51 protein-coding genes and 2 pseudogenes (1 of these 53 cut by a window edge) are annotated in these 56,431 nt (G+C 70.6%); 9 read left to right on the forward strand and 44 right to left on the reverse strand.

Annotation, left to right across the window (positions count from 1 at the left end; genetic code table 11):
* Positions 1-75: 75 nt before the first annotated feature.
* The gene (locus ACFZB3_RS46760) at positions 76-288 is read right to left on the reverse strand and encodes a hypothetical protein (protein WP_391389369.1); all 213 of its coding nucleotides are present in this window, start codon (positions 286-288) and stop codon (positions 76-78) included.
* A 994-nt stretch (positions 289-1,282) separates the two neighbouring features.
* Here ACFZB3_RS46760 and ACFZB3_RS46765 point away from each other — a divergent pair.
* Positions 1,283-1,849: an NERD domain-containing protein gene (locus ACFZB3_RS46765; protein ID WP_391389496.1), complete on the forward strand. Its 567-nt coding sequence runs from the start codon at positions 1,283-1,285 to the stop codon at positions 1,847-1,849.
* Here ACFZB3_RS46765 and ACFZB3_RS46770 read toward each other — a convergent pair.
* A complete protein-coding gene (locus ACFZB3_RS46770; protein ID WP_391389371.1) occupies positions 1,822-2,511 on the reverse strand; it encodes an ElyC/SanA/YdcF family protein in 690 nt (229 codons plus the stop codon). The genes ACFZB3_RS46765 and ACFZB3_RS46770 overlap by 28 nt on opposite strands.
* Positions 2,508-3,203: pseudogene (locus ACFZB3_RS46775) on the reverse strand (GntR family transcriptional regulator); the annotation flags it as partial. The pseudogene ACFZB3_RS46775 and the gene ACFZB3_RS46770, both read right to left, overlap by 4 nt.
* Positions 3,204-3,253: 50 nt before the next feature.
* Between ACFZB3_RS46775 and ACFZB3_RS46780 the strand changes: the two are divergent.
* Positions 3,254-4,490: pseudogene (locus ACFZB3_RS46780) on the forward strand (tyrosine-type recombinase/integrase).
* A gap of 1,275 nt (positions 4,491-5,765) precedes the next feature.
* On the opposite strand, the gene ACFZB3_RS46785 reads toward ACFZB3_RS46780, so the two are convergent.
* The 7 genes from ACFZB3_RS46785 to rpsB form a co-directional block, all read right to left on the reverse strand.
* Complete coding sequence (locus ACFZB3_RS46785; RefSeq protein WP_391389373.1) at positions 5,766-6,554, reverse strand: VOC family protein; 789 nt, start codon at positions 6,552-6,554, stop codon at positions 5,766-5,768.
* Between the two features lie 37 nt (positions 6,555-6,591).
* The gene (locus ACFZB3_RS46790) at positions 6,592-7,860 is read right to left on the reverse strand and encodes a cytochrome P450 (protein WP_391389375.1); all 1,269 of its coding nucleotides are present in this window, start codon (positions 7,858-7,860) and stop codon (positions 6,592-6,594) included.
* 209 nt (positions 7,861-8,069) lie between these two features.
* On the reverse strand, positions 8,070-9,434 hold the full coding sequence (locus ACFZB3_RS46795) for a phosphatidate cytidylyltransferase (RefSeq protein ID WP_391389377.1): 1,365 nt from the start codon (positions 9,432-9,434) through the stop codon (positions 8,070-8,072).
* Positions 9,434-9,991, reverse strand: coding sequence for a ribosome recycling factor (gene frr, locus ACFZB3_RS46800; protein WP_089098486.1), 558 nt, complete (start codon positions 9,989-9,991; stop codon positions 9,434-9,436). The genes ACFZB3_RS46795 and frr overlap by 1 nt, the downstream gene beginning before the upstream one ends.
* Before the next feature lie 146 nt (positions 9,992-10,137).
* Positions 10,138-10,896 (reverse strand): UMP kinase, encoded by a 759-nt coding sequence (pyrH, locus tag ACFZB3_RS46805; RefSeq protein WP_089098487.1) that lies wholly within the window; start codon positions 10,894-10,896, stop codon positions 10,138-10,140.
* Between the two features lie 208 nt (positions 10,897-11,104).
* Entirely contained in the window at positions 11,105-11,941 is an 837-nt protein-coding gene (gene tsf / locus ACFZB3_RS46810) for a translation elongation factor Ts (RefSeq protein WP_391389379.1), read from the reverse strand.
* 133 nt (positions 11,942-12,074) lie between these two features.
* On the reverse strand, positions 12,075-13,022 hold the full coding sequence (gene rpsB / locus ACFZB3_RS46815; RefSeq protein WP_391389381.1) for a 30S ribosomal protein S2: 948 nt from the start codon (positions 13,020-13,022) through the stop codon (positions 12,075-12,077).
* A 278-nt stretch (positions 13,023-13,300) separates the two neighbouring features.
* Here rpsB and ACFZB3_RS46820 point away from each other — a divergent pair, with 278 nt between their 5' ends.
* The gene (locus ACFZB3_RS46820; RefSeq protein ID WP_391389383.1) at positions 13,301-13,879 is read left to right on the forward strand and encodes a peptidoglycan DD-metalloendopeptidase family protein; all 579 of its coding nucleotides are present in this window, start codon (positions 13,301-13,303) and stop codon (positions 13,877-13,879) included.
* A 219-nt stretch (positions 13,880-14,098) separates the two neighbouring features.
* Here the strand turns inward: ACFZB3_RS46820 and ACFZB3_RS46825 are convergent, their stop codons facing one another.
* The 17 genes from ACFZB3_RS46825 to ACFZB3_RS46905 form a co-directional block, all read right to left on the reverse strand.
* Positions 14,099-14,656 carry a TetR family transcriptional regulator gene (locus ACFZB3_RS46825; RefSeq protein WP_391389498.1) on the reverse strand — a complete coding sequence of 186 codons (558 nt, stop codon included), beginning with the start codon at positions 14,654-14,656 and terminating at the stop codon, positions 14,099-14,101.
* A gap of 150 nt (positions 14,657-14,806) precedes the next feature.
* A complete protein-coding gene (gene whiG, locus ACFZB3_RS46830; protein WP_089098491.1) occupies positions 14,807-15,649 on the reverse strand; it encodes an RNA polymerase sigma factor WhiG in 843 nt (280 codons plus the stop codon).
* A gap of 322 nt (positions 15,650-15,971) precedes the next feature.
* Positions 15,972-17,117, reverse strand: coding sequence for a DNA-processing protein DprA (gene dprA / locus ACFZB3_RS46835; RefSeq protein WP_391389385.1), 1,146 nt, complete (start codon positions 17,115-17,117; stop codon positions 15,972-15,974).
* Positions 17,114-18,724: a YifB family Mg chelatase-like AAA ATPase gene (locus ACFZB3_RS46840; protein ID WP_391389387.1), complete on the reverse strand. Its 1,611-nt coding sequence runs from the start codon at positions 18,722-18,724 to the stop codon at positions 17,114-17,116. The genes dprA and ACFZB3_RS46840 overlap by 4 nt, the downstream gene beginning before the upstream one ends.
* 1 nt (position 18,725) lies before the next feature.
* Positions 18,726-19,202 (reverse strand): YraN family protein, encoded by a 477-nt coding sequence (locus ACFZB3_RS46845; RefSeq protein WP_391389389.1) that lies wholly within the window; start codon positions 19,200-19,202, stop codon positions 18,726-18,728.
* Positions 19,203-19,308: 106 nt separating this feature from the next.
* Positions 19,309-19,617, reverse strand: a complete 309-nt coding sequence (locus tag ACFZB3_RS46850; protein ID WP_008745401.1) for a DUF2469 domain-containing protein — start codon at positions 19,615-19,617, stop codon at positions 19,309-19,311.
* Positions 19,618-19,673: 56 nt separating this feature from the next.
* Positions 19,674-20,189, reverse strand: coding sequence for an NUDIX domain-containing protein (locus ACFZB3_RS46855; protein ID WP_391389391.1), 516 nt, complete (start codon positions 20,187-20,189; stop codon positions 19,674-19,676).
* Positions 20,179-20,964 (reverse strand): signal peptidase I, encoded by a 786-nt coding sequence (gene lepB / locus ACFZB3_RS46860; protein WP_391389393.1) that lies wholly within the window; start codon positions 20,962-20,964, stop codon positions 20,179-20,181. The genes ACFZB3_RS46855 and lepB (ACFZB3_RS46860) overlap by 11 nt, the downstream gene beginning before the upstream one ends.
* A gap of 112 nt (positions 20,965-21,076) precedes the next feature.
* The gene (gene lepB, locus ACFZB3_RS46865) at positions 21,077-22,039 is read right to left on the reverse strand and encodes a signal peptidase I (RefSeq protein WP_391389395.1); all 963 of its coding nucleotides are present in this window, start codon (positions 22,037-22,039) and stop codon (positions 21,077-21,079) included.
* A complete protein-coding gene (gene lepB / locus ACFZB3_RS46870; RefSeq protein ID WP_391389397.1) occupies positions 21,939-23,081 on the reverse strand; it encodes a signal peptidase I in 1,143 nt (380 codons plus the stop codon). Before lepB (ACFZB3_RS46870) ends, lepB (ACFZB3_RS46865) begins: the two co-directional genes overlap by 101 nt.
* Positions 23,074-23,781, reverse strand: coding sequence for a signal peptidase I (gene lepB, locus ACFZB3_RS46875; RefSeq protein ID WP_391389399.1), 708 nt, complete (start codon positions 23,779-23,781; stop codon positions 23,074-23,076). The genes lepB (ACFZB3_RS46870) and lepB (ACFZB3_RS46875) overlap by 8 nt, the downstream gene beginning before the upstream one ends.
* An 83-nt stretch (positions 23,782-23,864) precedes the next feature.
* Positions 23,865-24,215, reverse strand: a complete 351-nt coding sequence (gene rplS / locus ACFZB3_RS46880; RefSeq protein ID WP_360958476.1) for a 50S ribosomal protein L19 — start codon at positions 24,213-24,215, stop codon at positions 23,865-23,867.
* Positions 24,216-24,351: 136 nt separating this feature from the next.
* Positions 24,352-25,185: a tRNA (guanosine(37)-N1)-methyltransferase TrmD gene (gene trmD / locus ACFZB3_RS46885; RefSeq protein WP_391389402.1), complete on the reverse strand. Its 834-nt coding sequence runs from the start codon at positions 25,183-25,185 to the stop codon at positions 24,352-24,354.
* A complete protein-coding gene (rimM, locus tag ACFZB3_RS46890) occupies positions 25,182-25,736 on the reverse strand; it encodes a ribosome maturation factor RimM (protein ID WP_391389404.1) in 555 nt (184 codons plus the stop codon). Before rimM ends, trmD begins: the two co-directional genes overlap by 4 nt.
* A gap of 105 nt (positions 25,737-25,841) precedes the next feature.
* On the reverse strand, positions 25,842-26,081 hold the full coding sequence (locus ACFZB3_RS46895) for an RNA-binding protein (protein ID WP_003973401.1): 240 nt from the start codon (positions 26,079-26,081) through the stop codon (positions 25,842-25,844).
* A 5-nt stretch (positions 26,082-26,086) separates the two neighbouring features.
* Positions 26,087-26,506 carry a 30S ribosomal protein S16 gene (gene rpsP, locus ACFZB3_RS46900; RefSeq protein ID WP_123973851.1) on the reverse strand — a complete coding sequence of 140 codons (420 nt, stop codon included), beginning with the start codon at positions 26,504-26,506 and terminating at the stop codon, positions 26,087-26,089.
* 308 nt (positions 26,507-26,814) lie between these two features.
* The gene (locus tag ACFZB3_RS46905; RefSeq protein ID WP_093498845.1) at positions 26,815-27,411 is read right to left on the reverse strand and encodes a hypothetical protein; all 597 of its coding nucleotides are present in this window, start codon (positions 27,409-27,411) and stop codon (positions 26,815-26,817) included.
* Positions 27,412-27,997: 586 nt separating this feature from the next.
* On the opposite strand from ACFZB3_RS46905, the gene ACFZB3_RS46910 reads away from it, so the two are divergent.
* Positions 27,998-28,858 (forward strand): SAM-dependent methyltransferase, encoded by an 861-nt coding sequence (locus ACFZB3_RS46910; RefSeq protein ID WP_391389406.1) that lies wholly within the window; start codon positions 27,998-28,000, stop codon positions 28,856-28,858.
* A gap of 180 nt (positions 28,859-29,038) precedes the next feature.
* Here the strand turns inward: ACFZB3_RS46910 and ftsH are convergent, their stop codons facing one another.
* From ftsH to ACFZB3_RS46940, 6 genes are all read right to left on the reverse strand, one after another.
* On the reverse strand, positions 29,039-30,982 hold the full coding sequence (gene ftsH / locus ACFZB3_RS46915) for an ATP-dependent zinc metalloprotease FtsH (protein ID WP_391389408.1): 1,944 nt from the start codon (positions 30,980-30,982) through the stop codon (positions 29,039-29,041).
* Positions 30,983-31,031: 49 nt separating this feature from the next.
* Positions 31,032-32,579: a signal recognition particle protein gene (gene ffh, locus ACFZB3_RS46920; protein ID WP_391389410.1), complete on the reverse strand. Its 1,548-nt coding sequence runs from the start codon at positions 32,577-32,579 to the stop codon at positions 31,032-31,034.
* Between the two features lie 93 nt (positions 32,580-32,672).
* Positions 32,673-35,129, reverse strand: coding sequence for a [protein-PII] uridylyltransferase (locus ACFZB3_RS46925; protein WP_391389411.1), 2,457 nt, complete (start codon positions 35,127-35,129; stop codon positions 32,673-32,675).
* A 35-nt stretch (positions 35,130-35,164) separates the two neighbouring features.
* The gene (locus tag ACFZB3_RS46930; RefSeq protein WP_093498850.1) at positions 35,165-35,503 is read right to left on the reverse strand and encodes a P-II family nitrogen regulator; all 339 of its coding nucleotides are present in this window, start codon (positions 35,501-35,503) and stop codon (positions 35,165-35,167) included.
* Positions 35,500-36,840: an ammonium transporter gene (locus ACFZB3_RS46935; RefSeq protein ID WP_391389413.1), complete on the reverse strand. Its 1,341-nt coding sequence runs from the start codon at positions 36,838-36,840 to the stop codon at positions 35,500-35,502. The genes ACFZB3_RS46930 and ACFZB3_RS46935 overlap by 4 nt, the downstream gene beginning before the upstream one ends.
* A 331-nt stretch (positions 36,841-37,171) precedes the next feature.
* Positions 37,172-38,656 (reverse strand): hypothetical protein, encoded by a 1,485-nt coding sequence (locus ACFZB3_RS46940; RefSeq protein WP_391389415.1) that lies wholly within the window; start codon positions 38,654-38,656, stop codon positions 37,172-37,174.
* A gap of 457 nt (positions 38,657-39,113) precedes the next feature.
* On the opposite strand from ACFZB3_RS46940, the gene ACFZB3_RS46945 reads away from it, so the two are divergent.
* Positions 39,114-39,770, forward strand: a complete 657-nt coding sequence (locus tag ACFZB3_RS46945) for a bifunctional DNA primase/polymerase (protein WP_391389418.1) — start codon at positions 39,114-39,116, stop codon at positions 39,768-39,770.
* Between the two features lie 103 nt (positions 39,771-39,873).
* Here the strand turns inward: ACFZB3_RS46945 and ftsY are convergent, their stop codons facing one another.
* Positions 39,874-41,076 (reverse strand): signal recognition particle-docking protein FtsY, encoded by a 1,203-nt coding sequence (gene ftsY, locus ACFZB3_RS46950; RefSeq protein WP_391389420.1) that lies wholly within the window; start codon positions 41,074-41,076, stop codon positions 39,874-39,876.
* Between the two features lie 128 nt (positions 41,077-41,204).
* Between ftsY and ACFZB3_RS46955 the strand changes: the two genes are divergently transcribed.
* Both ACFZB3_RS46955 and ACFZB3_RS46960 read left to right on the forward strand, forming a co-directional pair.
* Positions 41,205-42,677: a cytosine permease gene (locus ACFZB3_RS46955; protein WP_391389422.1), complete on the forward strand. Its 1,473-nt coding sequence runs from the start codon at positions 41,205-41,207 to the stop codon at positions 42,675-42,677.
* 61 nt (positions 42,678-42,738) lie between these two features.
* Entirely contained in the window at positions 42,739-43,710 is a 972-nt protein-coding gene (locus ACFZB3_RS46960; RefSeq protein WP_391389423.1) for an LLM class flavin-dependent oxidoreductase, read from the forward strand.
* Between the two features lie 270 nt (positions 43,711-43,980).
* On the opposite strand, the gene ACFZB3_RS46965 is transcribed toward ACFZB3_RS46960, so the two are convergent.
* From ACFZB3_RS46965 to ACFZB3_RS46980, 4 genes are all read right to left on the reverse strand, one after another.
* Positions 43,981-45,399, reverse strand: coding sequence for a sugar porter family MFS transporter (locus ACFZB3_RS46965; protein WP_391389425.1), 1,419 nt, complete (start codon positions 45,397-45,399; stop codon positions 43,981-43,983).
* A gap of 298 nt (positions 45,400-45,697) precedes the next feature.
* The gene (locus ACFZB3_RS46970; protein WP_391389426.1) at positions 45,698-49,486 is read right to left on the reverse strand and encodes an AAA family ATPase; all 3,789 of its coding nucleotides are present in this window, start codon (positions 49,484-49,486) and stop codon (positions 45,698-45,700) included.
* Between the two features lie 264 nt (positions 49,487-49,750).
* Positions 49,751-49,954 carry a hypothetical protein gene (locus tag ACFZB3_RS46975; RefSeq protein ID WP_361289655.1) on the reverse strand — a complete coding sequence of 68 codons (204 nt, stop codon included), beginning with the start codon at positions 49,952-49,954 and terminating at the stop codon, positions 49,751-49,753.
* A 382-nt stretch (positions 49,955-50,336) separates the two neighbouring features.
* Positions 50,337-50,618, reverse strand: a complete 282-nt coding sequence (locus tag ACFZB3_RS46980; RefSeq protein WP_391389428.1) for an acylphosphatase — start codon at positions 50,616-50,618, stop codon at positions 50,337-50,339.
* A 189-nt stretch (positions 50,619-50,807) separates the two neighbouring features.
* Between ACFZB3_RS46980 and ACFZB3_RS46985 the strand changes: the two genes are divergently transcribed.
* A complete protein-coding gene (locus ACFZB3_RS46985) occupies positions 50,808-51,947 on the forward strand; it encodes a CAP domain-containing protein (protein WP_391389431.1) in 1,140 nt (379 codons plus the stop codon).
* Between the two features lie 70 nt (positions 51,948-52,017).
* The gene (locus ACFZB3_RS46990) at positions 52,018-52,419 is read left to right on the forward strand and encodes a winged helix-turn-helix transcriptional regulator (protein ID WP_391389433.1); all 402 of its coding nucleotides are present in this window, start codon (positions 52,018-52,020) and stop codon (positions 52,417-52,419) included.
* On the opposite strand, the gene mutM is transcribed toward ACFZB3_RS46990, so the two are convergent.
* The 6 genes from mutM to coaD form a co-directional block, all read right to left on the reverse strand.
* On the reverse strand, positions 52,392-53,252 hold the full coding sequence (gene mutM / locus ACFZB3_RS46995; RefSeq protein ID WP_391389435.1) for a bifunctional DNA-formamidopyrimidine glycosylase/DNA-(apurinic or apyrimidinic site) lyase: 861 nt from the start codon (positions 53,250-53,252) through the stop codon (positions 52,392-52,394). The genes ACFZB3_RS46990 and mutM overlap by 28 nt on opposite strands.
* Before the next feature lie 85 nt (positions 53,253-53,337).
* Positions 53,338-54,192, reverse strand: coding sequence for a ribonuclease III (gene rnc / locus ACFZB3_RS47000; protein WP_391389438.1), 855 nt, complete (start codon positions 54,190-54,192; stop codon positions 53,338-53,340).
* A gap of 8 nt (positions 54,193-54,200) precedes the next feature.
* Positions 54,201-54,374, reverse strand: coding sequence for a 50S ribosomal protein L32 (rpmF, locus tag ACFZB3_RS47005; protein WP_003951102.1), 174 nt, complete (start codon positions 54,372-54,374; stop codon positions 54,201-54,203).
* A gap of 2 nt (positions 54,375-54,376) precedes the next feature.
* Positions 54,377-55,027, reverse strand: coding sequence for a YceD family protein (locus ACFZB3_RS47010; protein ID WP_391389440.1), 651 nt, complete (start codon positions 55,025-55,027; stop codon positions 54,377-54,379).
* A gap of 187 nt (positions 55,028-55,214) precedes the next feature.
* Positions 55,215-56,321 carry an ATP synthase F0 subunit B gene (locus tag ACFZB3_RS47015; RefSeq protein ID WP_391389442.1) on the reverse strand — a complete coding sequence of 369 codons (1,107 nt, stop codon included), beginning with the start codon at positions 56,319-56,321 and terminating at the stop codon, positions 55,215-55,217.
* Between the two features lie 57 nt (positions 56,322-56,378).
* On the reverse strand, positions 56,379-56,431 hold the end of the coding sequence (gene coaD / locus ACFZB3_RS47020; protein WP_362583540.1) for a pantetheine-phosphate adenylyltransferase. The gene runs 427 nt beyond the window's last position; the window shows 53 of its 480 coding nt (coding positions 428-480); its start codon lies beyond the right edge, outside the window; its stop codon occupies positions 56,379-56,381.

A 56,431-nucleotide genomic window follows, 5' to 3' on the forward strand; every position in this document is an offset into this window, starting at 1 on the left:
GTCCGACGGATACCCACCCCCAACACTGCTCACCGCGAGCTCAACGAGCGCCTCAGCAACGAGACACGGCAGATCTCAAACACGGTCTGAGGGTTCGAAGACGATCTGTCCGTTGACCACGACGGCAGCGATGTCGATGCCCTCGTCGGTCCCACCGCCGAGAACAGTGCGCTCAATCTGCTCGACATCGTCCCGTACGTAAGGGAAGAGGTAGTTGGCTGCGACGTACAGCTCGAACTGCTTCGACTCGCTCCCCTCGAAGCCAAAGTCTCGTGCGAACTTCGCCACTCGCTTTCCCGTGAGCGTGTGCACTTCATCCCCCTAGCCAGCGCAAGCGCTGATCGTCATCACGGTGTGTTTGCCAGTGAGCGTAGCGTCTGGGTCGCGGACTGATTCACTGCGTTAACCCACCACTCATCCCAGCTCCCATCCCGTCCGCCGTCGCCCCACACAGCGTAGAGCGGGCGTGGTTCAGGGCGTCCAGGTGGAGCGCACTACCGTACGAACGACATGGACGCCCTGGGCCGCGTCTGCTCGGCTCTGCCTAGGGCGGCGGTGGACGGGATGGGAACTCCCCGCGCACGCCACAACGTGCCCGCGCTCGGCAACGGCGCCCCCTCCATCCCGGTGCTGGCCGATCCCCCGCCGAAGGCACAGGCTCTGACCGCGGCCTCGATCGTGCGGTGCTCGCCACCCATAGCCCGACCTCTTCCCATTCGTGGGCGCGCATAGGCGCAGCGCGGGCGGAGCGGGCCGGAGGCAGGAGCGGCGCCCGCAGCGGAGCCGGGAGCGCGCCCGGCGGAGCGGAGCGCAGCCGGCTTGATGAGGCAGAGAAACCTGTAACAGATCGGCTCGACGTGGTCTTGTCGCTCGTTGCCTCCGGCTGATGGCATATGAGTGGGCATGGCACACGTGCTGGGGGAGGCGGCCGATGGACGACCTGACAGTGCATGCATGGAGGCGGCACGGCAAGGATCGGCTGTACGTCAATCTCCCGGACGGGACCGCTGTCGCCTGGGCGGACAGAGCGACAAAGGTCGTGACGATCAAAGTCGAGAAGTACCGGGCCGAAGCGTTAGCCCTGCTGCGACGCAGCCTTGGTAACGACCTCACGGTGAACCCAGGGCCCGCCCGTACCCATGCACCAGCCTCCGAGCCTCCCGCCGCGCAGCCCAGCCCCCCTGAAGCATCTATCCGCCGTACGGCCCGGCCCGCTCCCCTCCCGACCCTCTCCCCCAGCGAGGACCTTGCAAGGAACCGACCCGGCGCGAGCCTGCTGGGCATGTTCGCTGGACGGGGTCCCTCAACTACTCAGCGACTGCGCTCGAAGCTTCTTCGACAGTCCTCGGAATGGGACACCTGGTACGCCGGCCTGGAGGGCGAACGACGAGTAGGGCGTGAGCTGGAACGCCTGTCCTCGTTCGGCTGGCGTGTCCTCCACAGCGTGGAGAAGATCAACGGTGGCGACATCGACCACCTGCTGATCGGACCGGGAGGCGTGTTCGCCATCAACACCAAGACACATAGAGATGCCTCTGTCTGGGTCGGCGACACCATGGCCAAAGTCAACGGCGGCGAGCCGCGCCCCTACTCCGCCGCGAGCAACGCCGAGGCCAGCTACGTACGGGGAGTGCTCGGGCGGTACTGCGACTTCGCCGTTCCAGTCGAACCAGCCCTGGTCTTTGTCGGCGTCGCATCCTTGACTCGTGCTGCTACGCAGTACACCGTACGGATCTACCGCGAGCGCGAAGTGGCATCACTCGGCCCACTCGCCGGCAAGCTCACCGCTGACCAGGTAGAACGCGTCTACACAGTGGCCCGTCACCGCCGCGTCTGGCTCAAATCCTGATTCTGCTCCTGCACATCGCGCAGCAGACGGCTCGTGAACCCTCTTCGGCACAGGCGCTCGTACGCATCGGCCACATCACTCGGAACCTGCTGGCTGATCATGAAGCCCTGTTCCGGGTAGACCAACAGCCGCTGTAGGGCCCCCACAAGCATGTCGATCACCAATCGAGCGTCCCCGATGGAGTCGACGTACTCGTCCAACGTCATCGGGCTGGAAGCGCTGACGATCTCGACTTCAGGCCACAGCTTGCGTGCCGTGGCGTACGCCCGCCTCTCCTCGTAGGGCTTGCTGATCAGGAGGACCGAGGCCACGTCGACGCCGGCGTTCTCAAGCAGTTCGCGAGAGAAGCGGATGTTCTCCCCCGTGTTGCGGGCCCGCGGTTCCACGAGAATGGCCGAGCTGGGAACTCCGCGCTCAAGCGCACGCTCCCGATAGTGAACCGCTTCACCTCGGGGCATGCGCTCCCGCGTCGTGGGGCTGGTGGCACCCGTGAACACGAGCAGCGGGACCATTCCGCGTTCGTACAGGTCGACAGCGATGTCGGCGACTCCGAGGTCGTGACTGCCGAGCCCGATCGCCACCGAGCAGGGTCGGGACACATGTCCCATCTGGTCGTAGTCCCACAGGCGTCGCGTGTCCACCCAATCCTGCGTCGAGATCACTGCTGGCCTTCCTCGTCCATCACTGAATCCGGCACTTTGAAGTCGTATTCCCAGGCGAAGCGCGATGCCGCATGGACACCAATGGCGGACTCAACCACTGTGCCAGAGGCCGTATAGGTCGTTCGGTGCAACTCGACCACAGGTTCCCCTGGCGGCAGCTGTAGAAGAGTCACCTCGTCCGAGCTGGCAGCACGGGCAAAGATTTCCTCCTTCATGTGATCGATCTCGTAACCCGCGTCGTACAGCACCCGAAATCCGCCGCCTCGGCCGGCGAGGCCCGGCGTCGGGTCAACGATGCGCGTGCCCTCGACATGCTCGGGCTGGTAGAAGCTGGTCAGGGTGTGCGCCGGCTGCTCACCCTCCTTGACCAGGCGGGCGCGGGCGTAGACCGGGGCACCCACTGGCAGGTCGTGCGCGGCTGCCACCACGGCCGGCGCTTCAATGAGGCTGACCGTCTGGGTCTGCTCGTTGCGACGGTACGCCCGACCGGAGACCACACGGTCCGCGATGAACGCCGCTTCGTCCCCATCGCGCCACTTCGCCTTGTCGTACCGAGCGATACCCAATCGCTTGAGCGGAACCTGCTGCCGCGCGACGGTGCCATGGCCTCGGGATGAGGTGACCAGCCCCTCTGCCTCCAACGCCTTGTATGCGGCGTGGACGGTCGCCTTGGAGCCCTCGCCGGCTTCGACCCCGACGACATACGGACCTGGGTCGCGTCCCTCATGGAAGGGGCCGCCTGATGGCCGGACACATCCAAGACCGCTGGTACGAGACCGAGCCCGGGCCCAAGGGCAAGCCAGTCAAGGTCAAGACCGAGCGCCACGGCGCAGGCATGCGCTACCGGGCCCGCTACGTCGGCCCCGACGGTACCGAGAAGTCCAAGAGCTTCCCCGACGGCAAGAAGCGCGTTGCGGAGCAGTGGCTCACTGACCGGCGTCAGACATGTCCCGGGGGCTGTACATCGACCCTCGCGCGGCCCGGATCACCTGCAAGGGGTACGCCGAGAAGTGGCTGAAGACGCACCGGATCGACCCGGCGAGTCACGTCGTGGTCGAACAACGGCTGCGTCTGCACGCCTTCCGGCTGATCGGCTCGCGTCCGCTCGACTCGTTCCGTCCGGAGCACATCCGCGGCATGGTGAGCGCCCTGGAGCACGATCCCGCCGTGAGCGGCGGCTGCGCACGGAACATCTACGGCGACGTACGGGCCGTACCCAGCGCCGCCGTTGACGACGGGCTGTTGCCCCGCAACCCGTGCTCGGCGAAGTCCGTCCGTCCGCCGGCCACTGAGCAGCGCCGCGTCGTGCCGTGGCCGCCCGACCAGGTGGTGGCGGTCCGCGCCGGGCTCCCGGAGCGCTACAGGTCGATGGTGGACCTGGGGGCCGGGTGCGGGCTCCGCCAAGGCGAGATCGTTGGACTCGCCGAGGACGCCGTGGATTTCGAGGGTGGCACCGAGCGGGTGGTCCGCCAGGTGAAACTCATCCGCGGCAAAGCCGTGTTCGCTCCGCCGAAGTGCAACAAGGAACGGGACGTGCCGTTGCCCCGTCGGTGGCCGCAGCCCTCCGTGCTCACATGGACGTGCACAAGCCCGCAGAGATCACGTTGCCCTGGCGGAAGCCGGACGGTCCGAAGGTGACGGCTCGGCTCCTGTTCACGAACACCGCGAGCGGGCTGGTGTGGCGCAGCAACTTCCACATCCAGGAGTGGAAGCCCGCGTTGGCGGCGGCCGGCCTCATCCCGGATGCCGGGAAAGACGGCAAGTACGTGTCGGCTCGCGAGCACGGGATGCACGCGCTGAGTCACTTCCACGCCTCGGTACTTCTGGATGCCGGCGAGAGCATCAAGGCCGTGAGTGATTACCTGGGGCACTCCGACCCGGGGCTGACGCTGCGGGTGTACGCGCACCTGATGCCAGCGAGTCAGGAGCGTACGAGGAAGGCTATCGACGGAATTTTCCATAACCCCAGATTCCAATAGTTCTACCTGGGAAGAGAATTAAGTTCGAGACGAGCAGCAGCTATGAAGTTAGCCCGAGCTTGCTTCAAATCCCGGATACACTCTTCATGCCGCGCACTCCCGGTCCTAGGCAAACCTAGATATTGCATGTTCAAGAGATTCACACGGTCAAGCAAAGAAATAATCCCCGACGGCAGTAGGGAGAAGGCCTGATCGACAGCTTCCCCGGCACGCCTGACTTCATCAGGAGCGTCGGGGGAATTTCGATAATCTACTTCGGGATGGTCTCCTACTGCAGCCCCGAGCCGCGCGAGCGACGACATAAGGATTCCGGCCGGCGAGCTTCCCAGTCCGAGCGCTGGACGCGCCTGATCCGACGTAGCCTGACCCACAGTTTGCTCGTCGGCTCTGGCGAGACTGAACCAAGCGCGCACCATATCAGCCTCTACCTGAAAGTCGGATGATATCTCAAAGGTGAGATCGCGCAGCGCCTCCGAGGCGGTAACGACATTCTCCGCGCCTTCCAGAGTGACGACAACATGCGCATTAAGCAAAGCAGCTCTAGCGGAATTCAACTCCGCCTTTTGGGCAGCGAATGACTCGTCAGGGAGGACTGAACTATGCACGCCACCCCTCCGGTCGGGATCGGGCGGCAGAGCTGCACCTGATTGCCCAAACAGCATATCGGCCGCAGCGAGGACACGATGGGAAGAGAGAAGCAGGGTGACATAGGCTTCTCGCTGGTTACCGCGTCGCCAATGGCTATGCGCTGCTGACGTTTCGGCCCGCACGCCGTCGAGGGCAGCGCGATACGTTGCGTCCGCCTGCGCGATCCCTGCTCGTGCCGTCTCCTCCGCCGCACGTAGGGCTCCGTGCATCTGCCATCGCCCCACTACGACCGCTGCCGGGATACCCACGGCAGCGACCACAGCAGCTGAGACCGCCCCTACCCCCTGAAGATCCATCCTTGGATCTTGCCCTACCGCCGGAGGAGCTGCGACGGTCTTCCAGCATCGTGAGCATCACGCAATTGGCGTATGTCGGCGACAGGAGAACACCAGTCTCCCTGACGACGGCCCAGGGACGGCCTGACAGATCGAACAAGACCTGCACACAGGCTAAACGCGCAGGTTGGACGCGTGATAGTGCCTAACACCTGCCAGATCTCCGGGATTAGGCGTGGCCCAACCAGTGTCGCAGATCAACTGAGGTGGCCTGCGACCGAAGGTCCGGCGGGGGTCCAGGGGGGCCGGGGAGCCGGGGGCGCCGGGCGGGGCCGGGTGTCCGAGGGGGGGGTCAGCGCCTGGCCGTCGTGATGATGGCGAAGAGGGCGCCGGCGGGGTCGAGGAACATCGCGAAGCGGCCGATGCCCGGTGCCTCGGTGACCGGGATGAGGACGGTGGCGCCGGCCTCGGTGGCCCTGGCGTACGTGGCGTCGCAGTCGCTCACCTCGAAGTACGGGTGCCATTCCGGGGTCGATCCGGCGTCGAGGTTGGCCTGGGGCAGCTGCATCAGCCCGCCGTGGGCCGCCGCCGCGCCGGCGCCGGCCGGGGTGAGGATCGTGTAGGTCAGCTCCGGGCCCATCGGCACGTCCCGCGTCTGCCAGGAGAAGACCGACGCGTAGAACGCCTTCGCCGCGTTCGCGTCGGTGGTGTACAGCTCCGTCCTGGCCAGGCTGCCGGGGACCGCCACGAGGTCCAGGCCCCGGGTCTCGCCCGGTTGCCAGACCGCGAAGTCCGCGCCGGTGGGGTCGGTGAAGGCGGCCATGCGGCCGGCGGTGAAGACGTCCGCCGGGGCGACCCGGACGCTGCCGCCGGCCTGCTCCACGGCCTTGGCGGTGGCGTCGGCGTCCGGGGTGTGGAAGTACACCGTCCAGGACGGGCTCGCGCCCTCCTCGGTGAGCGGGCCGATCCCGGCGACCGTGCCGCCGTCCTGCGCGAAGAAGCCGTAGCCGCCCGCCTCGGGGCCCGCCGACCGGAACTCCCAGCCGAAGACGGCCGAGTAGAAGGCGGCGCTCGCCGCGGTGTCCGGGGTGCCCAGGTCGAGCCAGTTCGGGGCGCCGGGGACGTAGGTGGTCGTCAGCATGGTGGGGTCCTCCTCGGTCCGCGCCGGCCCTCGCCGGTCACCAGGTCACGGGCAGCGTACGCGGTCCGCGGATCAGGCCCTGGCGCTGGAACCCGACCTCCTCGGGAGGTACGGCCAGCCGGATGCCGGGGAAGCGGGAGACGACCGAGCCGATCATGATCTCGGCCTCCATCCGGGCCATGATCGCGGCCATGCAGTGGTGGGGGCCGTGGCCGAAGGCGATGTGGGGACCGTCGGCGCGGTCGAAGTCCAGGTCGTCGGGGTCGGTGAAGGCGGCGGGGTCGCGGTTGGCGGCGACGTAGGCGTTGTAGACGACGTCACCGGCCCGGATCAGCCGGCCGCCGACCTCGACGTCCTCGACGGCGACCCGCGGGATGCCGACGCCATTGCGGTGCGGGACGTAGCGGAACAGCTCGTCCACCGCCTTGGGGAGCAGCTCCGGCTCGCGGCGCAGCCGGTCCAGGTGCTCGGGGTGGGTGAGCAGCGCGTACATCATCGAGCCGCTGTTGTTGCGGACCGCGTGGCCGCCGCTGACCTGGATGGCGGTGGCCAGGGAGATCGCCTCGTCGTCGGTGATCTCGCCGTCCGCGGCGGCCTGGGCCAGCACCCCGGCGAGGTCCTCGCGGGGCTCCTCGCGGCGGCTCCGCAGCAGCTCGGCGATCCGGGCGCGGGTGGTCCGGGCGGCCTCCCGGGCGCGTTCCTCGGCGTCGGGGCCGGCGGAGAGCAGCGCCTCGCCGGTCGCCGCCCAGCGGTGCCAGTCCTTCTCGTCGACGCCGAGGAAGTCACGGATCACGGCGATCGGGAAAGGGCCGTGCAGATGCTCCATGAGGTCGGCCGGCGGGCCCGCCGCCGCCATCGTGTCGAGGAGTTCACCGGCCCTGCGCTCCGCCATCGGCCGCAGCCGCTGCATGGCCCGCCCGGTGAAGGCACGGGCGACGACCCGGCGCAGCCGGTTGTGCCCGGGCGGGTCGATGTACTGCAGGCCGGCCGTCTGGGAGGCCACGGGTGCCGGGCGCATGCTGGTGATGTCGCGGCCGACGACCAGTTCCCGGGAGAAGCGCGGGTCGGAGGTGACGAAGCGGACGTCCTCGTACCGGGTGACCAGCCAGGCTTCCCCTTCGCCGTACGCGAGTCTGATCCGGGTGACCGGCTCCTCGCGCAGCATCCGGTCCAGGAACGGGTCCGGGTCGAGCGCGGGCAGATCGTCGACGGGCCACCACCGCACCGGCGGAGGAGGCGGCGGAGACGGCGGAGACGGCGGAGGGGTGAGGGACGGGGTGGCGGCCGGGTCCGGGTCGAGGGGCATGGGCACACTCCCTGCGCGTCGGAGGAGACAGCGTCCTCACCGGAAGTCTGCCTCCCGCCGGAACGACCATGCGATTTCTGCTGCGTCATCCGGGGCCGACATGCCGCCGGGCCCCCGCCCTGCGAAGGACGGGGGCCCGGCTACGACAGCTGTACGGCGGCGGCTGCCGACGTCTCCGCAGCCCGGCCGGGGGCCGGGTCCCGGGTGTCTCAGCCGCTGCCGACGAACAGCACCATCAGCAGCCACACCACCGGAGCCGTCGGCAGCAGCGAGTCCAGCCGGTCCATGATGCCGCCGTGGCCCGGCAGGAGGGTGCCCATGTCCTTGATGCCCAGGTCCCGCTTGATCATGGACTCGCCGAGGTCGCCGAGCGTGGCGCTGGCCGCGACCGCGAGGCCCAGCAGCAGGCCCTGCCACCAGGTGCCGTCGTCGATCAGGAACTCCATGCACAGCGCGCCCGCGACCATCGCGAACAGCACCGCGCCGACCAGGCCCTCCCGGGTCTTGCCGGGGCTGATCCGCGGGGCGAGCTTGTGGGTGCCGAAGCGCCAGCCGACCGCGTAGGCGCCGGTGTCGCTGACCACCGTGAGGAGCAGGAAGGTCATGACCCGGAGCGGGCCGTCGTGGGCGGTGAGCATCATCGCGACGAACGTCGCCAGGAACGGGACGTAGAACGCCGCGAAGAGACCTGCCGTGACGTCCTTGAGATAGCCCTCCGGCGGTTCCGTCATCCGCCAGACCAGGACCGCGAGGCCGGTGAGCGCCAGGGCGACCCAGGCGCCCTCGGCCCCGCGCGCGTAACCGGCGACCACCATCGCGGCGCCGCCCAGCGCCAGCGGGACCAGGGGCGCCTTGATGGCCTTGCGCTCCTGGAGCCGGCTGGTCAGCTCCCACAGGCCCACCACGACCGCGACGGCCACGACACCGACGAAGACGGCCTTGACGACGAACAGGGACGCCACGATCACGACGCCCAGTCCGACGCCGACCCCTATGGCCGCACCCAGGTCGCGTCCCGCGCTCTTCTTCTGCGGCGCGGGGGCCGGCTGTGGGGCGTCGGGCATGGGCTCCGGATTCTGCGGCGCCGCCGCATGGGGCAGGGGCTGCGCCGACGGTGTGTCGTTGCGGAACGTCTCGTCTCGGAACGTCTCGTCTCGGAACAAGGGGCCGCCCAGCCGAGCGGCCCCCCTGTCACCGTCCTGGTCCGAGCCGTACGCGGGTACGTCGTCGGGCACGATGGGCATGGGGCGAGTCTGCTGCGCGTTCTGCGCATCGTACGCGGGACCCGCCGGGGCGGCTCCCTGGACATGCCCCTGGTCGTAGCCGTGGGCGCGACCGAGGTCGTACCCCTGACCGGGACCCTGGGCAGGGCCTGCACCCGCGCCGTAGCCCTGACCGTAGCCCTGGCCGTGGCCGGAGCCGTGGGCAGGGCCGGGGCCGTATCCCTGGCCCGGGCCGAGGTCGTACCCCTGGCCGGTGCCCTGATCGGTCGGTTCCCAGTACCCGGCCGGTGGTCCGGCCTGCCCGGGCTGCGGCCCGGCGTGCGGCGGGGCTCCCCAGGATGAGTCGTTCATCAGACTTCGAGAAGCTCCGCTTCCTTGTGCTTGAGGAGCTCGTCCACCTGTGCGACGTACTTCGCGGTGGTGTCGTCGAGCTCCTTCTCGGCGCGGCGGCCCTCGTCCTCGCCGACCTCGCCGTCCTTGATCAGCTTGTCGATGGCGTCCTTGGCCTTGCGGCGCACGGAGCGGATGGAGACCTTGGAGTCCTCCGCCTTGCCCTTGGCGACCTTGATGTAGTCGCGGCGGCGCTCCTCGGTGAGCTCCGGGAACACCACCCGGATGATGTTGCCGTCGTTGCTCGGGTTGACGCCCAGGTCCGAGTCGCGGATGGCCTGCTCGATGTTGCGCAGGGCCGTCTTGTCGAACGGGGTCACGACCGCCATGCGCGGTTCCGGCACGGAGAACGAGGCCAGCTGGTTGATCGGCGTCGGCGCGCCGTAGTAGTCGGCCACGATCTTGTTGAACATCGCCGGGTGCGCACGGCCGGTGCGGATCGCGGCGAAGTCCTCCTTGGCGACCACGACGGCCTTCTCCATCTTCTCCTCGGCTTCGAGGAGGGTCTCTTCGATCACCACTTGCTCCTGCGTGTCTTGAGTAAGGCCCGGCTGCGGTTCCGTTGCGGGGCGGCGGCCGGCTGCGTCGCGTCTTCTTTCCCCGACGGTTCCCGACCGGCAGGACATTGTCCATCCCCCGGTCAGGGTCCGTCAGGCGGTGCCGGTCAGTCCCGGCTGCCCTGGTCACCCACCAGCGTGCCGATCTTCTCACCCTTGACGGCGCGCGCGATATTGCCCTCCGTCACCAGCTCGAACACCAGGATGGGCAGCTTGTTGTCGCGGCAGAGCGTGATCGCGGTGGCGTCGGCGACCTTGAGCTCGCGGGTGATGACCTCGCCGTAGCCGAGGGAGTCGAACTTGACCGCGTCGGGGTTGGTCTTGGGGTCGGAGTCGTAGACCCCGTCCACGCCGTTCTTGCCCATGAGCAGCGCCTCGGCGTCGATCTCCAGGGCGCGCTGGGCGGCGGTGGTGTCGGTGGAGAAGTACGGCATGCCCATACCGGCGCCGAAGATGACCACGCGGCCCTTCTCCAGGTGGCGCACGGCACGCAGCGGGATGTACGGCTCGGCGACCTGTCCCATGGTGATCGCGGTCTGCACCCGGCTGTCGATGCCCTCCTTCTCCAGGAAGTCCTGGAGGGCGAGGCAGTTCATCACGGTGCCGAGCATGCCCATGTAGTCGGAGCGGGCCCGGTCCATGCCGCGCTGCTGGAGTTCGGCGCCGCGGAAGAAGTTGCCGCCGCCGATGACGACGGCGACCTGCGCGCCGTCGCGGACGACGGCCGCGATCTCACGGGCGATCTTGTGCACCACGTCGGGGTCCACGCCCAGGCCGCCGCCACCGGAGAAGGCCTCTCCGGACAGCTTCAGCAGAAACCGGCCGCGTACTTTGCCGTCGTCGCTCTTCTGGGCCTTGGTGGTCATGGAGATCCCGCCTCTTTCACGTGGTGCACATACAAAGAAGGCCATTGCCGATGGGGTCGCTTTTCGCTGCCCATGCGCGGCAATGGCCTCCTCGTCAGATCTGCCGCCGTCCGTCACGCCCCTGGGTGTGGCGGTGTGCGCGGACGACTGCTGTCGACCGACCCTATCGGGATTTCCCCGCGGGTCGCGCGTCGATCGCGGTACGGACTCAGATGCCGACCTTGATGCGCGTGAAGCGCTTCAGGCTGACACCGGCCTCGTCCAGGACCTTCTGGACCGACTTCTTGTTGTCGAGCGCGTACGGCTGGCCGAGCAGCGTGGCGTCCTTGAAGAAGCCGTTGAGGCGACCCTCGACGATCTTGGCGATCGCGGCCTCGGGCTTGCCCTCGGCGCGGGTGGTCTCCTCGGCGATGCGACGCTCCGACTCGACGACGTCGGCCGGCACGTCCTCCTTGGCGAGGTACTTCGGCGCGAAGGCGGCGATGTGCTGGGCGACGCCCCGGGCAACCTCGGCGTTCGGCTTGTCCAGCTCGACGAGGACACCGATCTGCGGCGGCAGGTCGGGCATCGTGCGGTGCATGTAGGCGGTCACGTAGCCGTCGGCGTACTGCGCGAAGCGGTCCAGCACGATCTTCTCGCCGAGGTTGGCGTTGGCCTCGTCGACGTACGCCTGGACGGTCTTGCCGGGCTCGATCTCGGAGGCGAGCAGGGCCTCCAGGTCCGCCGGGGCGGACTTGGCGACGTGCTCGGCGATGGTGTTGGCGACGGCCTGGAACCGGTCGCCCTTGGCGACGAAGTCCGTCTCGCACTTCAGCTCGACGAGAACGCCGGAGGAGTTGTCGTCGGCGATGATCGAGACCACGGCGCCGTTCTCGGCGGAACGGCCCTCGCGCTTGGCGACGCCCTTCTGGCCCTTGATGCGGAGCGCCTCGACAGCCTTGTCGACGTCGCCCTCGGCCTCGTCCAGGGCCTTCTTGCAGTCCATCATGCCGGCGCCGGTGAGCTCACGGAGCTTCTTGACGTCAGCGGCGGTGTAGTTCGCCATGAGTCGTTAAGTCTTTCTCGAAGTCGGGAGATCTGCCCGATCCACGAACCACACGTAGATGTGGAGCGCGAACCTATGGGTGAACGGCGGGGGCGTACGGGATGTCGCCGCCCCCGCCGTCAACGCTGACGGGTCAGGCCTGCTCGGCGTCCGCGGCCGGAGCCTCGGCAGCCGGAGCCTCGACGGCCGGAGCCTCGGCAGCCGGTGCCTCGACAGCGGCCTCGGCGGCGGCCGGAGCCTCGGCCTGCTCGGCGTCGGCGACCTTCTCGGTCTCGGCGGAGGTCTGGACCTCGGCGTCGTCCGCCTTCTTCTCGCCCTCGAGCAGGTCGCGCTCCCACTCGGCGAGCGGCTCGCCGGCGGCCTTCTCGCCCTTGTCGCCGGTGGCGACGCGCGAGCGGCTGATGAGGCCCTCGGCGACGGCGTCGGCGATCACGCGGGTGAGCAGGGTGACGGAGCGGATCGCGTCGTCGTTGCCCGGGATCTTGTAGTCGACCTCGTCGGGGTCGCAGTTGGTGTCGAGGATCGCGACGACCGGGATGTTGAGCTTCCGGGCCTCACCGACCGCGATGTGCTCCTTCTTGGTGTCCACGATCCAGACGGCGCTGGGCACCTTCTGCATCTCGCGGATACCGCCGAGGGTCTTCTCCAGCTTGGCCTTCTCGCGCGAGAGCACGAGAAGCTCCTTCTTGGTCAGACCGGACGCGGCGACGTCCTCGAAGTCGATCTGCTCAAGCTCCTTGAGGCGCTGCAGACGCTTGTAGACGGTCGAGAAGTTGGTGAGCATGCCGCCCAGCCAGCGCTGGTTGACGAAGGGCATGCCGACGCGGGTGGCCTGCTCGGCGATGGCCTCCTGCGCCTGCTTCTTCGTGCCGACGAACATGACCGTGCCGCCGTGGGCGACGGTCTCCTTGACGAACTCGTAGGCGCGGTCGATGTACGACAGCGACTGGAGCAGGTCGATGATGTAGATGCCGTTGCGCTCGGTGAAGATGAAGCGCTTCATCTTCGGGTTCCAGCGACGGGTCTGGTGACCGAAGTGGACGCCGCTCTCCAGCAGCTCCCGCATCGTGACGACGGCCATGGCCATCTCCTTGAATTTCTCGGTTGTGCCGCGGATGCCGGACGGCTCCCGCGCCTGACGCCCGGATGCGCTGTGCCGCGAAGGACCGAGAAGCGCTGACACCTGCTTGTGACGGCCAGGTGTCGGGGCGTGCGAAGTCGACCCGGTGACCCGGATCGCCAAGGGAAGTGTACGGGACCGGGGAGGCGCCGGGTGACGCCACCGTCCACAACTCGGGAGTAATCCACAGGTACCGGCCATGATCGGTCGGGCCGCGGGACGGTTTGACCATGTTGGTCATGCGACGCGCGATGCGATGGATGTGGGCGGCGACGGCGTTGCCGCTGGCCCTGGGAGCGACCGCGGCCCGGGCCTGGGTCGGCACGGACGCCCCGCCGACCCCTGCCGGACCGCCCGTGCCGGCGCTCGCCCGCGCCTGGCCGGTGGGGCTACGGCCACCGGTCCTGCGCGGCTGGGAGCCACCGGCGACGGTGTACGGCGCCGGGCACCGGGGGGTCGATCTGGGCGCGGCCCCCGGCGAGCCGGTACGGGCGGTGGCGGCGGGCCGGGTCTCCTATGCGGGGCGGGTGGCGGGGCGGGGCGTGGTGGCGGTGGCCCTGGCGGGGACGGACCTGCGCACGACCTACGAGCCGGTGACGGCGACGGTGGAGAAGGGGCAGGAGGTGGCGGCGGGGGAGGTGGTGGGCACGGTGGAGCCGGGGGGCGCGCACTGCGGTGCCCGTACGTGTGTGCACTGGGGGCTGCTCAGGGGGGACGGGTATCTGGACCCGTTGCTGCTGTTGCCGCCGTGGTTGTTGAACGCGGGGCCGTCGAGACTGTTGCCGGTGCTGGGGGTTCCGCTGCCGGAGGAGCGGTGAGGGCCGGTCGCGCGACTGCGGGCCGGTGTGGGTTGCTCGCGCAGTTCCTCCCTCAGCCTTGGGCTGGGGGTACCCCCAGCGCCCCTTGCGGGGCTCCTTAGCTGCGGGCAGGCGTGCCGCTGGGGCGGCACGGATGGGCGCTGGGGGTCCCCCCGGCCGAAGGCTGGGGGAGGCACCCGGCCAGCGCCGGTAAGCGTCCCCACCCGGCCCCAGCCCGCGTCAGCCCCGCACACCCCGCAGCGCCATGGCCACCGCCGCGTCCGTGATCACCACCGGATCCTCCGCCGCCCCCAGCTCGATCCGCCGTACCGCGGCGTCCACGACCCCCTGCACCAGCATCGCCGCCAGCCGGGGCTGCCCGTGCCCCAGCTCCCCCAGCGCCGCCACGACCATCGCGACCAGCCCGCCGTGCGCGGCCCGGATCTTCTCCCGTGCCCCCGCATCCAGCTCGCTCGCCGAGATCGCGACCACCGCCCGGTGCCGCCGGTCCCCGACCAGGGCCAACTGCTGCCGCACGTACGCCTCGACCTTGTCCTCGGCGGTGGCCGCCCGCTCCATCGCCACCTCGACCTCCGCCGCCCACACGGGGAAGTCGACCTCGCACAGCTCCTCGACCACGGCGGCCCGGGAACGGAAGTACTCGTAGACGGACGACCGCGCGAGCCCCGTGCGCTCGGCGAGCGCGGGGAACGTCAGCGCATCCGTCCCGCCCTCGGACAGCAGCGACCGCGCCGCGTCCAGCAGGGCGGCTCGCTGCATCGACCGGTGCTCGGCCACGGAGGCCGCTCGAATCCTTGGCACGTCGACCACTTTACGGACGCGCCGGGCCGGACGGGAGGCAGCACGACCGAGATGCAGCACCCCCGGCCGCGGCCGGCGGCCGAAACCCAGCGCCGGAACCCCGCCAGAACCCCGCCGGAACCGTCCTCAACGGCCGAAACTCGCCAGTTTCGCCCGCAGCTGCAGCACCGACTTGGTGTGGATCTGGCTCACCCGGCTCTCGGTGACCCCGAGCACGTTCCCGATCTCGGCGAGTGTGAGCCCCTCGTAGTAGTAGAGGGTCACCACCGTCTTCTCCCGCTCCGGCAGCGTGTTGATCGCCCGCGCCAGGAACCGCCGCAGCTCCCGGTCCTCGGCCACCTCGACGGGGTTGTCCGCCGCGGTGTCCTCCAGCGTGTCCATGACGCTCAGGCCGTCGCCGCCCTCGCCCCCGACGTGCAGCAGCTCCTCCAGCGCCACCACGTTGGCCAGCGACAGCTGGCTGAAGACGGCGTGCAGCTCGTCCACCTCGATGCCCAGCTCGGCGGCCACCTCGCCCTCCGAGGGCGTGCGCCGCAGCCGGGCCTCCAGGGTGGCGTAGGCCCGCTCCACGTTCCGCGCCTTCTGCCGGACCGAGCGCGGGATCCAGTCCAGCGCCCGCAGCTCGTCGATCATCGCGCCCCGGATCCGGGTGATCGCGTACGTCTCGAACTTGATCTCCCGGTCGACGTCGAACTTCTCGATCGCGTCGATGAGCCCGAACACCCCGGAGGAGACGAAGTCGGCCTGCTCCACGTTGGGCGGCAGACCCACGCTCACCCGCCCCGCCACGTACTTGACCAGCGGTGAGTAGTGCAGGATCAGCTGCTCCCGCAGCCGGTCGTCCCCCGTCGCCTTGTACGACCGCCACAGCTCGTCGAGCGTCGAGGGAGCGGGCGGCCGCACGCTGCCACCGTCGCGGGCGGCTGGGGGGATCGCCGCCCGGTCGGACCCGGAGGTGTGCTGGGGCATTCGTCGCCTTGTGCCGTTCTGCCGTGAAGTGCCAGGAAGTGCCGTGTTGTGCCGAGGAGCGGGTGCTCGGGGAGTGAATAGCGATGGTTGGGCGAGGTGTCGGTCTCGTGTCGGTTGGCGCGGTCTGCGTCAGGCCTTTCGTGAGCGTAGCGTGACTGAGGAGTCGCGGTGCGCGAACAGTGCGGCTCCACCCCTGCGCGAACCTCCTGCACGGCGCACTCCACCGCGCTCGTCGCGTCGCTCTGCGTGATCGGACGGAAGCGTCAACTCCGGGAATTCCCAAGGGCGTCGGGGGTTCCCCCGGACGGCCGAACACGCTCGGTCAGCACCGGCTCCGACCGGCCCGGACCGAGATCATCGCCTGGCGTGTCAACTTCCAGCCATCGCCGTGTCGTTCGACGTAACCAAGTGCTCGGAGTTCGTACAGTCTCGCGACCGCCTCGTCCTCGGACGTCTGAGCGCCGCGTGCCACCTCTTCGGGTGAGGCGGGCCGGTTGCCGGGCAGGGCGGCAAGGACCTGCCGGGCGGCGGGTTCCAGCAGGTCACGCGGGAGGACGGGGCCGCGTCTGGCCGGGGCCAGGTCGCCCATGTCCCCCACGAGCTCGACGACCTCCGCGGCGTCGGTGATCAGCACGGCCTCCCCGCGGAGCAGTTCGTGCACCCCGGCCGAGAGGCCGCTGGTGGCCGGTCCGGGCACGCCCATGGTGAACCGGCCGAGCCGCTGCGCGGCCCGGGCGGTGACCAGCGAGCCGCTGCGGTGGGCGGCCTCCACGACGACGGTGCCCCGGGTGAGCGCCGCGATGACCCGGTTGCGGAGCACGAACCGGCTCGGCGTCGGGTGCTCGCCGGGCGGCAACTCCCCCACCACCAGTCCCTGTTCGGCGATCCTGTTGATCAGCTCGGTGTGGCCCCGGGGGTAGGGCCGGTCGACCCCGCAGGCCAGCACGGCGACGGTGGCCCCGCCGGCGCCGAGGGCTCCGCGGTGGGCGGCGCCGTCGACGCCGTAGGCGCCGCCGGACACCACCACCCAGCCGCGCTCGGCGAGTCCCGCGGCGAGGACGGCCGCCATGTGGGCGCCGTACTCCGTGCAGGCCCGGGCCCCGACGAGGGCGACGGCGCGGAGCGCCCACATCCGCAGACTGGGCCGGCCGCGCACCCACAGGCCGAGGGGGCGGGCGTCGCCGAGGTCGTCGAGCTGGCTGGGCCACTCGGTGTCGCCGGGACACACGAACCGGGCGCCCGCCTCCCGTGCGACGGCGAGGTCGGCCCGGGGATCGGCCCGCGCGGCGCGGGCCAGCAGGCCCGCCCATCGCTTGGCGCCGACGCCGGGCAGGGGCTGCCCGCCTTCGCGCAGCCGGCCCGCCACCTCGTGCACGCTCCGTTCCCGCACCCACCGCCCGGCCGCCTCGTCGCCGGGCTCGACGACCCGGGCCAGGAAGACCCGGGCGAGCAGCTCGGTGCCGGTCACGGGGCGACCCCTTCCAGGACGGCGCCGCGCCGGACTCCGGTGCGCAGTTCCAGGGCCAGGTTGACGTCGTTGGCCGACGGCCGGTCCCGGCCCGCCAGGTCGGCGAGGGTCCAGGCGACCCGGAGCACCCGGTCCAGGCCGCGGGCGGTGAGCAGGCCCCGGTCGAGGTCCAGCTCGGCCTTGAGCAGCGCACCCGGCTGGACGTGCCAGCGGGTGCGGAGTTCGTGGCCCGGCACCTCGCTGTTGGTGCGCCAGGGCTGCCCTTCGTAGCGGCGGGCGGCCCGCTCCCGTGCCGTGCGTACCCGGTCGGCCACGGCGGCGGAGGGCTCGGCGCCGGTGTGGAGCCGCAGCAGCTCCTCCCGGGCGACCGGTTCGACGCTCACCCTGAGGTCCACGCGGTCCATCAGGGGGCCGGAGAGCCGGGCCCGGTACCGCTTGATCGAGGAGGGCCGGCACTCGCAGACGTCACCGGGCGTGCCGTGGCGGCCGCAGGGGCAGGGGTTGGCGGCCAGGACCATGAGGAACCTCGCGGGCATCCGCAGTATCCCGGCGGCCCGGGCGATGACGACGTGGCCCGACTCCAGGGGCTGGCGCAGGGCGTCCAGGACGCTGGCGTGGAACTCCGCGGCCTCGTCCAGGAAGAGCACGCCGTGGTGGGCCAGGGAGACCGCTCCGGGGCGCGGCAGGCCGGTTCCGCCGCCGACCAGGGAGGCCATGGTCGCCGAGTGGTGCGGGGCGCAGTAGGGCGGCCGGTCGACCAGGGGGTGGCCCGGCGGCAGCATCCCGGCGACCGAGTGGACGGCGGTGACCTCCAGGGACTCCTGCCGGCCCAGCTCGGGCAGCAGCCCCGGCAGCCGTTCGGCCAGCATGGTCTTGCCGGCGCCGGGCGGGCCCTTGAAGAAGACGTGATGGCGCCCGGCCGCGGCCACCTCCAGGGCGGCCCGGGCCACGTGCTGGCCGGCGACGTCCGCGAGGTCGGGCGCGCGGTCGCCGGTGGCCATGCCGGTGCCGAGCCCCATGCCGGGCAGGGCGAGCCCGGCGAGGTAGGGGTCGGGGCGGATCTCGCCGTGGACGGGCTCCTCGTCGGGCACCGGTTCGTCGGTGAGGACCGCGATCAGCTGGCGCAGGCTGCGGACGCCCAGCACGGACACCCCCGGCACCAGCGAGGCCTCCGGCACCGCGTTCTCCGGCACGACCACCTGTTCGTACCCGGCGTCGGCGGCGGCCAGCACGGCGGGCAGGATGCCCCGGACCGGCCTGACCCGGCCGTCCAGGCCCAGTTCGCCGATCATCACGATCTCGGCGAGCACCCGGGGATCGATCCGCTCGGCCGCCCCGAGCACGGCGGCGGCGACCGCGAGGTCGAAGCCGCTGCCGCTCTTCGGCACGGATGCCGGGCTCAGCCCGACGGTGAGCTTCTTCGAGGGCCAGGCGGCGCCGGAGTTCACCACCGCCGCCCGGACCCGGTCCCGGCTCTCCGTCAGGCTCTTGTCCGGCAGCCCCACCAGGGTGAAGGCCGCCACCCCTGGCTCCAGGTCGGCCTGGACCTCCACCACCACGCCCTCGACGCCCACCAGCGCCACCGAGCAGGTCCGCGCGAACCCCATCTCACGCCACCCCCCGGGCGTGCTCGACCACGGGCGCCCCGCGCTGCGGCAGGAGCACGCCGACCACGTCGATGCGGACGCCGCCCGGCGGTGCCCCTCCGTGTGCGTGGATCCAGTGCTCGGCGAGGCCGCGCAGGCGCTGTGCCTTCTCCGGGGAGACCGCGGCCATGGGGTGCTCGAAGACGCCCGCGCGCCGGGTCTTGACCTCGCAGACGACCAGGACGTCCCCGTCCCGCGCGACGATGTCGATCTCGCCCGTCCTGCCGCAGCGCCAGTTGCGCTCCAGGACGGTCAGACCGGCCTCGGTCAGCCGCCGTGCGGCCAGCGTCTCGCCGTACCTGCCGAGTGCGCTGCGTGCCTGATTCGTACGCGCCTGGTTTGTGCGCGCCTGACTCGTACGCGCTTGATCCGTGCGTGCCTGATTCGTACGTGCTTGATTCGTACGTGCCTGATCCGTGCGTGCCTGATCCGTGTTCATGTCGGCACCACCTCCGGCGCCAACCGTCACGCACTCCCCGCCAAGAAGTTGATCTTGGTGGGTTACTCAGCGGTTGTGGACAACTCCGTCACCCACATGAGTCACCTCAGCCACCCGGAAGCTCCAGGTCGGTCTTGTTCAGTTCCTCGATGTTCACGTCCTTGAACGTGAGGACGCGGACCTGCTTCACGAAACGAGCCGGCCGGTACATGTCCCAGACCCAGGCATCCGCCATGGACACCTCGAAGAACACCTCGCCCTGGACCGAGTGCACCTGCATCTCGTAGTCGTTGGTGAGGTAGAAGCGCCGCTCGGTCTCGATCACATATTTGAACAGACCGACGACATCGCGGTACTCCCGGTAGAGCTTCAGCTCCATCTCGGTCTCGTACTTTTCGAGGTCCTCGGCGCTCATGGCATGTTCCCCTTCAGCCGTGCGATCCCACCATTGTGCGCCAGTCCCGCGCGCCCCTAGACGATTTCCGTGTCAAGGGTGACGGGCCCGGCGGGGGGACCTTCGTCGAGCAGCCTACGGAACAGCTCGGCGAGTCTGGTCGGATACACCGTCTCATGCGACCGGGTCAGTTCCTGGCACGTCCACCAACGTGCTCCGGCCACACTGCGCCGCTCCAGCTCCGTCAGGGCCGTGGCCCCGGTGACCGTCTGCGTGGTACGGGCCAGGTAGTACCACTCGTCCTGGTCCCAGCGGCGGCCTGCGAACGGGAAGGAGCACATCCGCCGCCACAGCACCGGCCCCAGGTCGACGTCCGTGATGCCGGTCTCCTCGGCGAGTTCCCGCAGGGCGGCCTCCTCACGGGTCTCGTCGCCCTCCAGGCCGCCGCCCGGCGTGAACCACCAGTCGTCGGCCGGGTCGCCGGGCTCGTGGCCGTGCAGGAGCAGGATGCGGTCCTCCGGGTCGAGGAGGACCACCCGGGCCACCTTGCGCAGGCCGCCCTCGGACACCTCCTCCAGCGCCTCAGCGGGCACCGGCGGGCTCCGTACGGGCACGGGTGCGGGAGCGGCCCAGCAGGCTCGCGACCGGGCCGTAGGCGCCGCCCGCGAGGACCAGCACGCCACCGGCCACGATCATGAACTCGATGATGCGCACCGGACCCGGCTGGGACAGGGCGCCCAGGGTCTCGAAGCCGGTCGGACGCTTGAGCAGGCCCTTCATCGGCCAGATCACGGAGTCCACCCGGGCGGTGACGGCAGTGCGCGCGACCGTGCCCTGGGCCGCGTCCGTGAGGTGGGCGGTGGAGTCCAGGGAGCCCTGTCGCTCGTCGCCGAGAAGGAAGAGCCGGCCCTTCGGGACGGTGACGGTCGGGAAGCCCTGGAGCTCGGCCGCGCTGCCCGACGGCAGGTACGGCTCGTCGATCTGCTTGCCGTTGACGGTCAGCTTGCCGTCGGTGCAGCAGGCGACGGTGTCACCGCCGACCGCGACCACGCGCTTGACGACGTCCGCGTTGGTGACCCAGCTCTTGTCCTTGAAGACGACGACGTCGCCCCGGCGCACCTCGCTGCCGTCGATGCGCTGGCCGAGGACCCGGTCCCCGGCGTCGATCGTCGGCGTCATCGAGCTGGTGGGCACGGTGTACGGCCGGTAGACCACCGCTCCCCAGCCGAATCCTCCGAGGAACAGCACGATGCCCAGGGCGACGGCGATCCCGGACAACCGCTGTCCGAGCCTGCTGCCAGCCTGTGCCGCACTCGTGCTGGTGGCTCCGCCGCTGTGCGGGGCCGTACGTATCGTGCTGTCGCCCATGAGGCCGCACCCTACCCGGCGGTACCGGGCAGGGGCAGCCCTTCTTCGGCGCCCCTGGTCACAAGCTCCCCAAGGGCTTCACATGGGACGGTCAGCAGCGGCACGGGGGCGGTCAGCGCTTGCCCGCGGCAACCCGCTTGTCGAACTTCCGCTCGATGCGGTCGCCCCGGCGGCGGCGCCACACCGCGACCGGCAGGACGGCGGCGACGGCCACGCCCTGCGGCGCCACCGAGAGGGAGGCCGCGGCGGACGACTTCGTGTTGATGCCGCTCTGGTCGAAGGTGTCCGGGACCGGCAGCGTGCCCCAGCGGTTGATCGGCCAGGCCTTGACGATGGCGCGGCCGACGACGTCCTTCACCGGGACCATGCCGTGGTGCTTGTCGGACTGGTTGTAGCGGGAGTCGCGGGAGTTCTGGCGGTGGTCGCCCATCACCCAGATGTACCCCTTGGGCACGTGCACCGTGAACTGGCCGCCCTGGTCGTCGACGCTGCAGGGGGTGTTGCCCGGGTACACATAAGGCTCGTTCAGCGCATGGCCGTTGACCATGAGCGGGCCGCTGCCCTTGCAGGAGACGGTGTCACCGCCGACGCCGATGACCCGCTTGATCAGGTCCCGCTCCTCGGCGGACGGCATCAGGCCGATCCAGCTGAGGAAGGTCTGGACCGCGTTCGGCTGGGCGGTGGGCTCGCCCGCCAGCCAGTCGTCGGGGTCGTGGAAGACCACGACCTCGCCGCGATCGGGCTTGGAGCCGAACCACGGGGTGAGCTTGTCGACCAGGACGCGGTCACCCTGCTGGAGGGTGTTCTGCATCGAGTCCGACGGGATGGAGAACGCCTGCACCAGGAACGTCTTGATCAGCAGCGCCAGCACCAGGGCGATGACGACCAGGATCGGCAGCTCCTTCCAGAAGGAGCGTGGTTTCTTCGGTGCGGGCGCGGCCGGTTCACCCGGGTCCCCGTCCGCACCCCCGCCGTCACCGCCGGAGTACGGACCGTCCGCCGGGATGCCGTTCCCGCCAGGCCCGGTGCCGTTCCCGGAGGTCGAGGCGCCGTCTGCGGGGGGGACATTCTCCACGGGGCGCCCGCTGTGCTCCTCGCCGTCGTGTCCCGACCGTGCGCCAACCGCCACATCCCCCACGCCAACTCCTTACTCTGTGCCGCCGCCTGCGCCATCCCCGGCGCAGGCCCACCACTCCCATAACGAGCGGGAGTTCCGCAGGGGTCGGGAGTTGGATGTATCCGTTCGGATCGTCGGAGGCAACCCTATGCGACAGCCGGGGAGCCGCGGTCGACCCCGACCCGGAGTCAGAAACGCTTGCGAAGGTTTTAGGTTCGTCGAGCTTGGTCCAGTGGCCGATGGGCCAGCCGATCATCATGGCCCTGCCCACCACCGAGGTCACGGCCACCGTGCCGCCGTAGTCGGTGTCCTGGTGGGCGCGGGAGTCGGCGGAGTTGCCGCGGTGGTCGCCCATCACCCACAGCCGGCCCTTCGGCACGGTGATGTCGAACGGCTGAGCGGAGGGGACGTTCCCGGGATACAGATAGTCACCCTCGGTCAGCGGTACGCCGTTGACGGTCACCCGGCCCTGCGCGTCACAGCACTTGACGTGGTCGCCGCCGACACCGATGACCCGTTTGATGAGGTCCTTCTCGTTGGCGGAGGGCAACAGGCCGATGAAGGTGAGCCCTTCCTTGACCTGCTTGACCCCGACCGGGTCGTTCGCCTTGGTGGTCTGCTCGTCCGCGAGCCAGCCGCCCGGGTCGTGGAAGACGACGACGTCCCCGCGGTGCGGCTGCCACCCGAACCAGGGCGTGAACTTGTCCACCAGGACGCGGTCGCCGATCCGGATCGTCTGCTCCATGGAGCCCGACGGGATCACGAAGGCCTGCACGAGGAACGTCTTCAGCACCAGGGCTATCAGCACGGCCACGCCGACCAGCAGCGGTATCTCCCGCACCGCACCGCGCCGCCGCTTGCGCTTGACCTTGCGCTGCAGCTTGCGCCGCTCCGCGCGGGAACGGCCGCCGGACGAGCCGGAGGTGCGCCGGGCCCCGGTGGGCAGCAGGTTGGCGGCGGCGTCGGCCGGTACGCCGCGCGGTTTGCCCCGGTTACCCATGGGACGCTCCGGGGGCCGGCACGCGCGCGTAGGCGGCGGGACGGGTGAGGCGGGTCCAGTGGGCGTACGGCCAGACGATCCAGTCGGCCCGGCCGATGACCCTGCCGACGGGGATCATGCCGCCGCCGGGTGAGCCGAGGTGGTCGCGGGAGTCGCTGGAGTCGCTGCGGTGGTCGCCGAGAACGAAGAGCGTGCCGTAGGGGACGTCGACGTTGAAGGGCACGGTGGAGGGGGTGTCCCCGGGATAGAGGATCGCGGTCTCGTCGACCGGCCGGCCGTTCACTTCGATCCTCCCCTTCTTGTCGCAGCAGACCACGTGGTCTCCTCCCACCCCGACGACGCGTTTGATGTAGTCGGCGTCCCCGAAGTACGCGGAGCCGTCGAACACCACGACATCTCCCCGGCGCGGCCCGGCACCGAAACGGTACGCCAACTTATTTACGAGAACGCGGTCCCCGATCCTCAATCCCTGTTCCATGGATCCGCTGGGAATCTGGAATGGTTGCGCCACGAAAGTGTTGAGGACGAGCAAAAACGCCAGGCAGGCGAAGAGGGTGAGGGTGATCCAGCCGCCCGGCAGCCAGTCGGTGACCCGCTCGGCGGCCCGCGCCACCAACGCGAAACGCGACCGGTCCTCCGCGGCCTCTGGTTCGGGGCGGGAGGAGCGGTCGCGCTCCGTGTGCTGTGCTTCGGTGTCCATCGGGGCCAGATGCTATCCGGCGTCGATGAGACTCCCTCTTACCGGCTCGTTCGCCTACGGCTTCCGGGTGCCGGTACGCGACGTCAGTTGTCGCGCTTCTCCTTGATCTTCGCGGCCTTGCCGCGCAGCTCGCGCAGGTAGTACAGCTTGGCGCGACGCACGTCACCGCGGGTGACGAGCTCGATCTTCTCGACGATCGGGGTGTGCACCGGGAAGGTGCGCTCGACGCCGACGGAGAAGGAGACCTTGCGGACCGTGAAGGTCTCGCGGACACCGCTGCCCTGGCGGCGGATCACAACGCCCTTGAACTGCTGCACACGGGAGCGGTTGCCCTCGATGACGCGGACGTGGACGTTGACGGTGTCACCCGGGCGGAAGGCCGGGATGTCGCTGCGCAGCGACGCGGAGTCGACGGTGTCGAGCAGGTGAGACATTTCGTCTGCTTTCCTCGCCGATGCCACAGGTCATCAGCGGAAACTAGGTGTTCCATGGGGTCTGCCGTGCGGGTCGGGGCGGGCGTCGTGTCCCCCTGTGGCAGGGGCGCACGCCGGACGGACGCACAACAGCGGCCTATTCTTCCACGCCCTCCGGCCTGCGCCAAAATCGGCCGTGGGGTACGCCTTCCGGGTCCGGCGCCCAGCCCAGGATGGAGAGCATCTCCCGGTCCTTCTTGTCGAAGGCCTTGGGGTCGCAGCGCTCGATCAGGTCGGGCCGGTGGGCGGTGGTCCGCTTCAGGGCCTCGTCGCGGCGCCAGCGGGCGATCTTGCCGTGGTGGCCGCTGAGCAGCACCTCGGGGATGTCCCGGCCGCGCCAGACGGGCGGCTTGGTGTAGACGGGGCCCTCCAGGAGGTTCGCCATGGCGCCGGGCGCGAAGGAGTCGTCGCGGTGCGACTCGGCGTTCCCGAGGACGCCGGGCAGGAGCCGGGCCACGGCCTCCGTGATGACCAGGACGGCCGCCTCGCCGCCGGCGAGGACGTAGTCGCCGATGGATACCTCGTAGACCGGCATCCGGGTGGCGTACTCGTCCATGACCCGCCGGTCGATGCCCTCGTAGCGGGCCGGCGTGAAGATCAGCCAGGGCCGCTCGGAGAGCTCGACGGCGAGTTCCTGGGTGAAGGGGCGGCCGCTCGGGGTGGGCACGATCAGCGCGGGGGCGTGCGAGCCGGTCTCGTAGCCGTCGGCGAGCGCGGAGTCGAGGGCGTCGCCCCAGGGCTCGGTCTTCATGACCATGCCGGGCCCGCCGCCGTACGGCGTGTCGTCGACCGTGTTGTGCCGGTCGTACGTCCACGCGCGCAGGTCGTGGACGTGGACGCCGAGCTGCCCGCGCGCGCGTGCCTTGCCGACCAGCGAGACGTTCAGGGGTTCGAGGTACTCGGGGAAGATCGTGACGACGTCGAGCCTCATGCGTCGTCGTCCCCGGAGTCCCTGGACGAGTCGATCTCCGCGCGGTCGTCGATCAGGCCGGGCGGCGGCGCGATGACGGCCCGCTGCTCCTCCAGGTCGATCTCGGTGACGATCTCCTCGACGAACGGGATCATCACCTCGCTGCCGTCGGGCCGCTCCACGATGAAGAGGTCCTGGGAGGGCAGGTGCGAGATCTCGGTGATCCGGCCGACCTCGGTGCCGTCGACGGTGACCACGTCCAGGTCCATGAGCTGGTGGTCGTAGTACTCGTCCTCGCCCTCGGGCAGCTCCTCCGGGTCGATCTCGGCGATCAGGAGGATGTTGCGCAGGGCTTCGGCACCGGTGCGGTCCTTGACGCCCTCGAAGCGCAGGAGCAGGCGGCCGCTGTGCACGCGGCCGGTCTCGATGGTGAGCGGTCCCGTCGAGGCGGGATCGGTGGCGAGTACGGCGCCGGGCGCGAGCCTGAGCTCCGGCTCGTCGGTACGTACCTCGACGGTGACCTCGCCCTTGATGCCGTGGGCGCGGCCGATCCGTGCGACTACCAGCTGCACTGTGCCTGTTCTCCTGTCATCTCCTGCTCGTACGGCCTCATACGACTACGGGCCGGGGACGGCCGGTAGCGGCCCTCCCCGGCCCGAGCCGGTGCTGCGAAAGCGTCAGCGGACGTGGTCCACGTCGACGAGGTCGACGCGGACTCCGCGACCGCCGATGGCGCCCACGACGGTGCGCAGAGCACGCGCGGTGCGGCCGTTGCGGCCGATCACCTTGCCGAGGTCGTCGGGGTGCACCCGGACCTCCAGCACGCGCCCGCGGCGCAGGTTGCGCGAGGCGACCTGCACATCGTCAGGGTTGTCGACGATGCCCTTCACGAGGTGCTCAAGCGCCTCTTCGAGCATGCTGCTCAGGCCTCGGTCGACTCGGACTCAGCCGCGGCCTCGTCCTTCTTCTCAGCCTTCTTCTTCTGGGTGATCGCCTCACCCTTGCCCTCGTCGTCACCGCCGAGCGCCTCGAACGACGGACGCGTGGCCTTCGGAGCGGCCACGAGCAGCGGCGCCGGGGCGGGCTCGCCCTTGAACTTCTGCCAGTCGCCGGTCTTCTTCAGGATGGCGAGCACGGGCTCGGTCGGCTGGGCGCCGACACCGAGCCAGTAGGCGGCGCGCTCGGCGTCCACCTCGATGACCGACGGGTTGTAGGTCGGGTGGTACTTGCCGATCTCCTCGATCGCACGGCCGTCACGGCGGGTGCGGGAGTCGGCGACGACGATGCGGTAGTGAGGCGAACGGATCTTGCCCAGACGCTTCAGCTTGATCTTGACTGCCACGGGAGTGGGTTCTCCTGGTTTTGACGTGGTTGGGCACGGCGAGGCTGCCGCGTGGGGTTGCGGTACCCGAGTGCCCGATGGACGCGTCAGCCGGAGGAGAGAGGGGTCCTGTGCGGCTGTCGAGTACAGCTAGCCATTGTGCCATACCCTGCGGGCCGCTTTCGGCCGGCGGTCGGGCCGGGGTGCGGGGGCATGCCGGAGAGGCACCCGGCGTGGAGGTGAGGTCACGTCGGGTGCGCTGACCGGCGCCGTCGGGGCCGGGGGTGTGGCGACGAGCAATGGCCACGGCTGCCACGAGCAGCCGCGGCCTATGCCGCTCCGACGACCTCCGGGATGCGGAACGGCTTGCCGCAGCCGCCGCAGACGATGGGAGCCTGCGCCAGGACCGACGGAACCACCCGGACGTTGCGACCGCAGTCGCATACCGCCTTGACCCGGACGCCACCCCCGGAGGAGCCGTGGCGGGCGGCCGGGCCGCGGAAGGTGCGGGAGGTGTCGGCGGACGTGGCCACCGTGTGCGCCTTGAGAGCGCGCTGCAGTCTCTCGATGGTCGGGCGGTAGCGTCGCTTCGCCTCGGGGTTGAGCGTGACCAGCGAGAAGCCGCTGCTGGGATGCGGCTCGTCGGGATGGTCCAGGCCCAGCTCCTCGGCGATCGCGAGGAATCGGCGGTTGTGGTAGCGGCCGGCCCGGGAGGTGTCGCGGACTCCACGGGAGGCGGCGATGCCGTGGACTGCCTCATGGAGCAGTCGTTCGAAGGAGAGCTCGTGACCGCACGCGGACGACGACTCCCCGATCAGGGACTCTGGCGCGGCAAGGTCCGGCAGCTCGGGGTGGTACCGCTGAATGTCGGCCCACGCCTCTGCCAGCTCTGCGGCGAGTACAGGTGGTGTCTGTGTCGTGCTCACGTAATGAGAACGAGCGGGAGGGCCCCTGTGTTCCTATTCCGGGGCATCCCAAATAATTTGCACGTACCCGTCAGTTGCCGCTGATGCGTGGAGACGAACACGGGTGCGCTGATCTGCGGAGAAGCCTCACAGCTCATACCAAGCCGGTGCGTAGTCTGACGTACGACCCGCCGCGTATGCCCGGCCCCGCCGCCTGGACGACGGAGGTCGGCGGTTGCGCAAGAGGCGTTTCGGTCGCTCTCGTGGCCGGGGCCTCACCCCCGTCAGCGTCCGCGGCGGCCCCGGCGTTACCCGCGGCCCGTCGTCATCCGGCACCGGCCCGTCTCCGGCGACCGGACTCCGTGCGGTCGCCGTGGCGGCCGACCATGGCCAGAACCGCCGTGTCGTGGGTCCGATGGTAGAGCCCCAAGTTGCCGGGATGTGAAATCTCGCCACAGTCACAGCCCCCGTACAAGCAGGGACCCGCGACCTCTGGACGCCATCGCGAGCCCGGAGTTATGTGGCATAGGTGGGAAGTGCGAGCGCACGGCACGGGGGCCACGGAATCGGTCAGTGCGTAACTCTCGGCGGATTGGGGCGCTTACCTATGACACCTACGCTCGTGCGGCACCACCTGTCTCACGCGGACTCACCACCCCGTGTGAACCTGGGCGCACGCGCGCGTGACTGGTCCGAGATCCAGGAGCGGATGCTGGTGCCGCTCTACGAGACCGTCCACGAGCGACTCGAAGTGAGCGCGGCCACCCGGCTGCTCGGCCTGCGCTGCGGTTCCGGTCTCGCCCTGCTGATGGCGGCGACCAGAGGGGCCGCGGTCACCGGAGTCGACTCCTCCCCCGAACGGCTCGCCCTCGCCCGTGAGCGCCTGCTGCCCGACCCGGCCCCGGGTGCACGCACGCGTGGCCGTGCCGCCCGGATCGTGGAGGGCACGCCCCGGGACGCGGCGGACCCGCAGGCGCCGGCATACAACCTGATCACCGCCTTCGACCCGATCGGCTGCCTGGCCGGTGACGCCGGACGCCTCGGTGCCCTGCTGGCCGAGGCGACTCCCCTGGCGGAGCGCGGGGCGGCCGTGGTGCTGACCGGCTGGGGTCCGCCGGAGCGCTGCGCGACCTCGTCCGTGCTGCGGGTCGCGGCGAGATTGGCCGATCCTTTGCGGGGCCCGGGAGGTTGGCGCCCGGCGCGCCGGGACGATCTGGAGGAGGTCGCCCAGCGGGCCGGCCTGCGGATCGACGGGTCGGGGCGGGTCTCCTGCCCGTTCGGGTACGCCGACGTGGACAGCGCGGTGCGGGGGCTGTTGTCGACCGGGCTGTTCGACGCGGGGATCTTGGCGGCCGACGAGGAGCAGGTCGGGAAGGAACTCGGCGAGGCGCTTCATCCGCATCTGCGTGCGGACGGCACGGTGTGGATGCCGAATGTGTTCCGGTATCTGATCGCGCGGGTGCGCTGACGCTTCGCGGGTCCGCCGTCTTCGTCTGCGGCGCCGTTGGGGCTGGTCGCGCAGTTCCCCGCGCCCCTTTGGGGCGCTCGAAGCCGGGGCGCTCGAAGCCGGGGCGCTCAGATTCGGGACGGCGGATTCGGGGCGGCGGGTTCGGGGCGCTCGGGTTCGGGGCGGTCGGGTTCGGGGCGGTCAGGCCTCGTCCAGGTCCTTGGTCAGGCGGGTGATGCCCGCGATGCGGTACGCGTCCGCCTCCTCCAGGGTCTCGTTCTCCAGGAGGGCCTCGGCCAGTGCGTCCAGCCGGCCCCGGTGGTCGCGGAGTTTGCGGCGGGCCTCCTCGTAGCACTCGTCGACGATGCGGCGCATCTCAGTGTCGATCGCGTCGAGGGTCTGGGGTGCCGCGGCGAGGCCGTAGGCCTGCTGGGCGTCGTTGGGGAGGGCGGAGAGCCTGCCGACCTCCTCGCTCATGCCCCAGCGGGACACCATGCCGCGGGCGATGTTGGTGACCTGTTCGAGGTCGCTCTCCGAGCCGGTGGTGATCACGCCGTAGACGACCTGCTCGGCCGCCATGCCGCCGAGGGCGCCGATGATCCGGCCGCGCAGGTACTCCTCGGTGTACGCGTACTTGTCGGCGTCCGGCGTGGAGAGCGTGACGCCGAGGGCGCGGCCGCGCGGCACGATGGTGATCTTGCGGACCGGGTCGGCGCCGGGCTGGAGCATGCCGAGCAGGGCGTGCCCGCTCTCGTGGTAGGCGGTGCGCCTGCGCTCCTCCTCGGGCATGACGAGGGGCCGCTCGGCACCGAGCTGGACCTTCTCCAGGGCTTCCGAGAGGTCGGACTGGGTGACCTTGTCCTGCTTGCGCTTGACGGCGAGGAGGGCGGCCTCGTTGGCGAGGTTGGCCAGTTCGGCGCCGGTCATGCCCGGGGTGGTGCGGGCGACCTGGGCGAGGTCGACGCCCTCGGCGAGCGGGATCTGACGGGTGTGGATCTGGAGGATCGCCTCGCGGCCGGTGCGGTCGGGGGGCGAGACCTGGACGACCCGGTCGAAGCGGCCGGGGCGGGTGAGCGCGGGGTCCAGGATGTCGGCGCGGTTGGTGGCCGCGATGACGATGACGCCCTCGGAGCCGGAGAAGCCGTCCATCTCGGTGAGGATCTGGTTGAGGGTCTGCTCGCGCTCGTCGTGACCGCCCATGGAGGCTCCGCCGCCGCGGGCCCGGCCGATGGTGTCGATCTCGTCGATGAAGATGATGGAGGGGGCGACCTTGCGGGCCTCCGCGAACAGTTCGCGCACCCGGGAGGCGCCGACGCCCACGATCATCTCGATGAACTCGGAGGCGGAGGCCGAGAAGAACGGCACCCCCGCCTCGCCGGCGACGGCCCGCGCGAGCAGCGTCTTGCCGGTGCCGGGCGGGCCCGCGAGGAGCACACCGCGGGGCATCTTGGCGCCCATCCTGCGGTAGGCGTCGGGGTTCTTCAGGAAGTCGACGACGTCGTTGAGCTCGCCCTCGACCTCGTCGATGCCGGCCACGTCCTCGAAGGTGGTCCGCTGCTGTCCGGGCTCCAGTTCGACCGGCTTGGGCGGCGCCTTGCGGCCCAGCATGCCGCCCGCGCCGCCGAGGCCGGCGCTCATCCGGCGGGCGATGAAGACCCACACGGCGACGAGGATGATGATGGGCGCGAGTGAGATCAGCAGGTTGGCGAGAAAGCTGCGGTGCTGGACGACCGGCTCGGCGGTGACCGTCACGTTGTGCTTGGTCAGGCTGGTCCAGAGGTCGTCCCCGGCGAAGGAGGGCCGCTCGGTGTTGAACTTGGTGTAGTTCCCACTGGCCTCGGGGTTCTTCTGCTCCTTCTTGAGCTGGCCCTGGATCGAGTCGCCCTTGGCGTAGATCTTCGCGACGTTGCCGTCGTTCACCTGCTTGCTGAACTCGGTGTACGAGATCGTCGGCTCGTTCGCCTGGTCGAAGTACGACAGGACCAGGTTGGCCAGCAGGTACACGACCAGCGCCGTGACGATCAGCCGCCACCAACCGCCGTGCATCCTCCGACCGCCGTTCGGCGGCTTGGGCGGCTCCTCGGGAGCGCCCTCGGTACGCCAGGGCTGGTCGGGTGACTTGCGCGGCGGCGCGGGGTTGGTCATATGCGGACCGTACGGCACGGACCAACCCCTGGCACCCGCACAGGTGAACTCAGCCCATGAACTTCTTGAACTCGTCCGGCAGCTCGAAGTCCTGGGCGCCCTGCTGCGGGAGTCCGAAGGCGCCGCCCTGCGCGGCGGCCTCGCGGCGCTGGGCCTCCTCCAGCTCCTGCTGCTTGCGCTTCATCGGGTTGCCGGAGCGCTGCTTGCCCTTGGCCTGCTTCGGCTGCTTCTTGGTACGGCCGGGGCCGCCGCCCATGCCCGGGATGCCCGGCATACCGGGCATACCGCCGCCCTGTGCCATGCGGGACATCATCTTGCGGGCCTCGAAGAACCGCTCGACGAGTCCCTTGACGGCGCTGACCTCGACACCCGAACCCTTGGCGATGCGGGCGCGGCGCGAGCCGTTGATGATGTTCGGGTCCTGGCGCTCGCCCGGGGTCATCGACTTGATGATCGCGGCGGTGCGGTCGACGTCCCGCTCGTCGAGGTTGTTGATCTGGTCCTTGATCTGCCCCATGCCGGGCAGCATCCCGAGCAGCTTGCTGATGCTGCCCATCTTCCTGACCTGTTCCATCTGGGCCAGGAAGTCGTCCAGGGTGAAGTCCTGGCCCTTCTTCGACGCCAGCTTGGAGGCCATCTTCTGGGCCTCTTCCTGGCTGAACGTCTTCTCCGCCTGCTCGATCAGGGTGAGCAGGTCACCCATGTCGAGGATGCGGGAGGCCATCCGGTCCGGGTGGAACGCGTCGAAGTCGTCCAGCTTCTCGCCGTTCGACGCGAACATGATCGGCTTGCCGGTGACCTGGCGGATGGAGAGCGCGGCACCACCGCGGGCGTCGCCGTCGAGCTTGGACAGGACGACACCGTCGAAGCCGACGCCGTCGCGGAAGGCCTCGGCGGTGGTGACGGCGTCCTGGCCGATCATGGCGTCGACGACGAAGAGGATCTCGTCGGGCGAGACGGCGTCCCGGATGTCGGCCGCCTGCTGCATCAGCTCCTGGTCGATGCCGAGCCGGCCGGCGGTGTCCACGATCACGATGTCGTGGACCTTGGACTTCGCGAACTCGATGGAGTCCTTGGCGACCTTGACCGGGTCGCCGACGCCGTTGCCCGGCTCGGGCGCGTAGACGGCGGCACCGGCGCGCTCGGCGACCACGCTCAGCTGGTTGACGGCGTTGGGGCGCTGGAGGTCGGCGGCGACGAGCAGCGGGGAGTGGCCCTGCTCCTTGAGCCAGTGGGCGAGCTTGCCCGCGAGGGTGGTCTTACCGGCGCCCTGGAGACCCGCCAGCATGATCACGGTGGGCGGCTGCTTGGCGAACCGCAGCCGGCGCGTCTCGCCGCCGAGGATCGTGACCAGCTCGTCGTTGACGATCTTCAGGACCTGCTGGGCCGGGTTGAGCGCCTTGGAGACCTCGGCGCCGAGCGAGCGTTCCTTGACGTTCTTGATGAACGTGCGGACGACCGGGAGGGCCACGTCGGCTTCGAGGAGCGCGATGCGGATCTCCCGGGCCGTGGCGTCGATGTCCGCTTCGCTCAGACGCCCTTTGCCGCGCAGGTTCTTGAAGGTCGCTGAAAGGCGGTCGGAGAGAGTGTCGAACACGGCGGCGTCGGTCCTCGGAGTCGGGGGCAGTGAGCGTCTTCCAGGGTATCCGGCCGCGCAAGGAAGTGGTCCCCGCCTTGCACGGCCGTGCGATCAGCCCCTCAGAGTCTCCTCCAGCTTGCGTGCCACGGAGGCCGCCTCCTCGGCGGGCAGCGGCGCGTGGTCGGTGCCGGTCACGTAGAAGGCGTCGACGGCGTTGGAGCCGAGCGTACTGACGTGCGCGCTGCGCACCCGTACCTCGGCGTCCTCCAGCGCCCGTCCGATCCGGAACAGCAGGCCCGGTGCGTCCTGGGCCCGTACCTCGAAGACGGTGGCGTGCCGGGAGGCCGCGGAGGCCACCGTGACGCGCGGCGGCGGGGCCACCCGGCCGCGGCGCCTCGGGTAGGCCGCGTCCCGCTCCGCGAGGCGGCCTGCGATGTCCAGGGAGCCGTCCAGGGCGCGGACCAGGTCGGCGCGCAGCCGGGCCGCCTGCGGCAGGGAGCCGTACTCGGCCGCGACCCGCCAGTCGAGCAGCAGCACCGTGCCGTCGTCGACGTCGCTCGGGAGCTGCAGGGCGCGCAGCTCGGCGGTGCGGACCGTCAGGCGGTGCACGGCCAGCACGCCGGAGACGGCCGGGAGCACGCCCGGCTGGTCGGGGACGGCGATGAGCAGCTCGACGCCGAGCGGTTCGGGGTCGCCGGCGGGCTCCTCGTCGGTGGCGGACGGCTCGGTCTGGGCGCGCAGGGCGAGGACCGGGGCGCCGGTGCGGAAGGCCTCGATGGCCAGCCGCTCCTGCTCGGCGGTGGGCGCGCCCGGCTCGGGCTCGTCGTCGGCGTCCCCGGCGAGGACCGCCGAGACCCGCTTCACGAGGTCGGTGACGAGCGAGCCGCGCCAGGAGGACCAGGCGGCCGGGCCGGTGGCCAGCGCGTCCGCCTCGGTGAGGGCGTGCAGCAGTTCCAGGGTGCCCTGGGTGCCGACCGCGTCGGCGACCAGGCGGACCGTGGCCGGGTCGTCCAGGTCGCGCCGGGTGGCGGTCTCGATGAGCAGCAGGTGGTGCCGGACGAGCGTGGACAGGACCGCCACGTCGGCGCGGTCGAAGCCGATCCGGGCGGCCACGTCCTTGACGATGATCTCGCCGGCCACCGAGTGGTCGCCGGGCCAGCCCTTGCCGATGTCGTGCAGCAGGGCGGCGACCAGGAGCAGGTCGGGCCGGTGGACGCGGCGGGTGAACTCGGAGGCGCGGACGGCGGTCTCGATGAGGTGCCGGTCGACGGTCCAGACGTGCACGGCGTTGCGCTGGGGGCGGCACCTGACCCGCTCCCAGTCGGGCAGGAGCCGGGTGATCAGGCCCTCGGCCTCCAGTGCCTCCCAGACCTCGACGGTGGGGCGGCCGGAGCCGAGCAGGGTGACCAGCTGCTCGCGGGCCTCGGCCGGCCAGGGCGTGGGCAGCGGGCGTGCGGTGGCGGCCATGCGCCGTACGGCGTGCAGGGAGAGCGGGAGGCCGGCCTGGGCGGCGGCGGCCGCGGCGCGCAGCGGGAGCACGGGGTCGCGTTCGGGGCGGGCGGCGCGGGCGAGCACCACCTCGCCGTCCTGCTCCACCACGCCCTCGGCGAGCGGGGAGCGCTCGGGGACGGGCTTGCCACCGCCCAGCATGGCGCGCAGCCGCGGCCGGACGGCGCGCGAGCGCAGTACGCGCCCCACCTCGCGCCAGGTGACGTCACTGGCGTACGAGATGACGCGCGCGGACTCGTAGACCTGGCGCAGCAGGGTGTCGGCGTCGAGGAGGTCGAGTTCGGCGGCGACCTGGTCCTGCTCCTGGAGCGCCAGGCGGTCGGTGGCGCGGCCCGTGGTGAGGTGCAGGGCGTCGCGGACGTCGAGGAGGCGCCTGCGGGCGTCGGCGAGGCCCTCGCGCGGGGCGTCGGCCAGCCAGGAGGCGGCGACGGCGCGCAGCGCGGTGGCGTCGCGGAGGCCGCCGCGGGCCTCCTTCAGGTCGGGTTCCAGGAGGTACTGGAGTTCGCCCTGGCGTTCGGCGCGCTCGGCGCAGAGTTCCTGGAGCTCGGGGAGACGTTTCGGCGCCTGGTTGCGCCAGTCGGCGAGGATCGCGGTGCGCAGTCCGGAGGTCAGGCCCAGGTCGCCGGCGATGTGCCGGGCGTCGAGGAGACCGAGCTGGACCTTGAGGTCCTCGCCGGCGGTCTTGCGGGCCTCGGCGGGGGTGCGCACCGAGTGGTCGAGGGCCAGGCCCAGGTCCCAGACGGGGTACCAGAGCCGGTCGGCGACGGCGGCCACCGCGCCGGAGTCGGCGCCGTCGTGCAGCAGCAGGAGGTCGAGGTCGCTGCGCGGGGAGAGTTCGGCGCGGCCGTAGCCGCCGACGGCGACCAGGGAGACGCCGCCCCTGATGCCCTCGGTGGCCGCAGCGAACAGCCCGGTCAGCCATTCGTCGGTCAGCTCGGCGAGGCCGGTACGGCGCGGCGGCCCGGACCGCGCCCCCTCGGTGAGGAGGCGCAGCCGGGCCGCCGCGTAGCCGCTGGGTCCCGTGTTCTCTGCGTCGTTCCGAACTTCCGTACCCGTCACCCAGCGACTCCTGCCTGTATTCAGATGGTTCTGTTCTACAGTGCGTCCGGTCCGCGCTCGCCGGTGCGGACCCGTACGGCGGTCTCGACCGGGAGCGACCAGACCTTGCCGTCACCGATCTTGCCGGTGCGGGCGGCCTTGACGATGACGTCGATCAGCTGCTCGGCGTCCTCGTCCTCGGCCAGCACCTCGATGCGGATCTTGGGCACCAGGTCGACCGTGTACTCAGCACCACGGTAGACCTCGGTGTGGCCGCGCTGCCGACCGTAGCCGCTGGCCTCGGTGACCGTGAGGCCGTGGACGCCGAAGGCCTGGAGGGCCTCCTTGATCTCGTCGAGCCGGTGGGGCTTCACGACGGCGGTGATGAGCTTCATGCGTCCACCTTCTTGCTCGTCCCGGCCATAGCCGCGGCGGAGACGGAGCCGATGACACCGCCGCCCGTGCCGCTGAAGTCGTATGCAGTCTCGGCGTGCTCGGCCTGGTCGATGCCGGAGACCTCTTCGTCCTCGGTGACCCGCATGCCGAGGGTCTTGTCGAGGAGGAAGGCGAGGACCGCGGAGGCGACCAGGGAGTAGCCGAGGACCGCACCGACACCGGCGAACTGCTTCCACAGCTGGGTGAAGGAGTGGTCGCCGTAGAAGACGCCGGTCGCGGTGGACTGGCCCTTGCCGGTGGCGAAGAAGCCGATGAGCAGGGAGCCGATGATGCCGCCGACCATGTGGACGCCGACCACGTCGAGCGAGTCGTCGTAACCGAACTTGAACTTCAGGCCGACGGCCGCGGCGCAGGCGACACCGGCGATGGCGCCGACGGCGATCGCGCCGAGCGGGGAGACCGCACCACCGGACGGGGTGATGGCGACCAGACCGGCGACCGCGCCGGAGGCGGCGCCCAGGGTGGTGAACGCGCCGTGCCGGATCTTCTCGTAGGCGAGCCAGGCCAGCATGGCGGCGGCGGTGGCGACCTGCGTGTTGACGAACATCAGCGCGCCGACGCCGTCGTCGTTGCCGAGCCACGAGCCGGCGTTGAAGCCGAACCAGCCGAACCACAGCAGACCGGCGCCGAGCATGACCAGCGGGAGGCTGTGCGGGCGCATCGGGTCCTTCTTGAAGCCGACGCGCTTGCCGATCACCAGGATGACGCCGAGGGCGCCGGCACCGGCGTTGATGTGGACCGCGGTACCACCGGCGAAGTCGATCACGCCGAGCTTGAAGGCCCAGCCGTCGGCGCCCCAGACCCAGTGGGCGACCGGGACGTAGACGATCGTGAGCCACAGGGCGACGAAGAGCGCCCAGGCCGAGAACTTGACGCGGTCGGCGATGGCACCGCTTATCAGGGCCGGTGTGATGACCGCGAACATCATCTGGAAGACCATGAAGACGAAGATCGGGATCGTGTAGCCGTCCCACAGCTCCGTCAGGCCGACGTTGCTCATGCCCAGCCAGTCGGAGTTGAATCCGATGAAGCCGTTGCTGGAGCCGAAGGCCAGGGAGAAGCCGTAGAGCACCCACAGGATGGTGACGATCCCGATGCTGACGAAGCTCATCATCAGCATGTTCAGGGTGCTCTTGACGCGGACCATGCCTCCGTAGAAGAAGGCGAGTCCCGGCGTCATGAGCAGCACCAGGGCGGAGCAGATGAGCATGAAGCCTGTGTTCGCGGAGGACAGCTTGGGTGCCTCCGCGGCAAGCGTGATGGCGGCTGGTGCCATCGGCGTCTCCTCGTCGGTTGTACGGCCCCGTGCGGGTCGGAGCGTGAGCGGTCCGGTCAAGCGGGGGGTGGGCCGGTTATGCGCCATGAGATTGGCGCAGCGCGGTTTCGGTCGTTGCCCCTCGTTGTTTCGCCGGAGTGACGAAGGCGCCTGGTGTGTTACGGGTAGATGAATTGCGAGATGTCCTGCTGCGGGATCGTTATCGTGGCGCAACCTTCTCCCGGAGGAAGAGAACCGGCCGCGGTCGGCCTTCCGATGACCTGGCGTGGGGGAGCCGAGTCGGGCAGTTCGGGAGGGCCGGCCGCGGCCGGGGTCTGGGAAGTGCCGGGATTCAGACCGCCTCGGCGGTCTCCGGGAGGTCGACGGCGAGCTGTTCGGTGAGGTCGACGACCGCCGCGAGCTCGCCGTGGTCGCGCACGGCCGAGTCGACCGTCTTTCGAATACGAGTATTCACGCGCTCGGAGCGCACCTTCTTGGCGATGCCCATGGCCTCGGAGGCCAGAACCGTGCTCTGCTCGGGCTCGCCGCGCAGCAGGTGCACGGTGGCCATGCCGATGAGGTTGAGCGCGTACGACCGCTGGTGCTCGGCGTCCTTGGCGAACAGCTCCACGGCCTTCTGCATCAGCGGCTCCGCCAGCGAGGCGTAGGTGGGGCTGCGGCCGGCGACATAGGCGAGGTCCCGGAAGGAGTGGCTGTTCTCGCCGTAGAGCTCGGCCTCGGAGAAGAAGCGGATCCAGTCGGGGTCCGGCTCGTCCCACTCGTCGGCCTCGGCGAAGGTGTCCTCGGCCATCCGGACCGCCCGCTTGCACTTGCCGGGCTGGCCCATGTTGGCGTAGGCGCGGGCCTCCATCGCATACAGCATCGACTGGGTGCGCGGGCTCGCGCAGTCCCGGCTGCCGTACTGGGCGAGGTGGATCAGCTCCAGGGCGTCGTCGGGCCGGCCGAGGTGGATCATCTGGCGGCTCATGCTGGAGAGGACGTACGAGCCGAGCGGCTTGTCACCGGCCTCCTTGGCCGCGTGCAGGGCGAGCACGAAGTACTTCTGGGCGGTGGGCTGGAGACCGACGTCGTACGACATCCAGCCGGCCAGCTCGGCGAGTTCGGCCGCGACCTTGAAGAGCTTGCGGGCGGTGGACTCGGGCTGGGGTTCCTGGAGGAGGTCGGTGACCTCGTGCAGCTGGCCGACGACCGCCTTGCGGCGCAGGCCGCCGCCGCACTGGGCGTCCCACTGGCGGAACATCTCCGTGGTGGACTCCAGGAGCGCCAGCTCGGGCTTGGAGATGCGGCCCGGGCGGCGGGGATCGGCGGCCGGCTCGGGATCCTGCTGCGATCCGGTGGGCGAGGGCACCAGCCAGCGCTGCATGGGCTCGATGAGGGACGGGCCCGCCGACAGCACCAGCGAGGTTCCGAGGAAGCCGCGCCGCGCCAGCATCAGGTCGCTGCGCGAGAACTCGCTGAGCAGGGCCACCGTCTGCGGGCCCGTCCATGGCAGGTCGACGCCGGTCGCGGAGGGTGACTGGCGGGCGGCCCGCAGACCGAGGTCCTCCACCGAGACGACACAGCCGAACCGCTCGGAGAACAGCTCGGAGAGGATCCGGGGGATCGGCTCGCGCGGGTTCTCCCCGTCGAGCCAGCGGCGCACCCTGGACGTGTCCGTGGAGATGTGGTTGGCGCCCAACTGGCGTGCTCTGCGGTTCACCTGCCGCGCCAGCTCGCCCTTCGACCAGCCGCTGCGCACGAACCACGAGTTGAGCAGCTCGTTGGGGCGCTTGTCGGTACTGGTCGCGGTCGCCCCGCTTCCGCCGTTGCCGCCCACTGGAACGCCCCCATCCCTGAGACCACTTGATGCCGGATGCGCCAAGCCCTATCAGAATGCCGGTAAATACGGCTGCCCGTCCGGTAGTTCTCACCCTTCGAACGGGATGCCGAGTTGCCTCCGGCATACCCACGAGTGCAAGTGCCCCCAGGCCTCGTGCACTCAAAGTAATCCTACGATCACTGCTCCAGCCACGGCGATCCCGGAAACGCCACCATTCGCCACCCCTTCGAATGAACTCACGATGCCCTTGGCGCGATTCACTTGACATAGGACGGCCAGGAGTAGGCGGAGCGGAGCACTCAGGGGCGCACACCCTCGGATGCACCACCCGGGGAGCTTCAGGGCGCTGCCGTGACCTTGCGAGCCAGAGGGAAGGCGGAGCCGTAGCGTCACGTTCCGTTTCCGTCTCGTTCCGTGTCGTAACCACCGACGCGGCGGACCCGTTGGAGGGGGTATGGGCTTCACGATCGGCGGCATTCGCGAGATCCGCTCCGGTACGCGCCGGCGCGGTCGTTCATCGGACTGCACCGCCGTCGCCGAGTTCACCGGACTGTGGGGCTGGGACGTGGTGCCGGGCGCCCGGGCCGCGGCCGGGGCGTGCTCCTGCGGGCACGCCGACTGTCCCGCGCCGGGAGCGCATCCGCTGGACTTCGCACCCCAGCTGTCCGCGGGCGCCACGCTCGACGAGGTCACCAAGGCCTGGGGCGAGTTCCCCGGCGCGGCGGTGATGCTGCCGGTCGGCCGCGCGTTCGACGTGATCGAGGTCGCCGAACCGGCGGGGCGCCGCGCCCTGGTCCGCCTGGAGCGCATGGGCCTCCCGCTCGGCCCGGTCACCGCCACCCCGGACGGCCGCGCCCACTTCCTCGTCGCCCCCGGCGCCACCGCCGAACTCCCCGCACTGCTCTACCGCATGGGCTGGGACGACCCGACCTCCCTGGACCTGCGCGGCCTGGGCACGGGCACGTACATCACCGCCCCGCCGTCCGACCGGGGCGGCCTGGGCCCGGTGCGCTGGCTGCGCCCGCCGGCCCTGGACTCGGCGACCAGGCCACCGGCGGCGAGGCTGCTGCTGGGGACGCTGGCCTACGTGGCGCACCGGTCGCGGGCGTAGCCGCGGCGGGCGGCCGGTACGCCGAAGCGCCCGACCCCGAGTGCAGCTCGGGGATCGGGCGCTTCTTCGCGATCTCGGGGCGGGTGAATCCACCACCCTCGGGTCAGTCACCGATAAGGGCATCCACGAACGCCTCCGGCTCGAACGGCGCCAGGTCGTCCGCGCCCTCGCCCAGGCCGATGAGCTTGACGGGCACGTTCAGCTCGCGCTGGACCGCGATCACGATGCCGCCCTTGGCGGTGCCGTCCAGCTTGGTGAGGACGATGCCGGTGATGTCGACGACCTCGGCGAAGACCCGGGCCTGGACCAGGCCGTTCTGGCCGGTGGTGGCGTCGAGGACGAGCAGCACCTCGTCCAGCGGGGCGTGCTTCTCCACGACCCGCTTGACCTTGCCCAGCTCGTCCATGAGGCCGGTCTTGGTGTGCAGCCGCCCGGCGGTGTCGATGAGCACCACGTCGACGCCCATCTCCTTGCCCTCCTTCACCGCGTCGAAGGCGACGGAGGCGGGGTCGCCGGCCTCGGGGCCGCGCACGGTGTGGGCGCCCACCCGCTCGCCCCAGGTCTGGAGCTGGTCGGCGGCGGCGGCCCGGAAGGTGTCGGCCGCGCCGAGCACGACCGTACGGCCGTCGGCGACGAGGACGCGGGCGAGCTTGCCGGTGGTGGTGGTCTTGCCGGTGCCGTTGACGCCGACGACCATCACGATGCCCGGCCTGCGGTCCTCGGGCTCGGTCTTCACCGCGCGGTCGACGTCGGTGCCGACCAGCTTGAGCAGCTCCTCGCGCAGCAGGCCGCGCAGCTCGTCGGGGGTGCGGGTGCCGAGCACCTTGACGCGCTCGCGCAGCCGGTCGACCAGCTCGGTGGTGGGCTGCACGCCGACGTCGGCGGTGAGCAGGATGTCCTCGATCTCCTCCCAGGTCTCGTCGTCGAGGTGCTCGCGCGAGAGCAGCGTGAGCAGCCCCTTGCCGAGGGCGGTCTGCGATCGGGAGAGCCGGGCGCGCAGCCGGACCAGCCGGCCGGCGGCGGGCTCGGGGATCTCGATCCGGGGCGCTTCGACCGCGGGGGGCTCTTCGACGGCGACGGAAGCCGAGCCGTCGGGGAGGTCGACCTCCTCTATCGTCCGGCGCGGTTCGTCGCGCGGCGTCTCGGCCTCGTCGCCGACGTGCGGCTCGGCCGGGGGCGCGGTGATGTCGGGCGCGGCGGGGGGCGGCGGGGGCAGCGACTTCTTGCGCCGGCTGCCGATGACGAGCCCGCCGAGCGCACCGAGCACGACCACGGCGATGACTACAGCAAGGATGACGGTTTCCATAACGCGTCCAGTATCCATCCCTCCCCCGCGGCCGACTTTGCTCCCTCGCGCGGGAGTTTCTGGATGATCCTCCGAATCCGGATGACCGTTTTGAGGGCATTAGTGCCGCTAACGTACGATGAATACCTATGAGCACCACCGCCCACCACGATGGCGCGCTCGGACATCTCGAAGAGTCGCTGGAGCAGCACGGCCTCGAAACCCGGGGCATCGAGCCGGTCCCGGAACCGGAGCGCACCGGCACGCCCCGCGGTCTGCTCCCCACCTGGATCGCCGCCAACATCACCGTCCTGCTGGTGACCGTGGGCGCGAGCCTGGCGGTGTGGTTCGGGCTGAACTTCTGGCAGTCCCTGGCGGTCGGCACCGCGGCACCGATCGTGTCGTACGGACTGGTCGGGCTCATCGGCATCGCGGGCAAGCGCGGCGGCGCACCGGGCATGGCGCTCTCCCGGGCGGTCTTCGGCCAGCGCGGCAACCTGCTCCCCGGCGCGCTGATCTGGGTCGCGCGCTGGGGCTGGGAGACGATCAACGCGGTGACCGGCGCCTACGCGCTGCTGGCCGTCCTCGACATCCTGTTCGGGATCAGGAGCAGCACCGTCCTGATCGTCGTCACGCTCCTGCTGTTCGTGATCGCCACGTTCGCGATCTCGGGCATGGGCATCAAGGCGGTGCGGTACTGCAACCGGTGGGCGACCTGGCTGTTCGGTGCCTTCTCGCTGCTGGTCCTCGGCCGCCTGGTCGTGGTGACGGACTGGTCCAGGGTGTTCGGGCAGCCCGCCGGGTCCGCGGCCGCGATGGTGACCGGGGCCGGGCTGATCGCGGCGGGCGGGATGAGCTGGGCGCCGGCCGCGCCGGACTTCACGCGGTACCTGCCGGGTACCGCGTCCTCGGCGGCGATCGTACGCAACACGGTCGGCGGCGCCGGGATCGTCGTACTCCCGCTGGTCCTGATGGGCGCGGTGACGGCGTCCGGCACCCCGGGCCTCGCCGGGGCGGCCGACCCGGTGTCCTTCCTCGGCGAGATCCTGCCGCTCTGGCTGGCGGTCCCCTACCTCCTCATCGCCCTGGTCGGCATGGTGCTGATCAACGCGATGTCGATGTACTCGGCGGGTTTCACCGCGCAGACGCTCGGCTTCCGGATCCCCCGGCACTGGGCGGTCTCCGTCAACGCGGTCATCTCGCTGGCCCTCGGGGCCGTCCTGATGCTGGCGGCCACCTCCTTCATGGCCTCCTTCATCGCCTTCCTCTCGCTGCTGGCGGTGGCGTTCTCGGCGTGGGTGGGGGTGTTCGGGACCGACATGCTCCGCCGCCGGGAGTACGACGCCACGGCCCTCCTCGACACCTCGCGCACCAGCGCCTACTGGTACCGGGCGGGCTTCTCCCCCGCCGCCGTCGCGGCCTGGGCGCTCGGCCTGACGGCCGGGCTGCTCTTCACCACGTGCGACTGGTTCACCGGACCGCTCGCCACGAACAACCCCGTCGGCCGGTACGGCCTCGGCTGGATCGCGACGATCGTCGTCTCGGGCCTGCTGTACGCGGTGCTGCCGAAGCCGGCGGTGGTACCGGCGTCGGCCGGTGAGCCCGCACCCCTGGCTGTCTGACGCACCGTCAGCTACTGTCCCCGCACACCTGCCCGGCCAGCCAAGGTGAAGGGGAACTCCCATGCCCGTCTCGGTCGTCCGCTTCAACCTCGTCGAGCCCGGCGCCTCCCCGGCCTCCCTGGGCGCCCGGTACCGAGCGGCCCTCGACATGGCCGCGTACGCCGACGAGCACGGGGTCACCACCGTGCAGACCGAGGAGCACCACGGCGTCGACAACAACTGGCTGCCGTCTCCGTTCGCCTTCGCGGGCGCGGTGTTCGGGGCGACCCGGACCATCGCGGTGACCGTGTCGGCGGTGATCGGCCCGCTGCACGACCCGCTGCGGCTCGCGGAGGACATCGCGGTCCTCGACCTGCTCAGCGGGGGCCGCCTGGTGACGGTGGCCGGGATCGGCTACCGGCCCGAGGAGTACGCCCAGTTCGACGTCGACTGGAAGCGGCGCGGGCGGCTCCAGGACGAGCTGCTGGAGACGCTGCTGAAGGCCTGGACCGGGGAGGAGTTCGAGTACCGGGGCCGTACGGTACGGGTCACCCCGCGCCCCCTCACCGACCCGCACCCCCTGCTCCTGGTCGGCGGCTCCTCCAGGGCCGCCGCCCGCCGCGCCGCCCGCCTCGGCCTGCCGTTCTTCCCGAGCGCGCACCTGCCGGAACTGGAGGCGTACTACAAGGAGCGGCTCACCGAGTACGGCACGGAGGGCTGGACGATGATGCCCACGGCCGAGACACCGCTGCTGCACATCGCCGAGGACCCGGACCGGGCGTGGGCGGAGTACGGCGAGCACTTCCTGCACGAGGCCCGGACGTACGCGTCCTGGCAGTCCGGGGACATCCACTCCGCGGTGCGGTCCGCCGCGACCACGGTCGCCGAGCTGCGCGAGGAGGGCGTCTACCGCATCCTCACCCCGGAACAGTGCGTGAGGGCGGGACTGGACAACCTCGTCCTGCACCCGCTCGCGGGCGGGATGCCGGTGGCGGAGGGGTGGCGAAGCCTGCGCCTGTTCGCGGAAACCGTGCTCCCGGCACTGCCGGCGTAGACAGCCGAGGCACACCGACGGCCGACTGCGGCCGAACAGGCACCGCCGGACAGCGCCGTCGCGGCTGAGCGCCGTTGCGGCGGGGAGGGGTGGGGCGGCGAGGCTCTGGGCCGGAAGTGCTGCGGCGGATCAAAGGACGGGGACTGCGCGCGGCGCGTGGACGGACCGCCGCCCCGCCCGGGCAGTGACCGGGCGGGGCGGCGGAGGGTACGAGGAGAGGGGCAGCGGGGACTTGGCCCTTCTCCCCGAGTTCGGGGGCTTCCGGTGGGGTCAGCCCATCTCTTCCAGGGACTTGCCCTTCGTCTCCTTGACGAACTTGAGGACGAACGGGACGGAGAGGGCCGCGAAGACCGTGTAGATCACGTAGGTGCCGGAGAGGTTCCAGTCGGCCAGCGACGGGAAGCTCGCGGTGATGGCCCAGTTGGCGATCCACTGCGCGGCGGCGGCCACGCCCAGTGCGGCGGCGCGGATCCTGTTCGGGAACATCTCGCCGAGCATGACCCAGACGACCACACCCCAGGACAGGGCGAAGAAGAGGACGAAGACGTGGGCGGCGATCAGTGCGGTCCAGCCCTGCGCGGACGGGAGCTTGCCGTCGACCAGGTGGTAGGAGAAGGCCCAGGCCTCCAGCGCCAGGCCGACGACCATGCCGACCGAGCCGATGAGGGCCAGCGGCTTGCGGCCGATGCGGTCCACGAAGATCATCGCGATCACGGTGCCGATGATGTTGATGATCGACGTCGTGAAGGAGTAGAAGAACGAGTCCGTCGGGTCGACACCGACCGACTGCCACAGCGTCGAGGAGTAGTAGAACGCGACGTTGATGCCGACGAACTGCTGGAAGACGGAGAGGCCGATACCGACCCAGACGATCGGCCTGAAGAAGAAGGAGCCGCCGAGCAGGTCCTTGAACGTGGACTTGTGCTCGCTCTTCATCGCGTGCTCGATCTCGGCGACCCTGGCGTCCAGGTCGGCGTTCTTGCCCTCGACCTCTTCGAGGATCGCGCGGGCGCGGTCACGCTTGCCGACGGAGAGCAGGAAGCGCGGGGACTCCGGGATCGCGAGGGAGAGCAGGCCGTACAGGACGGCCGGGACCACCATCACGCCGAGCATGACCTGCCAGGCCTCCAGGCCCATCAGCTTGCCGCGCTGGTCGCCGCCGGCGGCGTTCAGCAGACCCCAGTTGACCAGCTGCGAGATGGCGATGCCGACGACGATCGCGGCCTGCTGGAAGGAGCCGAGGCGGCCGCGGTAGGCGGGCGGGGCGACCTCGGCGATGTAGGCGGGGCCGATGACGGAGGCCATGCCGATGGCGAAGCCGCCGATGACCCGCCAGAAGGCGAAGTCCCACAGGGCGAAGGGCAGCGCCGAACCGACGGCGCTGATGGTGAACAGCACGGCCGCGATCTGCATGCACCGGATACGGCCGATGCGGTCGGCTATCCGGCCGGCGGTCGCGGCGCCGATGGCGCAGCCGATCAGGGCGATGGCGATGACCTGGGCGAGAGCCGCGGACCCGATGTCGTAACGGCTCCGGATGGCCTCGACGGCACCGTTGATGACGGAGCTGTCGTAGCCGAAGAGGAAACCACCCATCGCGGCGGCCGCCGCGATGAAGATGACATGCCCGAGGTGATCGGGGTGAGCCGTCCCGGCTCCTGACTGGGGTGCCTGCGCAGTGCTGGTCACAGAAAACTCCTCGGGCCACCGGCAACGCTGCCGGGGGTGGGGGGATGAGCCCTCCCAGGTCTAAGTGGCGCACATCCGCACCCCGCTCACACCTGAAGGTAAAAGCAACGTTGCAGAGACTATGCCTTCAAGTTTCGAAGTCAATAGGCGGTGTGGTGTGAAGTTGCAGATACCACGCAACGAAAGTGCGTTCACTTCTTGAAGAAGAGGCGAAGGAGACGCGTCCCATAGGGGCGCGGGGAACTGCGCGACCAGCCACAACGGCGCCGCACCCGAAGAAGTCGGCCAGGACCCAGCGTCAGCGCAGCCGCTGGCTGATGACCTTCGACACACCGTCGCCCTGCATGGAGACGCCGTAGAGCGCGTCGGCGACCTCCATCGTGCGCTTCTGGTGCGTGATCACGATGAGCTGGGACGACTCCTGGAGCTCCTGCATGATGCGGATCAGCCGCTGCAGGTTGGTGTCGTCCAGGGCCGCCTCGACCTCGTCCATGACGTAGAACGGGCTGGGACGGGCCTTGAAGATCGACACCAGCATCGCGACGGCGGTCAGCGAGCGTTCACCGCCGGACAGCAGGGAGAGCCGCTTGACCTTCTTGCCCGGCGGGCGGGCCTCGACGTCCACGCCCGTGGTGAGCATGTTGTCGGGGTCGGTGAGGATCAGCCGGCCCTCGCCGCCCGGGAAGAGGCGGCTGAAGACGCCCTCGAACTCCCTCGCGGTGTCCCGGTAGGCCTCCGTGAAGACCTGCTCGACGCGCTCGTCGACCTCCTTCACGACCTGGAGCAGGTCGGCTCGGGTCTTCTTCAGATCCTCCAGCTGCTCGCTGAGGAACTTGTGCCGCTCCTCAAGGGCCGCGAACTCCTCCAGGGCCAGCGGGTTGACCTTGCCGAGCTGCTGGTAGGCCCGCTCGGCCGCCTTGAGCCGGCGCTCCTGCTCGGCCCGGTGGAAGGACTTCGGCTGGTTGCGCGGGTGCTCGGGGTCGTCCGGCAGCACCTCGCCCTCGGCTGGGGGCGAGGGCGGCACGAGCTGGTGCGGGCCGTACTCCTCGACGAGCCCCGCCGGTTCGACGCCCAGCTCCTCCAGCGCCTTGGCCTCCAGCTGCTCGATGCGCATCCGCTTCTCGGCGCCGAGCACCTCGCCCCGGTGCACCGAGTCCGTGAGCTTGTCGAGTTCGGCCTTGAGGTCGCGGCCGGTGCTGCGGGCGGCGGTCAGCTCCTGCTCGCGGCGGGCCTTCGCGGCCTCGGCAGCGGCACGTTCCTGCTCCGCCCGGCCGACCGAGACCTCGACGTGCGCGAGCAGCTGCCGTGCACCGGCGGCGACGGCCTCCGCGACCGCCGCCTCGTGGCGCAGCCGGGCCCGGCGCTGTTCCGCACGCGCGCGTGCCTCACGTTCCGCGCGGGCGGCGCGGTCGAGGGAGTCGGCACGGCCGGCGAGACCCTTGACGCGCTCCTCGTGGGTACGGACCTGGAGGCGGGCCTCCATCTCGGTCTGGCGGGCGTTGGCGCCGTCGGCGGCGAGGCGGTCCCGCACCGAGGTGTCGGGCTCCTCCTCGACGGGCATCTCCTCGGCCACGGCGAGCCGCTCGGCGAGGATCTCGACCTCTTCGAGTGCCTTGTCGAGGGAGTCCTGGGCGCGGGCGGCGGCCGCCGTGGAACGTTCCGCCTCGCCTGCCGCGCCGCGGGCCTGTCCGGCGAGGCGGCCCAGCTGCTGGGCGACGGCCGACTTCTCGCGGTCGGCGGCGCGGCGCCGGTCGCCGAGTTCCTCCACGAGGGCCGCGCACTCCTTGCGGTGCGCCTGGGCCGACTCCTGGGCGTCGGACAGCTCCTCGCAGCGGACGGCGAGTTCCTCCAGCTCGGCGGCGGCCTCGTCCACGGAGGCCTGCACTTCGAGGAGGCTGGGGGCGCCGGCGGAGCCGCCGTGCGCGAAGTGGGCGCCGAGGAGGTCGCCTTCGGCGGTCACGGCGGTGAGGTGGGGGTGGCGGTAGACGAGGTCCTCGGCGGCTTCGAGGGTGTCGACGACGACGATGCCCTGCAGGAGGCGGCGTACGGCGGGCATCAGGTCGCTCGGGCCGCGCACCAGGTCCGCGGCGAAGTTCCCTGACGGGGGGGCCGTGGGGGGTCGTCGGTCGGGTGCGGCGCCGTCGTGGCTGGTCGCGCCGTTCCCCGCGCCCCCATGGGGTGCTGCCTCGGTCGCTGCGTATTCGGCCGCGGGTTCGTCGTGGCTGGTCGCGCCGTTCCCTGCGTCCCCATGGGGTGCTGCCCCGGTAGTTGCATATTCGGCCGCGGGTGCGTCGTGGCTGGTCGCGCCGTTCCCCGCGCCCCTTTGGGGCGCTCCGGACAAGGGCGCTCCGGACAGAGGTGTCTCAGGGGCTCCCGCCAGCAGCAGGGCTGCCCTGCCGCCGTCCTGTTTGCGCAGGAGGCGGATCGCGTCGGCCGCCGAGGACGGGGTCGTCACCGCGATCGCGTCCGCCGCCGTGCCGAAGGCTGCTGCCAGGGCGACCTCGTGGCCCGGGGTCACGGTGAGGAGTTCCGCCGCCGGGCCCAGGACTCCGGTGAGGCGGTCGCGGGCGCCGAGCAGTATGCCGGTGCCGTCCTTGCGGCGCAGGCCCAGTGCCAGCGCCTCGTGCCGGGCCTGGGTCGCGGCGCGGCTGCGTTCCGCCGCCGTGACCGCCTCGCGGGCCGCGGTCAGGGCGGCGTCCGCCCCGGCGAGCCGGTGCTTGGCCTCGTCGTGCTGTGCGGCCAGTTCCTCGTCGCCGGCGTCGAGGCCGTCGACCTCGGCCTTCAGCGCCTCGTACTCCTCCTGCGCCGAGACCGCCCGCTCCTGGGCCTCGTCGCGGGCGGCGGCCAGCCGGTCGATCTCGGCCTGGGCGGACGCGGCGCGGGAACGGGCGGCGCCCACCTGGCCGTTCAGCCGGGCCAGGCTCTCGCGGCGGTCGGCGATGGAGCGGGCCACGTCCTTCAGGCGCCGCTCTTCGAGGGCGAGCTCGCGCTCCAGCTCGGCACGGTGGGCGACGGTGTCGTCCAGGGCGTGCTGGGCCGCCTCCAGGGAGGCTTCGAGTTCGGCCTCCTGCTCACGGATGCGGTGCGCCTCGCGCTCCATGTCCTCGGGGTCGCGGCCGCGCCGTTCCTCGGGGGGCGTGGAGGTGGCGCTCTTCACCCGGGCGTCGGCCAGCGAGACGGTGCCGCGGACGCGTTCGGCGAGCTGGGACAGCTCGTACCAGGTCTGCTGGGCCCGCTGCAGGCGCGGGGTGAGCTGCCGTACCTCGTCCTCCAGGAGCGCCTCCCGCTGGAGGGCCTTCTTCAGCTCCTGCTCGGCGGCTTCCTTGCGTTCCTTGAGGGCGGCCTCGTCGGCGACCTCGGTCCGCAGTGCCTGGCGCAGTCGTACGAGGTCGTCGGCGAGCAGGCGCAGGCGGGCGTCGCGGAGGTCCGCCTGGATGACGGCGGCCCGGCGGGCGACGGCGGCCTGGCGGCCGAGGGGCTTGAGCTGGCGGCGGAGTTCGTCGGTCAGGTCCTGCACGCGCGCGAGGTTGGCCTGCATCGCGTCCAGCTTGCGGAGGGCCTTCTCCTTGCGCTTGCGGTGTTTCAGGACGCCCGCGGCCTCTTCGATGAAGGCGCGGCGGCCCATCGGGTCGGCGTGCAGGACGGAGTCGAGCTGGCCCTGGCCGACGATGACGTGCATCTCGCGGCCGATGCCGGAGTCGGAGAGGAGTTCCTGGATGTCCAGCAGGCGGCAGGTGTCGCCGTTGATCTGGTACTCGCTGCCGCCGTTGCGGAACATGATCCGCGTGATGGTGACCTCGGCGTACTCGATGGGCAGCGCGCCGTCGGAGTTGTCGATGGTCAGGGACACCTCGGCGCGGCCCAGCGGGGGGCGGCCGGTGGTGCCGGCGAAGATGACGTCCTCCATCTTGCCGCCGCGCAGCGACTTGGCGCTGTGCTCGCCCATGACCCAGGTGAGCGCGTCCACCACATTGGACTTGCCCGAGCCGTTCGGACCGACGACGCACGTGATCCCCGGCTCGAACCGGAGCGTGGTCGCCGAGGCGAACGACTTGAACCCACGGAGGGTCAGGGCCTTGAGGTGCACGCCGTGGGACTCTACCCGGCGCCGCTACCGCACTCCACGACCCCTCGCAACCTCGCGGTTTCGCGCATGAACATGCAGGGCACACCAGACGTTAAAGAAGGTGAAAGGATGCGCGGGGCTGGAAGGGCCGGGCTCGGGGGCAGGTCGGGGGTATGGCAGGCAAGAAAGAAGGGACGCCGGAGCGTCCCTTGCAAATCTTGACAACTTAAGCGGTTGAAAGGGCTGCCCAACCGCCGCATGTGCTGTTGTGGAGCGATGCAGCGATCAGGTGAGCGCAGGCTCCGCCTGGTGTGCGTCGATGCTCTCCATGATCCTGTCGGGAGAAGCGGCAGCCGTCAGCGCGTCGTTCTCGGCCTGAATCCGTACGAGCTCGGATTCGAGGTCCTGGACACGCTGCTGGAGCCGTCGCATCTCGGCGAGGAGTCGCGGGTCGGAGCCGCCGACGTAACCGAGAAGCGCCTTTGCCATGATGGATGGTCCTCCACACTGAGTGACCGACCGAAGCGGTGTGGGTCGTGAGGGATCGCACCCGCGGTGCTTGACACATCCGAGTGTTGCTCGACTGTTGCGCCATGCCAAACAGCTAAGGTGCGCGGGGCTTTCAGCGTCTCACCAAAAAGTTTGACGGTCAACACGATCACGCCCTGCATTGGCGGGCGGACCCGGGATCGCGCGGCCCTGAGCGGGCGGCGCCGTGGCTCCTGCGGGGCCCTCAGGGCGTGGCGATCATCTGTAAGTGCGGAGCCTGCCACGACACGCGGTTCTTGGCAACCACCAGGCCATTTCTGCTCGGGGCACATGCCGGTGGCAGATCGCTCCGCTTCCGCACGCGCCGCTCCGCACGGCGGACTCAGCGGATGGCGAAGCCGTCGTAGCCGCCCCGGGGTGTGTCCCAGATCTCGGTGACACCCTCCACCCGCCCGGGCGTGTCATCGCCCTGGAGCCAGTCGAGCAGCCCTTCGCAGCCCGCCTGGGAGCCCTCCGCGACCACCTGGACGCGACCGTCGCCCAAATTGAGAGCAAAACCACTCAGGCCCCCGATCTCCAGCGCCTTGGCCCGTGTGAACCAGCGAAAACCCACACCCTGCACACGTCCGCGGACCCAGGCGACCAGTCGCACATCCTCGCTCATGGGTGCAACCTAACCGGCCAAAGTCACTCGGAGCACCTCCTCCCTCAGCGGTATGGGGTACCGTCCCCACCCAATGAATCTCATATGAAACTCACTCGATCGAGTGAGCCTGGTTGACCAGAAGGAGTCACTGGCCACGCCGGCCCCTGGTCGACCTCGACGGCAAGGACGAGGGAAGAGGGCAAGGACATGGGACGCCACCGACGCCACGCCGCCGGCCGCGCCGCCACGGGCCACGCCACGGGGGTCACGGAGCACGACGGCTCGTACACGGGCGGCCACGACCCGCAGGACTCGTACGCGGGCCTCCGCTACGGCACCGGCACGGCGGCCTACCTGCGCCAGGAGGAGTACGCCGACACCAACGCGCGCAGCTCGGCCTACCTGTTCGCGACCGAGGACGACTACGCCCGCTTCATGAACACCGCCGACTTCCCGGCCGAGGAGTTCACCCCGGCCGGCGGCTCCCCCTCGGGCGGCGGGCACCGGCGCCGGAAGAAGTCGGGGCGGCCGATGGCCACCGGGCTGCTCGGGGTCTCCGCAGCGGTCGCCATCGGCACGGTCGCGGTGGCCACCGGTGTGGTGCCGGGCCTGGAGAACTACAAGCTCGGCGGCAACAGCAGCACGACCGGCGGCGAGCAGGTGCAGGCCGACGGCGCGCCCAGCAACACGGCCGCCGAGCAGGGCGGCACCTCCGGCAGCGCCGAGAGCCGCGGCACCGGTTCCTCGACCAGCCGCGACACCCGGCGCAGCGCCTCGCCGACCCCGTCGGCATCCGCCTCGAAGTCCGCATCGGCCTCCGCCTCCGCCTCCACGTCGCCCAGCCCGACGAAGACGGCGACCGAGAAGCCGACGGACACCGCCACGCCGTCCAAGAAGGCGACGGCCACCCCGAGCAGGACGGCCACCAAGGCGCCGGTGAAGACCGCAGCGCCGATCACCTCCTCCCAGGAGGCCGTCGTCGAGGCCGAGGTGCTGAAGCTGGTCAACGAGGAACGGGCGAAGGTCGGCTGCAGCGCGCTCTCCGCGAACTCCTCGCTCACCAAGCTGGCCGAGGCGTTCAGCGACGACATGGCCGCCCGGGACTTCTTCGACCACACCGACCCGGACGGCAAGACGCCGTGGGACCGGGCCGCGGCGGCCGGCATAGCCAACCTCGGCGGCGAGAACATAGCCCGCGGCCAGGCCACCGCCCAGGCCGTCATGGACGCCTGGATGAACAGCGAGGGCCACCGCGCCAACATCCTGAACTGCGACTTCAAGACCCTCGGGGTCGGCGTGCACTTCGGCGAGGGCGGGCCGTGGTGGACACAGGACTTCGGGTACTAGCCGACAGGGCACACTAACCATCAGTTAGCGCACTCTGTCGGTCAGCGCTGTGCTCCCGTACGCTTCACGCATGACCATCACCCAGGACAGCGTCACGGAGCCGCAGCCTCCGTACGACGTCTTCGCCCGGGCCTGTCCCTCGCGCACCACTCTCGAACACGTGATGGGCCGCTGGGGCGGGCTCACGCTGAGCGCGCTGCACGAGGGGTCGTTCCGGTTCAACGAGCTGCGCCGGCGCGTGGACGGCGTCAGCGAGAAGATGCTCTCCCAGACCCTCCAGGCCCTGGAGCGCGACGGCCTGGTGCACCGCGAGGCCCAGCCGACCAACCCGCCGCGCGTCGACTACGAGCTCACCCCGCTCGGCCGCGGGGTCGCCGAGCACCTGCTGGCCGTCGTCCACTTCGTGGAGGGCCGGATGGACGAGGTGCTGACCGCCCGCGAGCGTTACGACGCGACGCGCGGCGCCCGCTGACACTGCGGACAGAAGTAGCTGGACCGGTTCATCCAGGGCCGCCTGCGTATCGGCGTACCGCACCGCCGGCAGGGCAGCCCCTCCCTGCCGTAGGCGTCCAGCGAGCGGTCGAAGTACCCCGACTCGCCGTTGACGTTGACGTACAGGCTGTCGAAGCTGGTGCCGCCGACGGCCAGGGCCGCGTTCATCACGTCCCGTACGTGGCCGAGGAGTTCGGCGGTGCGGGGGCGGGTGAAACCGGCGGTCGGCCGCTCGTAGTGGATGCGGGCGCGCCAGAGGGCCTCGTCCGCGTAGATGTTGCCGACTCCGCTGATCAGCGACTGGTCGAGCAGCGCCCTCTTGATCGTGGACCGCTTCCGGCGCAGCGCCTGGTGGAAGGCCTCGTCGTCGAACAGCGGGTCGAGCGGATCGCGGGCGATGTGCGCGATGACGTCCGGCAGTCCGTCCGGGGTGTTGTCGTGCAACGACAGCCCGCCGAAGGTGCGTTGGTCGACGAAGCGGAGTTCGGTGTCGACCTCGTCGGCGAACGCGACGCGGATTCTGAGGTGCTTCTCGTCCGGCGCCTCGTGCGGCTGCACCAGCAGCTGACCGCTCATCCCGAGGTGCGCGAGGACCGACTGACCGGTGTCCTCCAGCGGCAGCCACAGGTACTTGCCGCGCCGGCTCGGCGTACCGACGCGGTGGCCCTTGAGCCGGTGCGTGAAGTCGTCGGCACCGGCGAGGTGCCGTCGTACCGCACGCGGGTGCAGGACCTCGGCCTCGGCCACGACACGATGGGCGACCCACCGCTCCAGACCGCGCCGGACGACCTCGACCTCGGGCAATTCAGGCATCGGGACTCCCGGGAAGGACCTTGGAAGACTCCGAGCGCCCGCCCCCTTCGACTACCGGGTGCGGGCGCTCGGGCTGCGCTGTTCGTCAGGCGGAGGCGGCGGACGACGGTGGGCCGTCGTCCTCCTCGGCTTCGGCCCTGGCCGCCTGTTCGGCTGCCCTGGCCTTGGCGCGTTCGTCCGCCGCGGCGCGGATGGCGCGCCAGGCGGACTCGGCGGCCTGCTGCTCCGCCTCCTTCTTGCTGCGGCCGGTGCCGGTGCCGTACGAGACGCCTCCGACGCGGGCGGCAGCAGTGAAGGTCTTCTCGTGGTCGGGGCCGGTCTCCGTGACCAGGTACTCGGGCACGCCGAGGCCCTCCGTCGCGGTGAGCTCCTGGAGACTGGTCTTCCAGTCCAGGCCGGCTCCGAGGTTCGAGGACTTCTCGATCAGCGGGTCGAAGAGCCGGTGCACCAGCTCGGACGCCGAGTCGAGGCCCTGGTCGAGATAGACCGCGCCGATCACCGCTTCCAGGGTGTCGGCGAGGATGGACGCCTTGTCCCGGCCGCCCGTGCCCTCTTCACCGCGGCCGAGCCGGATGAAGGAACCCAGGTCGAGACCGCGACCCACCTCCGCGAGCGCACGCGAGTTCACCACCGCGGCCCGGAGCTTGGCCAGCTGGCCCTCGGGCAGGTCGGGGTGGGTGGTGTACAGCGTGTCCGTGACGACGAGGCCGAGGACGGAGTCACCGAGGAACTCCAGCCGCTCGTTCGTCGGCAGGCCGCCGTTCTCGTACGCGTAGGAACGGTGGGTCAGCGCACGCACCAGAAGGGCGGACTCAAGCTTGTAGCCGAGCCGCCCTTCCAGAAGCGTGTGGGACGAGGCCGTGCTGTCCGCCTTCTTCTTGGCGGTTGGGTCCGCCTTGGGCTCATCGCCCTTCTTGGGACTGGACACAGTGCCTCTCACCTGGCCGCTCAGACTTCGAGGACCTGGCGCTTGTTGTAGGTGCCGCAAGACGGGCACGCGATGTGCTGCTGCTTGGGCTCGTGGCAGCGCTCGCACGCAACCAGGGTGGGGACCGCAGCCTTCCACTGCGACCGGCGGTGGCGCGTGTTGCTGCGCGACATCTTCCGCTTCGGAACAGCCACGGCTACTTCTCCTGCTTCTCGTCGACGCCCGCTTCCGCGTCAGCGCCGCTCATCTCGTCCTTCTCGCCGTCCTTGGTGGAACCGACGAGTCCCTGCAAAGCCGCCCAACGGATGTCGACGGCGTCATGGTGGTGGTCCGGGTCGTCCGTGAGCCGGGCTCCGCACTCGGAGCACAGGCCCAGACAGTCGTCCTGGCACACCGGCTGCATCGGCAGTGCGAGCACCACCGCATCGCGCAGCACGGGTTCGAGGTCGAACAGGCCGTCCTCGATGAAGAACCTGTCCTCGTCGTCCTCGGCGTCGTCGCCCGGTTCCGCGATCACGCGGCCCCGGTCGTCGGCGTCAGGGTACGAGAACAGTTCCTGGAAGTCCGCTTCGAGCTCCTGCCCGACCGGCTCCAGACACCTTACGCACTCCCCCTCGGCCTGTGCACGGGCGGTGCCGGTGACGAGCACACCTTCCATGACCGACTCAAGCCGGAGTTCGAGCTCCACCGGGGCGCCCTGCGGCACTCCGATGACCCCCTTGATCCCGAAGTCCTCGGGAGCGTCGATCGTGCGGGTCAGGCGCTGCAGGGCACCGGGACGCCGCCCCAGCTCGTGCGTGTCGAACACGAACGGGTTGCGGTGGTCGAGGCGCGCGTGAGGAGCCATTCCTGCTTTCGATCTTCGAGTTCAGAGGGACGCCGTCCGGAGACACCTCCGGGCAGCGTGGATCGCGGACGTAGACGCGACCGAAGAGCCAGGATACTGGACCTTTCGCTGTCGGCCCAATCCGCCGGTCGTCCGCCGGTCGTCCGCCGGTCCTGGGACCGCCTTCCGCCCGTCTCCCGCCGGGTTCCTACAGGCCCCGGCCCTGCTCGTAGGCCCGCAACTGCTCCGGCGTGATCATGCTGGTGTCGAAGAGGCTGGTCTCGTCGAGGGCGTACGACTGGTGCTGCTGGTGCTGGGCCGCCGGCTGCTGCTGGGGGTCGTAGACGGGCTGCTGGCCGGTGTCGTAGCCCTGGTAGGCGGCGGCGTACGGATCGGCCTGCTGGTAGCCGTACGGGTCCTGCTGGTAGCCGTAGGCGTCCTGCTGGGCGTAGACGGGCTGCTGCTGGGGGTAGCCGTACGGATCCTGCGCCACCGGCTGCTGCATGGGCTGCTGGTCGTACTGCGGCTGCTGCTGGGCGGCGGCGGGCTGCTCGGTCTGGGCCGCCTGGGCCGCCTGGGCCGCCCGGTCGTCCTGGTCGGCGAGGGCCGCGAGGTCGGCCAGGTAGTCGGCGTCGCTGGAGTGCTGGAACGTCGTGTTGTCGTCGGCCAGGGCGCCGAGGGCGTCGGAGGCGAGCCTGCCGTGCAGCTTGGCGCGGCCCTTGCCGACCGCCTCCAGGGTCTTGGCGAGGACCGCCTCGAAGGCGCCGAGCTTGACGTCGACGTAGGCGTCGGCGTCCCGGCGCAGGGTCTCGGGGTCGTGGCTGCGCTCGGGGGCGTCCTCGTCCTCGTACCCCTGCTCGTCCAGGCCGGGGCCGGTGCCGAGCAGCTTCTCGCGGCCGCGGCCGACCGAGCCGAGGGTCTTGGTGAGGACGACCTCGAAGTTGGCGAGCTTGGAGTCGACGTAGTCGTCGGCGTCGGCGCGGACCTCCTCGGCCTCCTGGCGGGCCTCGGTCAGGATCCGGTCGGCCTCGGCCTGGGAGCGGCGGGCCACCTCGGTGTCGGAGATCAGCGAGCCGCGCTCGGCGTGCGCGGTCTCGATGATCCGCTCGGCCTCCATGCGAGCCTGCTCGACCATCTGGTCCCGGCCGCCGATCAGCTCCTCGGCCTGCGCGAGCGAGCCGGGCAGCGCCTGGCGCAGCTCTTCGAGCATCGCGAGCAGGTCGGCGCGGTTGACCACGCACGACGCCGACATGGGCATGGACCGGGCGCCGGAGACCGTGCTCACGATCTCGTCGAGCTTCTTCTGCACGTCCACCTGTGCTCGCCACTCTCTACAGCTGGGTTGGAGACGGACGGGACGACTGTAGCCCCATCAGTCCTTGCCGAGACGCTTGTTGAGGGCCTCCAGAACGGCCGGCGGAACCA

Origin of the sequence: Streptomyces sp. NPDC008092, from assembly GCF_042957285.1 — a bacterium.
GTDB lineage: Bacteria > Actinomycetota > Actinomycetes > Streptomycetales > Streptomycetaceae > Streptomyces.

Excerpts from the sequence above, each read along its gene's own strand:
- rplS (WP_360958476.1), bottom strand. The coding sequence starts at position 24,215 with ATGTCTCACCTGCTCGACACCGTCGACTCCGCGTCGCTGCGCAGCGAC.
- ACFZB3_RS47010 (WP_391389440.1), bottom strand. The coding sequence starts at position 55,027 with ATGGCTCCTCACGCGCGCCTCGACCACCGCAACCCGTTCGTGTTCGAC.
- ACFZB3_RS46945 (WP_391389418.1), top strand. The coding sequence starts at position 39,114 with ATGGGCTTCACGATCGGCGGCATTCGCGAGATCCGCTCCGGTACGCGC.
- ACFZB3_RS46795 (WP_391389377.1), bottom strand. The coding sequence starts at position 9,434 with ATGAACGACTCATCCTGGGGAGCCCCGCCGCACGCCGGGCCGCAGCCC.
- rpsB (WP_391389381.1), bottom strand. The coding sequence starts at position 13,022 with ATGGCCGTCGTCACGATGCGGGAGCTGCTGGAGAGCGGCGTCCACTTC.
- ACFZB3_RS46785 (WP_391389373.1), bottom strand. The coding sequence starts at position 6,554 with ATGCTGACGACCACCTACGTCCCCGGCGCCCCGAACTGGCTCGACCTG.
- whiG (WP_089098491.1), bottom strand. The coding sequence starts at position 15,649 with ATGCCCCAGCACACCTCCGGGTCCGACCGGGCGGCGATCCCCCCAGCC.
- lepB (WP_391389399.1), bottom strand. The coding sequence starts at position 23,781 with ATGGACACCGAAGCACAGCACACGGAGCGCGACCGCTCCTCCCGCCCC.
- ACFZB3_RS46765 (WP_391389496.1), top strand. The coding sequence starts at position 1,283 with ATGTTCGCTGGACGGGGTCCCTCAACTACTCAGCGACTGCGCTCGAAG.
- ACFZB3_RS46845 (WP_391389389.1), bottom strand. The coding sequence starts at position 19,202 with ATGAACACGGATCAGGCACGCACGGATCAGGCACGTACGAATCAAGCA.
- lepB (WP_391389397.1), bottom strand. The coding sequence starts at position 23,081 with ATGGGTAACCGGGGCAAACCGCGCGGCGTACCGGCCGACGCCGCCGCC.
- ACFZB3_RS46990 (WP_391389433.1), top strand. The coding sequence starts at position 52,018 with ATGACCATCACCCAGGACAGCGTCACGGAGCCGCAGCCTCCGTACGAC.
- ACFZB3_RS46955 (WP_391389422.1), top strand. The coding sequence starts at position 41,205 with ATGAGCACCACCGCCCACCACGATGGCGCGCTCGGACATCTCGAAGAG.
- ACFZB3_RS46980 (WP_391389428.1), bottom strand. The coding sequence starts at position 50,618 with ATGAGCGAGGATGTGCGACTGGTCGCCTGGGTCCGCGGACGTGTGCAG.
- pyrH (WP_089098487.1), bottom strand. The coding sequence starts at position 10,896 with ATGACCACCAAGGCCCAGAAGAGCGACGACGGCAAAGTACGCGGCCGG.
- trmD (WP_391389402.1), bottom strand. The coding sequence starts at position 25,185 with ATGAGGCTCGACGTCGTCACGATCTTCCCCGAGTACCTCGAACCCCTG.
- ACFZB3_RS46850 (WP_008745401.1), bottom strand. The coding sequence starts at position 19,617 with ATGAGCGCCGAGGACCTCGAAAAGTACGAGACCGAGATGGAGCTGAAG.
- ftsY (WP_391389420.1), bottom strand. The coding sequence starts at position 41,076 with ATGGAAACCGTCATCCTTGCTGTAGTCATCGCCGTGGTCGTGCTCGGT.
- tsf (WP_391389379.1), bottom strand. The coding sequence starts at position 11,941 with ATGGCGAACTACACCGCCGCTGACGTCAAGAAGCTCCGTGAGCTCACC.
- ACFZB3_RS46895 (WP_003973401.1), bottom strand. The coding sequence starts at position 26,081 with ATGCTCGAAGAGGCGCTTGAGCACCTCGTGAAGGGCATCGTCGACAAC.
- ftsH (WP_391389408.1), bottom strand. The coding sequence starts at position 30,982 with ATGACCAACCCCGCGCCGCCGCGCAAGTCACCCGACCAGCCCTGGCGT.
- lepB (WP_391389393.1), bottom strand. The coding sequence starts at position 20,964 with ATGGGCGACAGCACGATACGTACGGCCCCGCACAGCGGCGGAGCCACC.
- mutM (WP_391389435.1), bottom strand. The coding sequence starts at position 53,252 with ATGCCTGAATTGCCCGAGGTCGAGGTCGTCCGGCGCGGTCTGGAGCGG.
- ACFZB3_RS46935 (WP_391389413.1), bottom strand. The coding sequence starts at position 36,840 with ATGGCACCAGCCGCCATCACGCTTGCCGCGGAGGCACCCAAGCTGTCC.
- ACFZB3_RS46790 (WP_391389375.1), bottom strand. The coding sequence starts at position 7,860 with ATGCCCCTCGACCCGGACCCGGCCGCCACCCCGTCCCTCACCCCTCCG.
- ACFZB3_RS46840 (WP_391389387.1), bottom strand. The coding sequence starts at position 18,724 with ATGGGGTTCGCGCGGACCTGCTCGGTGGCGCTGGTGGGCGTCGAGGGC.
- ACFZB3_RS46975 (WP_361289655.1), bottom strand. The coding sequence starts at position 49,954 with ATGGCAAAGGCGCTTCTCGGTTACGTCGGCGGCTCCGACCCGCGACTC.
- ACFZB3_RS46930 (WP_093498850.1), bottom strand. The coding sequence starts at position 35,503 with ATGAAGCTCATCACCGCCGTCGTGAAGCCCCACCGGCTCGACGAGATC.
- ACFZB3_RS46820 (WP_391389383.1), top strand. The coding sequence starts at position 13,301 with ATGCGACGCGCGATGCGATGGATGTGGGCGGCGACGGCGTTGCCGCTG.
- ACFZB3_RS46910 (WP_391389406.1), top strand. The coding sequence starts at position 27,998 with ATGACACCTACGCTCGTGCGGCACCACCTGTCTCACGCGGACTCACCA.
- ACFZB3_RS46985 (WP_391389431.1), top strand. The coding sequence starts at position 50,808 with ATGGGACGCCACCGACGCCACGCCGCCGGCCGCGCCGCCACGGGCCAC.
- ACFZB3_RS46960 (WP_391389423.1), top strand. The coding sequence starts at position 42,739 with ATGCCCGTCTCGGTCGTCCGCTTCAACCTCGTCGAGCCCGGCGCCTCC.